Here is a 55,758-nt window from a genome sequence, read left to right as displayed (position 1 = left end):
CCGTCCGGGCGCGCGCGCCTGGGCCTTCAGGGGATTGTCGGAACTCGCGAACTTCGAGCCCCTTTTGGGCACCCCGCCGCCCCGAGCCTTCCGCCGGGCGGCCCGCGACAGGGTAACGCCATGACCACGACCAGCAGCACCACCGCCCGCGAACGCATCGTCATCTTCGACACGACCTTGCGCGACGGCGAGCAATGCCCCGGCGCCACCATGACCCACGACGAGAAGCTGGCGGTGGCCGAGCTCCTCGACACGATGGGCGTCGACGTCATCGAGGCCGGCTTCCCGATCGCGTCGATCGGCGATTTCGAGGCCGTGTCGGAGATCGCCCGGCGCACCAAGCGCGCCACCATCGCGGGCCTCGCCCGCGCGATTCCCGGCGACATCGCCCGGGCCGGCGAGGCGGTGCGGCACGCCCAGCGCGGCCGGATCCACACCTTCGTGTCCACCTCGCCGATCCACCTCGCGCACCAGATGCGCAAGAGCCAGGACGAGGTGCTCGAGATCATCCTCAAGACCGTGGCCCAGGCCCGCGACCTCGTCGAGGATGTGGAATGGTCGGCCATGGACGCGACCCGCACGCCGATCGACTACCTGTGCCGCTGCGTCGAGGCCGCCATCAAGGCCGGCGCCACCACGATCAACCTGCCCGACACGGTGGGCTACGCCACGCCCGCCGAGTACCGCGACATGTTCGCGTCCGTGCGCGAGCGGGTGCCGAACGCCGATCAGGCGATTTTTTCGGTCCACTGCCACAACGATCTCGGCCTCGCGATCGCCAACTCGCTCGCCGGCATCGAGGGCGGCGCCCGGCAGGTCGAGTGCACGATCAACGGCATCGGCGAGCGGGCCGGCAACGCCGCGCTCGAGGAGATCGTCATGGCCCTGCGCACCCGCGCAGACGTGCTGCCCTACGAGACCGGCATCGAATCGACCATGCTGACCCGCGCCTCGAAGCTGGTAAGCCACGCCACCAACTTCCCGGTGCAGTTCAACAAGGCGATCGTCGGCCGCAACGCCTTCGCGCACGAGAGCGGCATTCACCAGGACGGCATGCTCAAGAACGCCGAGACCTACGAGATCATGACCCCGGCCTCGGTGGGCCTGACCAAGACCTCCCTGGTGATGGGCAAGCATTCCGGCCGGGCGGCCTTCCGCTCCAAGCTCGACGACCTCGGCCTGCACCTGTCCGACAACCAGTTCCAGGACGCGTTCGAGCGGTTCAAAGCCTTGGCCGACCGCAAGAAGCACGTCTACGACGAGGATATCGAGGCCCTGGTCGACGAGAATCTGGCCACCGCGCACGATCGCATCCGGCTGGTCTCGCTCTCGGTCATCGCCGGCACACGGGGGCCGCAGCGCGCGACCCTGCGCATCGCCGACGAGACCGGGACCCGGATCGAGGAGGCGGACGGCAACGGGCCGGTGGATGCCGTGTTCAACGCCATCACCGCCCTGGTGCCGCACAAGGCCGAGCTGGAGCTGTATCAGGTCCAGGCCGTCTCCGGCGGCACGGACGCCCAGGCCGAGGTCTCGGTGCGCCTGCGCGACGGCGAGCGCAGCGTCACCGCCCGCGGCGCCGATCCGGACACGTTGGTCGCCTCCGCCAAGGCCTATCTCTCGGCGCTGAACAAGCTCGCGGCCCACGCGGTGCGGGTTCATGCACAGCACGCGGCGGCGGAATAGCAAAAAACCTGCATCCGGGGGTGGACAGCCCCCGGATGCGTTGGTATCAGCCCGCCACCCCGGACGGACTTGGTGGCCACCGGGGCGGGTCGCAGACGCGATCGGGCGCATAGCTCAGTTGGTAGAGCAGCTGACTCTTAATCAGCGGGTCCTAGGTTCGAACCCTAGTGCGCCCACCAAGATTCTCGAAGACTTCTTCTGAAAATTCCGGCTGCGAACCGCGCCGGTGCTCTGTGTGGGTTGTTTTCATGCCCCGTCTCCGGCGGCATGATGCCTGGCGTTGGGCGGCCATCGCCGCGCCCGCACTTATCCGCGACGAAATCAAAACTTGTGCGATAGCGCCAAGGATAATTGCTATCGCCTGATCAATCCAGATGTCGTAACTATCTCCGCCTGAATATGGTCTAGCCGTCGCATGTCGACGGCAGAACGCGGAGAAATGTCGTTTGGTTCGTTTCGCCTCGATTGTCGCCGCGGCCGGGGTTGGCGCCCTGGTGACGTGCGGGTCCGCGTGGGCGGGATCGGAGATCACCGTCGCGGCGATCGCGACGGGCCGGCTCTACATCGTCGGGACGACGGACGGTCCGCGCAAATCCGTGATGCTGGAGAACAAATTCCGCACCGAGTCGGATGACAAGGGCACGTTCCAGTACGAGCTGATCTACCATCCGGCCCGGTGCATCGTCTCCGCAACGATCGACGGCAAGACCGTCGAGGCGGTCGTCAGCAATTGCAGCCAGAATTGTGAGGTCGTCCCGCAGAGCGCAGCCGCCAGCCCGGCCGCGCTTGTGCCGGTGCCGGGACAAGCGGCGCCCGGGGCCGCCGCGGGCCGGACGCCGCCGCCACGGCAGCCACAGCGCAACCGGGCCGCCATCGCGACGCCGCCGGCCCGGACCGGTCCGGCAACCGAGCCGTCCGCACCCCCTGCCGGTCAACGGGTTGGTGCTCCGGACAGGGCCCGGATCGAGCGGCCACCGAGCCCGCCACAGCGGTCCGTTAGCCCAGCGCCGCCGCAGGCCCGAGCCGTCCAACCGGCCAAGCCGGCCCGGAAGCCCCGGCCAGCGCCGCGAGAGGCGCCAGACGATGGCGGGCCGCCGATCGCCGATTGATCGGGCGTTCTCCCACCGGCCGCGCGCCATCGCTTCTCCCGTTGGTCGGCGCCGCGCCCTCCATGCGGCGATCCAGCCGACGGCGCCGCCCATCGCGGGAGCTGGCCTCGAAAAACCCGCGGCGCCCAGGGAGGACCGGAGGTCCGGGCAGCTTCGGAAGCCTCGAAACCTGCATCACCCGACCCCGACGCCCCTCCGTGCAAGGATCGAACGGGCCAATGCGATCGGCAAAAGGCGCCGATCGCGCCCTGATCCAAACACCTTGAAAGGGCTGCCCGCATCACCGGCGCCCGAGCCCGCGGGACTGTGAGGGCGCGACGCAGAACGGAACGCCGGCGCGGCCGTCATCGCCTTAGCGAAACACAGTTTATGAAGCCGGCAATGGACATCGACGTTCTGCGCGACTCGGATCTCTGGGCGAAGCGATCGTTCACCGCGACATTTTAACCCATATGAAAATAGCGACTTCAGTTAACGTATATATCTCTAATTAGCTCTATATTCACATCATTAATTCTGCATATCTGCAATAAATTTTGACGATTGAAGCGATATCATACTGCAACCTGTAATTAGCAACTTGCCCTGTCGGCGCTACCATTTCCGAGGAAGGCGAGAGATAATCGACCGATCCTAAATTCGAAATAACGGATCGACCTTCACCTCGATGAAGATCATTTTTTCGGCCCACGAAGAAGAATCGGATACGAATTTCCAACTCTGGAAAGATTTTGCTCACGATCGACTGATGCCGGCCGAGCTGTATCGGATCGATGATGGTGTATTTCGTGGCCTATTCGAAGGTACCGATCTCGGATCGTTGCTGATCACCCGTTCGACGTTCAGCGCCGTCCGCGTCGAGTCGACACCGACCACGCTTCGTCGGAACGACAAGCGGGACACCTTAGCCGTCACGATCAAGCTGGCCGGCACCTCGAGTTGCGAGCAGTTCGGACGCCAGGCCACCGTGCAGCCCGGCGAGATCATGGTCTTGGATCGGGCCAGTCCCTCCGTCCGGCAGACATCCGGATCGTCCCGGTCCCTGCTGCTGGAAATTCCACGCGCGCGCATGGAGAACCTTCTCGGCGACGCGCGCCACTTCTCGGCCCTCACCATCGGGGCGGATCTCGGCAGCACCAAACTGGTGACGACGTTCTTGGATACGCTGCTGCGGGTCGAGAACGCCTTCACGCCCGATGGGGCCGCGCGGATGTCGGCGATCGCCGTGGACCTGATCGCGGCCAGCATCGCCGAGCGCTTGGCCAAGGACGTGCCCAAGCCCCTGCACGGCACCGTCGTGGTCCAACGCGCCAAGGCCTATGTCGAGGCGAATCTGGGCGACTCCTCCCTCGATCCGCCCAAACTGGCGACGGCGGTGGGGGTGTCGCTGCGCCGGCTCCAGGAACTCTTCCAGGAACAGGGCGAGCACATTGCGGACTGGATCTGGCAACGCCGCCTGGAGACCGCAGCCAAGCGCCTGACCGATCAGGGCTGCCGTCATCTTTCCATTGGCGTTCTGGCCTTCGGCTGCGGATTTGCCAGCCAAGCCCATTTTTCCCGCCGGTTCCGGGACCGATACGGGATGGCGCCGAGCGACTTCCGGCATCTGGCCGACGCGGCCCATTCAAATGCTTAAGCCTCGTCCGGGCCGGGGCCTGAACGCGAAGTTCGAGACGCGCCCGACGAAGAACCATCAGGTCACGTCCCAGGTGTGCCGGAGCACGCCCATCCTGAAAGCTTGGGCATACATCAGGGTCACACCGCGAAACCAGTCGCGGACCTGATGGAGACTTCCGATGACCCTCGTTGCCCGCCTCGCCCTCGCCGCCGCCGCGACCATCGCCACCGTCGCGATCCTGGCCGGCACCTATGTCCAGGCCATGAGCCTCGCCCTGCCGGCCCACTTCGCTTGATGTCGGCGGGTCTCGGCGAGGGAGCGCCGATTTACCGAGCGCTCCCTCGCCTCTGAACGACACAGCTCCGCATTCGGGGAGCCCGCGATGCACGCGCTCATGAACGCAGTCCTCACCGGCGCCACCGGGGTCGCCGACGCACTGGCCGATCTCCTCGATAATATTCTGATCGGCTTCGGACAGGCTGCCCCGCTCATCGCGCCGGGCGAAGACTATCGTCTCGAAGACCCTCGAGCCCCCACGCCGTAGCGGAACCACCCACCGCGGGCGCCACGACTTCGCCGGACATTCCGGTATTCCGACCTACGATGACGGCGCTCGATCGGCCCCGTCGATCGCCGCGCTGGCGGCCTGGTCCTGCCCCTCCCGATCGGGAATCTGGTAGCCGCGCTCCCAGCTGCCGTGTGCGTCCGAGTCCTCCGGATACGGGTTGGCCGTGATCGGGTCGCCGCGGTCCCGGGCGTGACGCCCCTCGTCGCTGATCGCGGTGGGTGAACGGGTCGACATCGTCACGGCACAGCCCTCCCGGTTAGGATTCTGGTTCGGCCAGAGGCTTTTCGAGGCGGCGCCACACCGATTACCGGATGATCGCCGCCGGCCCGGCTTCGGAGCGCGCACCGGATCCGGTGACGCGCCACACCGTGCCGCCGGCATCGTCGGCGATGAGCAGGCCGCCCTGCGCATCAACCGCCAGCCCCACCGGCCGGCCGCGGGCCTGCTTGTCGGCATTGACGAAGCCGGTGACCACGTCCTGGGCCTTGCCGGCCGGCTTGCCGTTCTCGAACGTGACGAAGACCACCTTGTAGCCGTTGAGCGGATCGCGGTTCCAGCTGCCGTGCTCGCCTACGAAGGCGCCGCTCCGGTAAGCCTGCGGTAGGCCGTTGCCGGTGGCGAACGCCATCCCGAGCGGGGCGACGTGCGAGCTCAGCGAGTAGTCCGGCATGATCGCCTGGGCGACCAGTTCGGGGCGCTGCGGCATCACCCGCGGATCGATGTGATTGCCCCAGTAGCTGTACGGCCAGCCGTAGAAGCCGCCCTCCTTCACCGAGGTCATGTAATCCGGCACCAGATCGGGACCGAGCTCGTCGCGCTCGTTAACGACGCACCAGAGCACCTTGGTCTGCGGCTCGAAGGTCAGGCCGTTCGGGTTGCGCAGGCCGGTGGCGTAGAGCCGGTGGGCGCCGGTCGCCCGGTCGATCTCCCAGATCGCCGCGCGGTCCGTCTCTTCATCAATGCCGTTCTCGGTGACGTTGCTGTTCGAGCCGACGCCGGCATAGAGCTTGGTCCCATCTGGGCTGGCGGTCAGGCTCTTGGTCCAATGATGGTTGATCCGGCCGGCCGGCAGCTCGGTGAGCTTGGTGCCGGGTTCGGTGATCTGCGTCGCCCCGGTCTTGTAGGGGTAGCGCATCACCGCGTCGGTGTTGGCGACGTAGAGATCGTCGCCGACCAGCGCCATGCCGAAGGGCGCGTTCAGCGTGTCGATCAGGACGGTGCGCAGTTCGGCCACGCCGTCGCCATCGGCATCGCGCAACAGGGTGATGCGCTGGCCGGGCTTCTCCGGTGGATGGGACAGGCCCTCGAGCCAGCCCATGATGATTTCCTTGGGCCGGTTGATCGGTGGGGTCGGGCCGCCGCTCTCCGCCACGAGCACGTCGCCGTTGGGCAGGACCAGGAGCGAGCGGGGGCTCTTGAGACCGGTGGCCAGGGCCTTCACCTGAAATCCGGTCGCGACCTGTGGGGTCTCGCCGTCCTTCCAGCCGACCGAGCGGGAGACGTGCATCGGCGGGAGCAGGTACTGGTGCAGTTCGGGCAGGGGCGGGTTCGGCCCGATCTGGGTCTGCGGGTCGATCGGATCCGGTCCGCACGCGGCCAGCGGCAGCAGGACGGCCCCGGCGAGGAGGTGGTGAAGCCGGCTCATGCGCGCTCTCCCGGCTGGACGCCGACTCGGTGACGATGGATCAGCGCCGCGCCGTTCCAGCCGGTGACGATCAGGATCAGGACGACCGCTGCCGAGAGGATTAAGCCGGTCGGCACGACGGAGGTGTAGGCGTCGCGGCTGTGCACGAAGGCGTTGACGATGGCGAGGCTCAGCGCCAGCGCGTTGCCGACTGCATGGATCCAGGCGGGCCGGAGCCGCCGGATACTCCGATCCCCGAAGAAGTCGATTGCGCCGGCGAGGCCCGCGAAGACCGAAGCCACCAGCCCGACGGTCAGAAGCCAGACCGAAAAGTTGGCCCATTGCATGTTGGCCGTCGACCAATACGCGACATCGGTCAAGAGAGTCCCGACGAAGCAGACGATCGGGATCGGCACAAGCATCGGATGAATGGGATGACCGGCGATGCTGGCGGTCGATCGCGGGTACATTTCGGACACAGCGATCCTCGTCATACGATCACATCGTTCAGCGATGATTCTACCGCGCGCCGACGCAAAGGTTCCGCGCTCGGCGTCCCTGCGACATGGCAAGCCGCCGGGATGTGGGCGCCTGTTCGATACGTAACGGCGGGCCCGGGTCGCGCGACCGAGCGGCGTGCGGCCCCGCACCGTCAAACGCTGAACGCTGTGCCGTTTTCTAAAACCGCCGAGCGGCACCACTATTGCCGAGTCGGAAGCGCATCGCCACATCTTGTCTCATTCGCGGACAAGCGGCGGAATGCAGTCCAGGATTGATCCAATGACCGCTGCAACAGTTGAAAAGCCGCTCGATGTCGGTGGGCCGATCAGCCGCCGGGCATCCGCGCTCGCCAACGTCAAATGGTTTCGTGCCCTGGCCTGGCGGGTGCTGCGCGACGGCGGCCCGCAAGCCGCGCTCCGCGCCGCCAACGCCCGCGCGGCGGCCCGCATCATCCTCCGCCAGGCGAAGCGCGACGCGCTCGTGAGCCAGATGGCACGGGAGGCGTTGCAGGGGGATCGGATATCGTCCTAACCGGTGCTCGGCTGTCCGCCGCTAATCCCGGCTCGAACGCACCGATCGAAGGGGCGAGTCTTCTGTCTCAGACTGCGTCACCCTGTTCGTCATCTGAACACGTCCATCTGAGGGGCTGCCGACAACGGTTTCGATCCGTCTTCGGCAGCCCAGCGCGAGAAGCTCAGCGCTTGAACTTGCCGTCGTACTTGAACTCCGGCGCGGACTTCAGCTGCTCCTTGGTGGCGCCGATGATCGCCTTCCACTTCTTCGCGTCGGCATCGTAGCCGAGGGCAATAGAGGACGGCGCGACGGCGACATAGTGCTCGCCCATGCCGAGGAAGCCGCCCACCGAGACGATGTAGCCGACGAGCTTTTCGTGAACGATCGCGAGGTCCTTGATCTCGCCGACGGTATTGTTCTGCGCGTCAGTGATGTTGAGACCGATCAGGTTGTAGCTCAGCACCGCGTCCTGCGGCACGCTCTCGAACTTGGGGGCCACGGTCGGAGGCGTGTCGTTGGCTGCGAGGGCAGGTCCGGCCAGGGCGGCGGCGGCGAGAGTAGCGAGGACGAGGCGGCGCATCAGGATCTCCGGGGGCCCGGAATGGGCGCGTGAGAATGGCGCGCCGAAGCCCATCGTTCCGCCCCCTCGCAGAAATGTTAATGCGCGGAACATGGAACCAGGCTGCTGCATCCGTGGGCGGCCTCGATTGTCCTGTGCGGCGGCCGGGACAGTTTGGTCCTCTGGAGCCCCAACCGTCCCTGGCCCACCGCGCCCGCGGGACGCATGCCCCAACCGGATATGGCTGGGAGATTGGCGTCGTGAAGCAGGGTGAGATTTTGGCGCAAGCGCCTGAATGCGCGACCGAGGGGGGCGTCTTGCGGCACCCGGGCGCCTGGATCGACGGGATGATCGGCGTCGCGATCTTCAGCGCCTCCCTGGCGGCGACGCGCTTGGCGCTCACCGGCATGGACGCGCTGTTCCTCAGCGCCGCGCGAGCGGCCCTTGCCGGGCTGGCGGGAGCAGCCGCGCTGCTGATCCTCCGGGAGACGTGGCCGCGCGGGCGCGATCTCGGCGCGCTCGCGATCGTGGCCGGCGGGGTCGTGGTCGGCTTCCCGCTCCTGACCGCGCTGGCGCTGCGCACCGTGGGCGCCGCGCATGGGACCGTCTTCGTCGGCTTGTTGCCGCTTTCGACCGCCTTGTTCGGCGCCCTGCGCTCGGGCGAGCGGCCGTCCGCGGCCTTCTGGGTCCTGTCGGTGCTGGGCGCCCTCGTGACGGTGGGCTTCGCCGCCCGCGGGCTCGATGGGCCGCCGGGACCGGGCGATGCCTTCATGCTCGCGGCGATCCTGGTCTGCGGGCTCGGCTATGCCGAGGGCGGGATCCTGGCGCGGCGGCTCGGCGGCTGGCAGGTGATCGCCTGGGCGACGGTGCTGTCGCTGCCGCTCTCCCTGCCGCTGGCGCTGATCCTGAGCCCGGCCGATCCCGGCGCAATCCCGCTCCCGGCCTGGGCCGGCCTCGGCTACGTGGCTCTGTTCAGCATGCTGATCGGGTTCGTATTCTGGTATCGGGCGCTCGCCCGGGGCGGCATCGCGGCGATCGGGCAGCTCCAGCTGCTGCAGCCATTCCTGGGGCTCGGCGTCGCCGCCCTGGTTCTCGGCGAGCGGATCGAGCCCGCGATGATCGCCGCGGCCCTTCTGGTCGCAGCCTGCGTGGCCCTGGCACGTAGGCTGGCCTGACCCAAACGCTCAGCCGGCCTTGGCCACCACCTCGATGTCCCGGTCGAGCCCGCTCTCGACCTTGAACTCGCGGGTATAGACCTGCCCGTCATGGCGGGCGATCAGCACGTAGTCGCCCTCGGCCAGGGTCACTTGCGGGAAGGCGCCGATCGCCTCGCGGATCGTGTCGCCGCCGGGCGTCAGCACCGAGAAGGCGGTGCCGGCATAGGCCTCGGCCCCGGGGGCGGCCACGAGCTTCAGGGTGACGGTGGCGGCGCGGTGGTTGAGGGTCGCCTCGGTGACCTTGCCGTTTTCGACCCGCAGGTCGGCGCGCTGGATCGCGTTCGATTCCCCGTAGGTCGAGACCACGTGATAGGTGCCCTCGGGCAGGCGCAGGATCTCCCCGGCCTTGATGCCGGAGCGCACCAGCCGGCCCTCGGAATTGGTCCCCACCGGCACGAACACCGAGAACGAGACCTGCGCGGCCGGGATTTTCTGGTCGCCCACGGCGCCTGCGAGCTTCAGGGCGCCGGCAGCGACCCGGAGGGTGTCGGTGGCCGGCTGGCCACCCATCACGATCCGCTTCGAAGCGCTGGCGAAACCGTAGGTCACGGTCGCCACATAAGCGCCGGGGGGGAGGGTGAAGTTCGGCTCCGCCTCCGTGGAGCGGCCCACGATCGACGGCCGGGTGCCGTCGCCACGATCCTCGTAGATCCGCCAGGCCAGCCCCTGGCGCAGGGGCACGCCCGCGCCGGACAGGAGCGCCGACAGGGACAGCTGCGCCTCCGGCTCCGCCGGCGGCATGCTGGGCGGCAGGGTCGGGCTGGTGATCGACGGGGAGGGCAGGGGATCGCCGAGGCGGTTCTGGAACACGCCCTGCTGCGCGAACGCGCTCGCCGGCAGGAGATGGGCCGGCAAGAGAATTGCCACCGCCATCGCGGCAAGCCTCGTGCGCATCGGTCGAATCCTCATCAAGCCGTATCCGGTTTCGGCTGTGCCTCCGGACCATGGCGGCGGCAAGGCCGCACGCTCTTCCACCGCCGGGCCGTGCATGCCACATCCGGATCCCGATTTCCCAGCGGGACAGGACGCATGAACGCCACCCTCGACCTCCTGACGACGCGCCGCTCGGTGCCGCCCCTGCTGCTCGACGGCCCGGGGCCGGACCGCGCCCAGCTCGAGACCATCCTGACCGTCGCCGCCCGGGTGCCCGACCACGGCAAGCTGGCGCCCTGGCGATTCATCGTCATCGCGGACGCGGCCCGGGAGCGGGTCGGCGAGACCATCGCGGCGACCTTTCTGGCCGACAATCCCGAGGCGACCCCCGAGCGGCTCGCCCAGGAGCGTAACCGCCTGATGCATGCGCCGGTGGCCGTCGCGGTGGTCTCGCGCGTCGGGCCGCATGTGAAAATCCCCGAATGGGAGCAACTGCTCTCGGTGGGCGCGGCCACCATGAACCTCGTGATCGCGGCCAATGCCTCGGGCTTCGCCACGTCCTGGCTGACCGAATGGTATGCCTACGATCGCCGGGTGCTGGATGCGTTGGGCCTCGCGCCATCCGAAAAACTCGCCGGGTTCGTGCATATCGGCCGGGCGCGCGAGGTGCCGTCCGATCGGCCGCGACCGAGTCTTTCCGAGATCGTGACCTATCTCTGAGTGCGATTGGTCTCAGAAGGCGCACCCGTGCATTACGATCTCGAAGCCCCGCGCGAGGCGCGCGCCCTGCCGCACAACCCCCTGAAGGCGATCGTCGCGCCGCGGCCGATCGGCTGGATCAGCGCCATGAGCCGGGAGGGCAAGCTCAACCTCGCGCCGTACTCGTTCTTCAATGCGGTGGCGGACAACATGGTGGCGTTCTCGTCCTCGGGCCGGAAGGACGCCATGACCTTCGCCGAGGAGGGCGCCGAATTCGTCTGCAGCCTGGCGACCTGGGACCTGCGCGACGGGATGAACGATTCCTCGGCGCCGCTACCGCGGGGCGAGAGCGAGTTCGCCTTCGCGAAGCTCGAGACCGCTCCCTCGCAGAAGGTGCGCCCGCCCCGGGTGGCGGCCTCGCCCGCCGCCCTCGAATGCCGGTGGCTGCAAACCGTCCCGCTGGTGCCGCTGGGCGGCGGTGAGGCCGAGAATTTCCTAGTGATCGGGCAGGTGGTGTCGATCTACGTCGACGAGTGCTTCGTCACGGACGGCATGGTCGACACGGCGGCGATGCATCCGATCCTGCGCGGCGGCTATTACGACTACTTCCGCGCCACCGCCGACACCCGGTTCCAGATGCGCCGTCCGAAGGGCGCGGCCGAGTTCACCGGGTCCTGAAACCGGATACCGCGGCGCAACTCCAATTGAGGAGTTGTTTACCATAAGCGGCGCAGGTTCACGGTGTCCTCAGACCCCGTGCGCGCCCGGATGTTCCTGTTCACCACGCCGTCCAGCCCACCGGAGAGCAGCCCGCCCGCGCAAGCACGGGCGGGCTCGGGCGCGGCCGTGTCCGGGCCGGTGGTCCAGGCGATCCGCGACGGCGCGATGGCGAGCGGCGTCGGCTTCGATTACCTCCTGGCCACAGCCCGGCGGGAATCCGCCCTCGACCCCGCCGCCAAGGCCGGGACCTCCTCGGCCACCGGCCTGTTCCAGTTCATCGAGCAGACCTGGCTCGGGGTGATGAAGAATGCCGGGCCGAAGCTCGGCCTCCAGGCGCATGCGGACGCGATCACCCGGCAGCCGGACGGCACCTACACCGTCCCAGATGCCGACCAGCGCCAGGCGATCCTCGATCTGCGGCGCGATCCCAAGATCTCCGCGACGCTGGCCGGCGCCCTGACCCAGCAGAATTCCGATGCGCTCGCCGCGGCGCTCGGGCGCGAGCCCACCTCGGGCGACCTCTACGCGGCCCATGTCCTGGGGGCCAAGGGAGCGGCCGCGCTGATCTCCACCGCCCGCGCCTTCCCGGCCCGGGCCGCCGCCCTCGACCTGCCGGAGGCGGCCGCCGCCAACCGGGCTCTGTTCTACGACCGGGCTGGCCGGCCCCGCAGCGCCGCCGAACTCTATGCCAGCCTATCCGCCGCCGCACAGGGCGCCGCCGCCACCGATCTGACAGCCCTGCGCCAGGACGGCGCCCCGGCGACGCAGGCGGCCACGGCCTATGCCAGCGCGGCCACCGCGTTCGGCGGCACCTCCGACCTGCGCAGCCTGTTCCAAACCGACCAGCGCGGCACGGCGTCGGACGCAGCGGCGCGCCTCTGGCAGGCCCGCAACGCAGCGCCGCCGACCCAGCACGCCGCGCCGACCTATTTCCCGCGTTCGGGCGCCGAAGCCCCGGCCAGCCTCGCCGCGATCGAACCGGCGACCACCGGCGCCCTGACCGCGCCGGCGCCGACGCCTGCCGGTGCCGCCCTCGTCAATCCGCCGCTGCCGCCCCGTCGCCCGACCGAATTCGCCGGAGCGGGATCCAACACCGGCATCAGGACCAGCCTGTTCGCCCCCCGGAGCGGCCCATGATCATCCGCGAGTTCCTGGCCTGGACCCAGAACGCCTCGGCCGGCCGCCGGGCCGAAGCCACGACGGCGCTAGCGCGGGCGTACCTCTACGGCGACCTCTCCGCCGACGAGGCCTGGGAGGCCAAGACCGCGCTGCTGTCGCTGCTGGACGACCCGTCGCCGGTGGTCCGCCGGGCGCTCGCCGAGACCTGCGCGGCCTCCGCGCGGACGCCCCGGCCCCTGGTGGTCGCTCTGTCCTGCGACGTGCCCGAAGTAGCGCGCTTGGTCCTGGCGCGCTCGCCGGTTCTGACCGATGCGGATCTGGTCGATGCCGCGGCTCTCGGCGACGAGGCCACCCGGGCGGTGATCGCCGCCCGCCATCATCTCTCGCACGCAGTCTCGGGGGCGCTGGCCGAGATCGGCGAGCTGGATACCCTGGTCGTGCTCGCCGGAAATCCGACAGCAAAAATCACCGCCGGCCGGATGCTGCGCATGATCGAGCGCCGGGGCGACGAGGCCGCTCTCCGCGAGGCGTTGTTGCGCCGCTCCGACCTGCCGCCGAAGGTGCGCTACGCCATCGGCCTCGCGGTGGCCGAGGCGCTGTCGCTGTTCGTCACCGACCGCGGCTGGCTCGGCAACGAGCGTTGCGACCGGATGCGGCGCGAGGCGGGCGAGCGCGTGGCCCTGGAGGCCTGCGAGCAGTCCGGCGCCGCCGGGGTGGCGCGCCTCGTGACGCATCTGCGCACGGCCCGCCAGCTCACCGCCGGCCTGATCCTGCGGGCCGTGCTTTCAGGCCGGACCGACTTCGTGCAGGCGGCGCTGGCCGATCTGTCGGGCCAGGATCATGCCGGGATCGCCCGGGCCATGCGGGATCCGCGGTCCTTCGCCGAGTTGCACCGGAAGGCCGGGCTTCCGGACGCGCTGCTGCCGGCGATGCAGGCGGCGCTCGCCGCCCGTCAAGCCGCCGCCGGACCGAGCGGTCTGCGCGGCACCGGCCTGTCGCGCCGGATGATCGAATCCGCCATCGACGCCTGCACCGATCTGCCGGCGCCGGAGATGCACGCGGTGGTCGCCCTGCTGAACCGCTACGAGGCCGAGGCCGCCCGGGACGAGGCCCGCGAAGTCGCCCGCGCCGTCGCGGCCGAAGCCATGACCCGGGAAGCCGCCCGCCGCGAAGCCGCGGCCGCGGATGCCGCTTGGCGGACCGCCCTGGAAATTCAGCGGCGCACCGCGTTCGAGCCGGTGAGCGTTGTCGAACCCGTCGCGGTCGTGCCGGTCGAGAGCGGCGATCCGGTGGTGGTCGAAGTTGCGATCGTCGCGGAAACGGAGTCCGAGCCGGCGACGCCCGAGCTGCCCAACCCGATCGGCGCGATCCTCGACGCGCTGCCCGAACAGATCCTCGCCTGGTACCGCACGGAGCCGAAGGAAGAGGATCCGGAGGTTCAGGCCGCCATGCAGGAAGTCCTCGACGGGCTCGGTGCCGACCTGCTGGACCAGTTCCGCGCCAGCCGCGACACCGCGGATACGGGATCGGACGAGGCGATCCGGATCGCGGCCTGACCTCGGCCAGAAACCGAGCGCTGGTCTACACAACCCGCTCCGTCATTCCGGGGCCGCGAAGCGGAGCCCGGAATCCAGAAACACAGGTGTCGCATAGCCTTATGCCGTCGGCGGCTCTGGATTCCGGGCTCGCCTGCGGCGCCCCGGAATGACGGTATAGAAGCTTCCGCATCCCTCTGACGTCCAGGCCGTTGGGCGGATTGGAAGCCCCTCGGCGCAGACGGGGCGGCGGGTGCGTCCGAAAAACGGCCTATTCCGCCGCCCGCTGCTCCATCGCATCCACCAAACCAAACCGCTCGATGCTGTCCTCCAGCCGCAAGGCCGCGTTGATCAGCGCCATATGGGAAAAGCCCTGGGGCATGTTCCCGCGCTGCTCGCCGGTGGCGGCGTCGATCTCCTCGGCGAATAGCCCGAGATCGTTGCCTCGGGCGATCAGTCGCTCGAACGCGTCCTTGGCCTCCCGGGTGCGCCCGTCGAGTGCGAGACAGCCGACCCGCCAGAACGCGCAGGCCGTGAACGTGCCCTCGTCGCCCTTCAGGCCGTCATCCATCCGGTAGCGGTAGATCAGGTCGCCGTCGCCGAGTTCCCGCTCGATCGCCGCGAGGGTGGAGCGGGTGCGCGAGTCGGACGGGTCCAGGGCCCCGAATAGGGCGACGCGCAGCACGGCCGCGTCGAGGTGATGCGAGTCGTAGGCGCCGGTATAGGCCTGCTTCTCCGGGTTCCAGCCCCTATCCAGATATTCCGCCCGGACCTCGGCGGCGATCCGCTCCCACGCGGCGATCTTCTCCGCGGGGACGCCTTTGATGTTGCGGCCGATCCGGGCGGCGTCGGTCAGCGCCACCCAGATCATCGCTTTGGTGTGGACCTGGTGGCGCGGCCCGGTCCGCAATTCCCAGATGCCATTATCGGCGTCGTGCCGGTGGCGAATCGCCCGGGCGGTGAGGTTGTCGAGCACTTCGGGCAAGCGGTCGTTGACCTTCTCGGGCGGGTCGTAATCCACAGCCTCCAGGAACACGCAGAGCGCCCGCAGCAACTCGCCGTAGATATCGTGCTGATCCTGCGCCTCGGCGAGATTGCCGATCACCACCGGGCCGACGCCGTCCCAGCCGGCGAGGTGGTCCAGCACTTCCTCCGAGGGCATGCCGTCGCTGATGCCGTACATCAGCTTGGTGTCGCGCCCGTAGGACCCGTCCCGCTCGCGCAGGAAGCGCAGGAACTCCGCCGCCTCGCGGACATAGCCCAGCATCACGAAGGCGGTGACCGTGAAGGCGGCGTCGCGCATCCAGGTGAAGCGGTAATCGTAGTTGCGGTCGCCGGGGACCGCCTCGGGCAGCCCTGCCGTGGCGGCCGCCACGATGCCGCCCGTGGGGGAGTAGGTGAGAAGCTTCAGGCACAGGGCCGAGCGCATCACCACGTCCCGGTAGGCGCCCCGATAGGAGCTGCGGGCGCTCCAGCGGCGCCAATATTCGGTGGTGGTCTCCAGGCGGCGCTGGGCGCCGGCGAAATCGTCGATGCAGGCGTCCTCGTTGTCCTCGCCATGGGTCAGGACCAGGTAGGCGGTCTCGCCCGCGGCGAGGCTGAACCGGACTTCCGCTTCGTCGCCCGCCAGGTCCGGCTGCGGGAAGGCGTTGACGCGCACGCGCCAATCCCCGGCCTCGAACAGGACGGACCTCCCTTCCACGATCGGCGTGCAGGGGCGGCGGGCATAATCGAAGGTCGGGCGCACCACGAACCGGCCGGTGATCTCCCCGCTCTCGCAGGTGAGCAACCGGATCAGCCGGCTCTCGCCCTCGCCATCCGGGCCCTCGTCGGGTTCAGGGCTCGGCGGGTTGACCGGCATGACGTCGAGCAGCCGGGCGCGCCCTGTGGCGGTGGTGAAGGTGGTCTCCAGGATGTTGGTGTCGGGCAGGTAGCGACGCGCGGTGGCTTCCAGCCCGTCGAAGGCGAGGCTGCACGCGCCGCCCTTGTCGTCATCCAGGAGCTTCAGGAACAGCGCCGGCGAGTCGTGGCGCGGCCAGCACAGCCAGTCGATCGAGCCGTCCCGGGCGATCAGGGCGCAGGAATGGGTATCACCGATGAGGGCGTAATCGCTGATGGGCTTTGACACGGGGCTTCCGAATGGCGGCTGCGCCGATGCTGCGGCGCAAGAGAGATCCCGGTGAGGTAGCCGGACCGGACGGGGCGGGGAGTCCGGCTCGACGATTCGCCGCACGGGCGCGTGATCAGGCCACGGGGCGCGGCAGCATCCGGTCGCTGATGATCCGCCGCTGGATCTCGCTCGTCCCCTCGAAGATCGTGGTCAGGCGCGCGTCGCGCCAATAGCGCTCGACCCGGCGCTCGGTGGTGTAGCCGTTGCCGCCATGGAGCTGCATCGCCTGGTTGGTGACCCGCACGGCCATCTCGGTGGCCAAGAGCTTCACCATGGCGGATTCGCTCTCGGCTGCCTCGCCCTGATCGAGGAGATGGGCGACCTGATGCCAGAACGCCCGCGCCTGGGCGACCTCGGCGGCCATGTCGGCGAGCGCGAAGCGCAGGGCCTGGAAGTCGCCGATCGGGTGGCCGAACTGGACCCGCTCCTGCAGGTAGGCCTGGGTATCCTCCACGGCCGCCCGCGCCACGCCGACCGCGCGCGCCGCCGTGTGGACCCGGGCGATGTTGAGCCCGCGCTGGACCGAGGCGAAGCCACCGGAATCCGCATCCGCCCCCTGGTCGCCGTAGAGGCCGGTGAGCCGGTCGCTCTCGGGCACGCGCACACCGTCGAGGACGAGCTCGAAGGTCTGGAAGCCGTGATAGCCGATCTTGTCGATAACCCGGCCGGTCATGCCGGGCGGGAAGCTGTCCCGGTCCTTCACCACCAGGAACGGCTCCAGGCCGGCCGAACGCGATTCGCCGGGCTCCGGATCGCGTGTGCGGGCCAGGACCTCGACGAAGTCGGCACCCTTGGCGAAGCCCGCCCAGCGCTTGGTGCCCGTGAGGACCCAGTCGTCGCCGTCCCGCACCGCCCGGGTCTGCACCCCGGCGAGGTCGGAGCCGGCATTGGGCTCGGACAGGGAGATCGAGCCGATCCAGGCACCCTTGGCCGAGCGCCGCAGCAGGTCGGCCCGGCGCTCCGGGTCGAGGGTCTGGGTGCCAAGCCCCTGGCCGCGGGCCAGGATGCTGCCCACCGACAGCCAGGCCCGAGCCAGTTCCTCCGAGACGAGGCAGTATTCGAAGACGCCAAGTCCCAGGCCGCCCTGCGCCTCCGGGATCGTGATGCCGAACCAGCCCTTCTCGGCCATGGCGTCGATCAGCGACCTAGGCATCTCGGCCTTTTGCGGATCGAGTTCGTCGGCCAGCGGCAGCACCGTGTCGCGGGCGAAATCACGGGCCTCGGCCTGGAGCGCGGCTCGCGCAGGCGTGTGCCACGGCGAGGCCAGTTCGGGCGGCTTCGGCACGATCGGATCCGGCTTGGCCGCCTTGGTCATGGTCTCCCCCGCGTTTCCATCGCCGCCGCATGTACGGCTGAGCTGGAAACACGCGCTTACAAAATGGTTCCCGCGCGCATCTTCGAATAACGGCGGCTTCGGCGCATAATAACCTGATGACGCTCGCTGATCCGCTCGCCGATTCCCTCGCGATGAACGCACCCGCCACACCCCACATCCTCGTGGTCGAGGACGACCGGGAGATCTCGGCCCTCGTCGCCCGCTACCTGCGCGGCAACGATTGCCGTGTGACGCTGGCGGGCGACGGCATCGAGATGGACCGGGCGCTGGCGGAATCGCGCATCGACCTGATCGTCCTCGACCTGATGCTCCCGGGCGAGGACGGGCTCAGCCTGTGCCGGCGCCTGCGCGGCGCCTCGCAGATCCCGATCCTGATGCTGACCGCGAAGTCCGAGGAGGTGGACCGCATCCTCGGGCTCGAACTGGGCGCGGACGATTACCTCGCCAAGCCGTTCAACCCGCGGGAACTCCTGGCCCGGATCCGGGCGATCCTGCGCCGGGTCGCCGCCGAAGCGCCGGATTTGGACGAGCGCCGGCGCCTGCACTTCTCCGGCTGGACGCTGGACGTGTCGCTGCGGCAGGTGCTGTCGCCGGAGGGCGCCCGCATCGCCGTCACCGGGGCGGAGTTCGACCTGCTGCACGCGCTCTGCCTGCGGCCGGGCCGCGTGCTGTCGCGGGACCAGCTCCTCGACCTCACCCAGGGCCGCGCGGCCGGGCCGTTCGAGCGCAGCATCGACGTGCTGATCTCGCGTATCCGCCAGAAGATCGAGCGCGATACGCGCAACCCCGAATTCATCCGCACGATCCGCTCGGGCGGCTACCTGTTCACCCCCGAAGTGACCCGGTCATGAGCGCGCTTCCGAGGGCCATCGGACGCCTGCGCACCCGGCTGCGCCCGCAGAGCATCGCGGGCCAGATCGCCCTGCTGGTCGTGGCCGGGATTGCGGTGGCGCATGTGGTCGCCACCGCGGCGTTCCTGATCCTCCACGAACCGCAGAACCCGGACACGCTGCCGGGCGTCGCCGCAGGCCGGCTGTCCACGCTGGTCCGACTCCTCGACGAGGCGGACCCGGCCGCGCGGCCGGCCTTGCTGGCGAGCGGGCGCAGCCTGCCGCTGATCCGGGTCGAGGCCTGGGATGGGGCGGTGCCGCAGAACACGGCGCCCGTCCCCAATCTGCCGGTGATCAACCGCCTGCGTGTCGGTGCCGGCCGGCCTCTGACGGTCGTCGATCTGTCCACCCCCGCTTCGGGGCAGGAGCAGGCGGACGGGTTACTGCATATCGGGGTGGTCACGCCCAATGGGGCGGCCCTCCAGGCCACGCTGCCGAACGGCCCCCTGCGCCCGCCCCGGCAGGGCGCGCTGATCTTCACCGTGGTGTTCCTGGCGCTGACCCTGGCGCTGCTCTGCGTCTGGGCGACCCGGGCACTCACGGCACCGCTGGCGCGGCTGGCGGGCGCCGCCGAGGCCTTCGGCACCCGGGACGACCACGTCGCCCTGCCGGAGGCGGGACCCCGGGAAGTGATCGCCGTCTCCCGGGCGCTCGACCGGATGCGGGCGCGCGTGCGCCGCCTGATCGACGACCGCACCCAGATGCTGGCCGCGATCAGCCACGACCTGCGCACCCCGATCACCCGGCTGCGCCTGCGCGCCGAGTTCATCGAGGACGAGCACGCCCGCACCGCCACCCTGCGCGACCTGGAGCAGATGAACGGGCTGGTCGAGGCGGCGCTCTCCTTCGTCCGGGACGGACAGACCCGCGATGCCGGCAGCCTCGGCCTCGTGGACCTCGCCTCGGTGGTGCAGACGGTCTGCGACGACTTCTCGGATTTCGGCGCGCCGGTGAGCGTCGGGCGCAGCCGCCATGTCCTGGTGCAGGGCCGGCCGGAGGAGTTGCAGCGGGCGATCACCAATCTGGTGGACAACGCCGTCAAGTATGGCGGACAGGCGGAGGTCCAGATGGAGACCTCCGAGCGGGGCATCCGGGTCTGCGTGCTCGATCAGGGACCGGGCATCCCCGATTCGGAGCGCGACGCGATGCTGCAGCCCTTCGTGCGCGGCGACCGCGCCCGCAACCTCAACGAGGCCAGCGGCTTCGGCCTTGGTCTGTCGATCGTGCTGGCGATCGTCGAGGCGCATAACGGGCGGCTGATCCTGGAGAACCGGCGCGAGGGCGGCCTCTGCGCCGCCATCGAATTGCCCCTGGCCGCGCAGGTCTATGCGGGGCGGACGGCGCAATCGGCGTCGCCGCTGCCGGCCCGGGCGGCCTGAGACCGTCCGGGCCGGAGATTTACGGGTCGGATCAGGCCGCCCGGACGTTCTGCAGGAACTGGAAGACTTCCGCGCGCAACCGCTCCGACTGGGCCGCGAGGTCGTCCGAGGCCTGCGCCACCGAAGAGGCGGCCTGGCCGGCATCGCCGGCGACCCGGGCGACCTCGGCGATGTCGCTGGTCATCCCGCTGGTCCCGGTCGAGGCCTGCCCCATGCTGCGGACGATGTCTTGCGTGGTGACGCCCTGCTCCTCGACGGCGGCCGAGATGCTGGTCGAGACGTGGTTCATCGCCTCGATCTGAGACACGATCCCCTGGATCGCCTCGGAGACGCCGCCGGTCACCGACTGGATCGACGCCACCTGACGGCTGATCTCTTCCGTGGCCCGGCTGGTCTGAGTCGCGAGTTCCTTGACCTCGGCGGCGACCACCGCGAAACCGCGGCCGGCCTCACCGGCGCGGGCGGCCTCGATCGTGGCGTTGAGGGCGAGCAGGTTGGTCTGGCCGGCGATGGTCGAGACCATCCCGACCACGTCGCCGATGCGGGTGGCGGCGGCGGCGAGATTCGCCATCGTGCCCTCGGCCCGCTTGGCCTCGTCGACGGCCGTGGCCGACATGCCGGCGGCCTGCTCCACCTGGCGCCCGATCTCCTGCACGGTGGCGCCGAGCTGCTCGGCGGCGGCCGCGACGGCGTCGACATTGTCGGCGGTCTGGCGCGCGGCGCTGGCGACGCTGGTCGAGCGCTCGGAAGTGCCGGCGACGGCGATCCGCATGGTGCCGGACGCGCCCTGGAGCGCCGCGACGCCCTGGCTCAGCCCCTCAGCGATACCGCCGACCGAGCGCTCGAAGTCGTCGGCGAGGTCCCGCAGCATGACCCGGCGGGCCTGCTCCTCACGCATCCGGGCCGCCTCCGTTGTCTGGAGCTGCTGCGCCGCCTCCTGGAGCGACACGTCGCGGATGGTGACTACCGCGCGGGCGATGTCGCCGATCTCGTCCCGGCGCCGGCTGCCCGGCACATCCGTGAGGGCCTGGCGGTCGGCGAGCGCCTTAAGGGCGCGGGTGAGCGCACCGAGCGGCGACACGATCGAGCGCGCCAGCAGCATGCCTAGCAGGGCAGTTCCCCCGAGGACGCAGAGCCCGATCAAGAACAGGGTGCGCGAGAGCGCCTGCACGGCGTGGATCGCCTCGGCCTGCGACTGCTCCGCCACCACGGTCCAGGGCGCGCCCAGAACGCTGACCGAAGAGGCTGCCGCCATGTGGGGGCCGTCCGCGGCCGGGAAATCGAAGGTGCCGCCGGCCTTGAGGCTGTCCGCCGCGATCCCGAGGGGGGCGAGGCCGTCGCCGGCCTTCACCGCCGGGCTCAGCGGCGGATTGCTGCGCAGCCGTCCATCCGCACCGGCGGCCAGGACTTGGCCGGTCTCGCCGAGGCCGGTCCGCTTGGCCAGCGCCTGATCGAACAGAGCCGGCGTCACCCGCATGGCGATGAAGCCGATCCGCTCCGCCGCCTGGGCCGTGCCCATGGCGACGTTCGCCCGCTTGGTCATCGCCCGGCCGATGAAGGCCGCCGGCACGCCGTCCACCGGATAAGCTGCAAAGTCCTCGAACAGGACCGAGTTCGGGTCGGCGGCTTTGAGCCGCTCGACAAGGCGCGCCAGCGCCGTGCCCTTCAAGCCATCCTCCGCCACCGACTTGGCGAAGTCGCCGCTCTTGGTGGTGGTGTAGACGATGCGGCCGTCTTCATCGAGGAACAGCAGGTCGGCGTAGCCGGCCTGGGCGACGAGCTTGCGCGCCACCTCCTGAACCTTGACGTGCCGGCGCGCGTACATGCCGGTGCCGTCGAGCGCGACCCGCGCCTCGACGGTCGGCGGCGCCCGGAACGCCTCGACCAGTGCGGCGGTGTCGGGCTTGGCCGGGTCGAGGGTCTCGATCAGGTCGGGGAAGTTCGAGACGATCTGCGGATGCGCCGCCGCAGCGAGGAAATCGGCCTGCATCCGGTCCGCCACCAGCTCGATCCCGTCCCGGCGCGCGGCGGCAGCGAGCTGCAGGCGCTCGTTCGCCGCGTCGATCAGGCCGGACTTGGCAGAGTACCAGCTGAAGCCACCCATCGCGGTGGCGCTGAGCAGCGCCAACCCGATCGTCATCGCCGGTAGGCGCGCACTCAGCCGCGAAAGCATCACCATGACAGGCCTATAACGTCTTCAGATGGACAACCTCGCACAACCTTAGGGCAATGCCACTAAAATCCGGTAAACGAATATGAAGTTAATAATTTTATTGCGCAAAGATTGATCCAGTCGAATGTCAGATCCGCCAATATTTACTGGAGCAGCGCCCTTACAACGGAGCGGATTGCTCTAGATGACGTGCCAGTCTCGCATGAATACCGCCCGCGAAAATCAATACGGCGCGCATGAGCTCCATGCCGGCCCGCCACTCCGGCCCCGTCCAGCCGACGCCGTCCCACCGATGAATGCGCGGCCCAGCGCTTGCTGGCGATCGGACGGCGCGGATGCGAATCGTTGGCCTGCTCCGCCGAGTCCGCCTAAGCATCGGGCGAGCGCCAAAACCTTCACCTGGACCCAGAGGACCGGATGACGAGCGAGACCAACCGCGCGGACGCGCGCCGGATCGCGCTGATCGGGGCGCCGATCGAGGTCGGCACCAGCGAGCCCGGCGCGCTCATGGGGCCGGCGGCTTTGCGCACGGCCGGGCTCGTCCGGACCCTGTCGGATCTCGGCCACACCATCGTCGACCACGGCGATGTCGCGCCGGACGGGCCGGCCGACGGGCGCGGCCTGCAAGCCGTCGCGGCCTGGACCCGCGCCCTGTCCCGGGCGGTGGAGGCCGCCTTCGCGGCAGGGACGGTGCCGCTCGCCGCCGGCGGTGACCACAGCCTGTCCCTCGGCTCGGTGGACGGGGCGATGCGCCACTGCGCCCGGGAGGGCCGGCCGCTCTTCGTGCTCTGGCTCGACGCCCATGCCGATTTCAACACGCCGGAGACCTCGCCCTCGGGCAACGTCCACGGCATGCCGCTGGCGGCGCTCTGCGGCGAGCCGGGCTTCCCGAGCCTGTTCGCCGAGCCGGTGCCCGCGCCGCTGCCGCCGGAGAACGTCCACCTGTTCGGCCTGCGCTCCATCGATGCCGGCGAGCGCGCCCTGGTGACCGCCCGCCGGGTCGGCGTCACCGACATGCGCACCATCGACGAATTCGGCGTCGTCGCCCCCCTGCGGCGGGTGCTCGACCGAGTGGCGCGGGAGGGCGCGCATCTGCATGTCAGTCTCGATGTGGATTTCCTCGACCCGTCGATCGCTCCCGGGGTCGGCACCACCGTCCCGGGCGGCGCGACCTTCCGCGAGGCGCATCTGATCATGGAGATGCTGCACGATTCCGGCCTCGTCCGATCCCTCGACGTGGTCGAGCTGAACCCGTTCCTCGACGATCGGGGGCGCAGCGCCCGGGTTCTGGTCGAGTTGGTGGCAAGCCTGTTCGGCCGGCGGATCCTGGATCGGCCAACCCCCGCGATCGAAGCGGTATCGAGCGATCAGACCGGCCGCCGCTGATGGCGCGCGGCCGAGGCGAGACTCCCGATCCCTCCGAGGCACCGGCCCGGCAGCGCTCGGACGGGCGTGTCCACCTGCGCGCCGGGCCGGTCGGCGGCGTCGGCTCGACCCGGATCCTCGATCTCGCCGAATCCGGCCCGTCACGGCTGCGCTTTCCCCGCGGGGAGGGGGCGCTGGAGGCCGTGCTGGTCAACACCGCCGGCGGGGTCGCGTGCGGCGACGCCTTCACGATCGCCCTCGACCTCGCCCCGGGGGCGGACCTCGTGCTGACCACCACGGCAGCGGAAAAAATTTATCGCTCGGACGGGCCGGTGAGCCGGATCGAGAACCGCGTCACCCTGGGGGAGGGGGCCCGGCTGGCCTGGCTGCCGCAGGAGACGATCCTGTTCGATCGCGCCCGGGTGCGGCGGCGCTTCGAGGCCGACTTGGCCGAAGGCGCCACCCTGCTCGCGGTCGAGATCGTGGCCTTCGGCCGCGCCGCCCGGGGCGAGCGGATCAGCGCCGGGCTGTTCGCGGATGCCTGGCGCGTTCGCCGGGCCGGGCGGCTCGTCTACGCCGACAGTTTTTGTCTCGATGGCCCGATCTTCGATCTTCTCACGCGACCGGCGATCGGCGGCGGCGCCCGGGCCTGCGCGACCCTGCTCGACGTCTCCGACGGCGCCGAAGGCCGCCTGGAAGAAGCCCGCGCCCTCTTGGAGGAAGCCGCCGTGCCGGGAATTGAGGGGGCGGCGAGCGCCTGGAACGGGCATCTCGTCATCCGCGCCCTGTCGGATGCGGTCGGCCCCCTCCGCGGCCTCGTCGCCCGCGTCCTGGCCTCCTATCGCGATCGGCCGATGCCCCGGGTTTGGCAGAGCTGAGGCGCGCGGCGCCGGACCGAAACACCTGACGGCCCCGACCCAGATCATATTCCCGCGCAGAAGCCGCATCGCGACCGTTGCCTGCCGCCACCGACCTCTGCTAGAGACGCCCACCCGGAGCCGGCCGTCAGGCTCCGAGGGCGACGCCGCGGCGTCGCGACGAGGGGCCTCGTGGCGGAGTGGTTACGCAGAGGACTGCAAATCCTTGCACCCCGGTTCGATTCCGGGCGAGGCCTCCATATTCCCTCTAATATCCTTGAAATTACGGCGTTTCGTGCCTGTGATGAGGGTTCTTTGCCGCTTCAGGCTGGAACCCTGGGCCGCCCGGACTTGGCATGCATATGGTTGTCGAGCTGCCGCTTTCCGCAGCCCGTGGGTGACACATTCATCCGACAGCCCGGCCGCCTCGATGGCATCCGCCATGTTGTCGCCGAGCGCCGTGTAAAGATGAGCGTCGGCCCACGGGGCTCGGCAGCCAGCGTGTCGAACAGATCGTCATGCGGCGGGAGGTCCAGCTTCGTACCGGTCTTGGCCTGCGTGACTGAAATGAACCGCCCTCGAGTTTGACATCGGCTCCTTCCATGCGCGCCACATCCGAGACACGCTGACCGCATCGCCGATGCTGAAAAAGGCAAGTCTTGGAGTATTATTTCCGAAATTATTATTTACTGGAAATAATATCTCAATTTATATTGCGATATGGCCGGATAAATATAAATATTTTTTAAAACACACACAATTCCCTCTGATTACAGACATTCACTGCGGAAAAGATAAATTTATTCTATGGTGCCTCATTGAATCGGAGAACAACTTGAGGCAGACGAAGGAACGGGCATTGCCGAAGAAAGATTTCTAGACGATCCGAAGAACTCAATTTGCCATGAGCTTGCTTGAAGCCGAAAAGAAAGCCGAAGAGCGCAGAAAAGTTGTGGCGAACGAGCGCGCCAAGCTTACGGCTTCCTACGTCAACACGGTCGCAGGCTCCGTTTTCGGCATCGGCGGCCTGGCCCCTATTTTTGCTGTCCTCTACGCGGCCGGAACGCCGAGCGTTCCTGTGTGGGTCGTGATCGGCATTTCCCTTGTTTGCTCCGCCGCGAGCGTGTCCCTACATATTGCTGCGCGCAGGTACCTCCGGGAGCTGGTGTGATGCCGTACCTTGATATCATCGCCCTGCTGATTGCGCCGGTCGCGGCCCTCGCTCTCGGCTTCGGCGCGATCCGATATGCCCGGTGGGCCGATCGGCGGCCATGATCACTCCGCTCATCCCGGATCCGGCGTGCCCGGCGACACCCCTCGCTCTCGCGTATACACGTCCTGATTCGCCAGGCGCGCCGGCTGGACGCGCAGCTGCTTAGGTGCTTGGCGGCGCTCGCCATGACGGCGCAGCATACCTAGCCGAGCGATCGACCCGGCCTCCGGATCAGGCCGCCGCGACCTGAGCCAGAAACGTCTCGATCGCCCGCTGCAGGCTGTGTGTCCCGGCATTCACCTGCAGGGCGCTCTGTCGGACATGCGCCGCCTGCTGCTCGTTCGAGGCCGCGGTGGCGCGCACGCCCGCCACGCTGTCCGAGACCTTGCGGGATTCCAGCGCCGCGCTGGTGATCGCGCGGGCGATCACCTGGCTCGACTGCCCCTGCTGGTCGGCCGCGACCGCGACCTCGGAGGCGATGGAGCTCATCTGCGCGATCGTCTGCCCCACCGTGCCGATCGACCCGATCGCCCCGACCGTGTCGGCGGCCGCCGCCTGGATCGCCCCGATGTGATGGGCGATGCGGTCGGTCGCCTGCGCGGTCTGCGCCGCCAGATCCTTGACCTCGGTGGCGACCACGGCGAAGCCGCGTCCCGCAGCTCCGGCCCGTGCCGCCTCGATCGTGGCGTTAAGGGCCAGCATGTTGGTCTGTGCGGCCACAGCGCGGATCAGCGCGATCACGGTCCCAGCCTCGTCGGCCGCCTGCGACAGGGTCGTCACCGTCGCCACCAGCCCCTGCGTGTCGGAGAGCGCCGTCGAGGCGATCGTGCTCGTATGCCGGACCTGGTTCTCGATCTCCCGGGCCGCGACCGACAGCTCCTCGGCGGCGCTGGCGATGCTGACGACGACGCCGGCGGTCTGGTCGGACGCCTCCGCGGCGACGGCCACCTGTGCGGTCGTCTCGCCGGCAAGGCCGGAGAGCGCGTCGGCCGAGGCCTGCATGGCTTCCGCCAAGGCGGCGAGATCCGCCACGGTCCGATGCGTCTCGCTCTCGAAGGCCCGGGTCGCCGCGGCCATCCGCTCGGCCCGGACGAGGTCCCGCGCGGTGCGAGCCCGCGCGTCGCCGTCGAGGGTGCGCTTCTCGATCATCGCACCCTGGAACGCCGCGATGGTGTGGGCCATCTGGCCGATCGCGTCCTGCCGGTCGGTGAACGGGACCACGTTGTCGAGCCGATCGGCCGCCAGGGCCTGCATCGCGGATTTCAGCCTGGCCAAGGGCCGCTGGACCTGTGCGACGATGATCCAGATCGCGGCGAGCAGCCCGAGGGCGAGCGCCACCGCCGGCACCACGATCAACGCGATGATCGCCCGGCTCTGCTCCAAGGTCGCGACCGCGCGCTGATCGTTGAGGCGGCCCAGCACCTCGCGGCCGAGCGAGCCGATCTCCGCGATCATGCGCTCGCGGTTCTTCACCGTCGCCTCGTCGGTGGCCTGGATCAGGGCAGCCTTCGGCGAGATGGTCAGGCCGAGCTCCGCCGTCTCGGTCTGGTAGGCGACGAACTCCTTCACGAACAGATCGAACTTGCGCCGGCGCTCCGGCGCCAGGTGATGCTCCATCGCCTCCAGGAACGGCCCCCGGACCTGCTCCACCGCCGCCAGAGCCTCCTGCAAGGTGGAGAGGCGCGTGCGCGCCTCGTTGGTGTCTGCGGCGGTGTAGAGCGCCGTGGCCTGCACGACCGCGTGCTCGATCGCCTGGCCGAGCGCACCGGCCTGGAGGCCGGCGTTCCAGATTCGGTCTGTGGCGGCGGCGCGCTCCTGCTCCCACAGCGACTGACGCACGGCGAAGGCCGAAATGCCGACCGCGACGAAGCCCAGCAGGCCGACGACCGCCGCTAGCTTGAAACCGAAAGAATTGCGCATCTGAAATACGGGATCCTTCTCAATCGTACCGACGCGCGATGACGCCGTCGCAATGCAATGTATCGATGGGTGCGTATGCGATCCCGGGACGATCCGGGGGTGCGTAGGGAAGCGCGTCCGAGCCTCAGACGCTCGAGAGGGCGTCCGTCGAACGCGGATCATCCGAGACGATGCGGATCGGCTATCCGCAGGACGACGCCTGAGCCCGCTTGGCATGGCGCGGGCAGCGATGACGGGATAACTCCGTCGGACTTGCGATCGACAATGTAGACATGGGTAGGAAAGTCAGGTCGGCTAGGCTGATTTCAGCACGCCTATAGAGATAACGCTACAAACCTTTCCCCGTCAATACACGCAAAAGTTGTCAATATTTGGGGATTGCGTTGATAAATATCCGCTGAATTTTAATGCGCGTTGCTTTACAATATTGACCATCGCCATTTCTGCGAACGGTCAAACAACAGACGCCGAATTGGAATGCGGAACCGGCAACATCCGCGCCCTACGCCTTTGAGTTTCGCGTTCCGGGATATTGCTATCGGGATGAGGCGCGGCCGAAGGATTGAGCAGCGTGGCCCGCTCACCGGCGGAGGCGACCGGGATCGGCCTGCGCACCGGGTGGCCGGAGCGGTGCCTGACAGGGCGGCGTCGAAGAAGGAGGGCCGCTCGGCCATATCGGCTTAAGCGCGCGTCGCCGAAGCGGATGCCGGTTCGGCGACGGCGAGCGGGCCACATCAGAGGCCCAGTAACATCAAAAGCTTGGACCTGTTCCCGATCGTGACGCGGCCGGGAACGGGTCCAGCGCGCGCCGAAACGCGCTCGCCCCATCCTCGACCGCGTCGAGACGCAGCGATGCGCCTCAGGCGGCGTGCACCTGCCCCAGGAAGGTCTCGATCGCCTCTTGCAGAGTCCGGGTCCCGGTGCTCACCCGGGAGGCGCTACCCCGGACCTGCTCGGCCTGGACCTCGTTGGAGGCCGCCGCCGCGCGCACGCCCCCGACGCTCTCCGAGACCTTGTGGGAATCCGCCGCCGCACCCGCGATGGCCCGGGCGATTTCCTGGCTGGCGGCGCCCTGCTGATCCGCGGCCTGCGCCACCTCGGAGGCGATGACGCTCATCCGGGCGATGGTCTCGCCGATCGACGCGATGGCACTGACCGTGTTGGAGGCGGCCCCCTGGATCGACCCGACCTGCCCGGTGATGCGGTCGGTGGCGAGCGCCGTCTGGCCGGCGAGCGCCTTCACCTCCGCGGCCACCACGGCGAAGCCGCGTCCTGCGGCCCCGGCTCGGGCGGCCTCGATCGTAGCGTTGAGGGCGAGCAGGTTGGTCTGCTCGGCCACCGTGCGGATCAAGGTGACGACCGCATCGATCTCCGCGGCCGCCTGCGACAGGGTGGAGACCGTGAATTCCAGCTGCTTGGTATCGGTGAGGGCTGTCGCCGCGATCTCACTCGTGTGCCGCACCCGCTCCTCGATCTCTCGGGCGGAGGCGGCGAATTCCTCGGCGGCGCCGGCGATGCTGTCGACGATGTCGGCGGTCTGGCTCGAAGCGCCCGCCACCACGGAGGCCCGGGCCGCCATGTCTCCGGCGGTGCCGGTGAGCGTCGCGGCCGCCTCCTGCATCGATTCCGCCGATCCGGCGAGGTCCGCCACCGCGCGATGCGTCTCGCCCTCGAAGGCGCGGGTCGCCGCGGCCAGTTGCTCCGCCCGGACGCGGTCGCGGTCGCGACGTGCCTGCGCCTCGGCGTCGAGCCCGCGCTTCTCAAGCAGGGCGGTCTGGAAACCCGCGATGGCGGCGGCCATCTCGCCGATCTCGTCCCGGCGCTGGGTGAACGGGATGGTGCGGCCGAGATCGTTGGCGGCCAGGGCCGTCATGCTGGTCTTGAGACGGTCGAGGGGCCGCCGGACCTGGGTGAAGATGATCCAGATCGCCGCGAGCAGTCCTAGGGCGAGCGCGATGGCCGGTACGACGATCAGCGCCAGGCGGGCCTGGCGGCGATCCGCGGCGTCGGCGGCGCGCCGCTCGTTGAGACGCGCGAGTACCTCGCGGCCGAGCACGCCGATCTCCGTGACCATGTGCTCGCGGTTCTTCACCGTGGCCTCGTCGGTGGCCTGGATCAGCGCGGCCTTGGGCGAGATCGTCAGGCCGAGCTCGGCCGTGTCGGTCTGGTAGGCGATGAATTCCTTCACGAAAAGGTCGAACCGGCGGCGCCGCTCCGGCGGCAGCTGATCCTCCATCGCTTCCAGGAACGGCACCCGGACCTGTTCCACCGCCGCCAGGGCGTCGTGAAGCGCCGACAGGCGCGTGCGCGCCTCCGTGGTGTCCTCGGCGGTGTAGAGCGCCGTGGCCTGCACAACCGCGTGCTCGATCGCCTGACCCAGGGCGCCCGCCTGGAGGCCGGCGTTCCAGATCTTGTCCGTGGCAGCCGCGCGCTCCTGCTCCCACAACGATTGCCGCACGGCGAAGGCCGAAATGCCGACCGCCACGAAGCCGAGCAGGCCGACGACCGCGGCCAGCTTAAGGCCGAGAGAGATGCGCATGAGAAGGAGACCGGTTTCCGGGCGAATCGATGGAACGATCTAATATAGCAACGCTTGCGTCCGTGTTAAATATAGCCGGCAAACACGAGTGGCATAGATTTCAGACTACACGTTTATCGCTGTACTTTCTTGGAATAAATGTGGAATATGATTACAAAGATCGCGAAAAAATCTTCGATCGTCGCAACGTCTCAGCGGCAGCAAACCTGACCTTCGCGGCGCGATCCGACCGGCTCGGACGAGGCACGCCAGGATCGCGCCACGCGGGCGGCGACCGGGAGGGCGATCCGGGACCGACCGAGGCCGACGGGCTGGAACTGTGACGCCTCCAGGGGCACCAAGCCCCGACCGCGAACCAAATGTTGCACCAGAGCAACACCCCTGCGGGTTGAGCGCCGGCAAACCACCTCGCCAGGCAGGCCGCAGAGGGGGCGCCTTCACGAACCGCGTCGATCGCGCGATTCAGGGTCTTGCGTCCCGCGATCCCGGTGTGTAGAGACCCGCTCGTGATCCCCGATAGCTCAGTTGGTAGAGCAGGCGACTGTTAATCGCCTTGTCGCAGGTTCGAGTCCTGCTCGGGGAGCCATCAGCCTTCTAACATCCTCAGAACGTTGCGTTTCTAGCTTTCGCTCCCGCACCGGGTTGCGAGGTTCGGGGACAGCGCTCGCGTGTCAGTGGTCGCATCGTTCGGCAGCGCTGTTCGTCTCGACATCACAGGGCGGCAAGACCCGTTCCGGGACGGCCGCGCCCGGCTGCGGATCCTAACGAGACGCTGATGCGATCGGCCCCGTTTGCCCCTCGAACCCTCATGCGTCCCGGCCCAGCTTGAGGGCGCGGTCCTTGGAGGATCGCGCGAACCCCAGACATCCAATGTCGCCCATCATCCACGTCACCACCCCCGTCATCGCCCCGGCGGGGGAGGCCGCCCGGTTCGTCGTCGGGCAGGATCCCGAGGGCCATTGGGTGGCCATCGAGATCCATGGGCGGGCCGGCGGGTTGTTTCGGAGTCGGGAGGCGGCGTTCGATTATGCGGTGGGCGAGACCGGGCACCGCCCGGATGCCGTGCAGCTCTCCGCCGAGCGGATCGCGTTGCAGTTGTGAAGCGCGTCAGCGCCCGCTTTCCCCAATGGGCGGCCTGAGGGTCGGCTCGTCGTCGGGGGCGCGCAGGCGATAGCCGACGCCGGTCTCCGTGAGGAGGAGGCGCGGCCGCTCGGGATCGGCCTCCAGCTTCTGGCGGAGCTGGCGCATGTAGACCCGCAGGTATTGTGGGTCGGAGGAGACCGAGACCGCCTGCATCAGCTGTGCGTGGGTCAGCACCTTGCCGGCATGCATCACCAGCACGCGGAGAAAATCGTATTCCCGCGGGGTGAGCTTCACCTCGACATCGTCGACCTTCACGATCCGCCGCACGAGGTCGATCGAGAGTCTTTCGACCCGGAAGATCGGGCGCTCGCCCTGGACGGCCAATTGGTGGCGCAGGGCGGCGCGCAGACGGGCCAGCAGCTCGGCCATGCCGAAGGGCTTGGTGACGTAGTCGTCGGCGCCGAGATCCAGCGCTTCGACCTTGCCGCCCTCGTCGGTGCGGCTCGACAGCACCACCACGGGAAGCTCCGGATGGCGCGCCCGGATCGTGCGCAGCAGGTCGTGGCCGCGCATGTCCGGCAGGCCGAGATCGAGGATGACGAGGTCGACCCGGTCGCGGCCCAGCACCTCCAGGGCAGCGGTGGCGTTGGGCGCCTCCAGGATGGCGTAGCCCTGGGTGGAGAGGCCCGTGCGCAACAATTTCCGGATCGGCGGCTCGTCGTCGATGACCAGGATGGTCGGGCTCATGCGGCGATGTCCTTGGGCGCGATTCGGGCCGGGACCGGCAGCGTCACGGTGAAGACGGCGCCGCCGCGGTCGCGCCGGTTGGCGGCAGTGACGGTGCCGCGCATGGCCTCGACGAAGCCGCGGGCGATGGCGAGCCCCAGCCCGGTGCCGGCCCGGACCCGGTCGCTCTTGCGCACCCGGTAGAACTTGTCGAACACGCGCTCGACGTCAGCCTCGGGCAAGCCGTCGCCCTCGTCGAGAATGTCGAGGCGCACGAAGGCCCCCTCCCGTCGGCCCCGGACCGTGACGGTGGAACCCGCCGGAGCGTATTTGGCGGCGTTGTCGAGCAGGTTGAACAGCACCTGCTCGAACAGGACCGGGTCGAGCCGCAGCACCGGCAGGTCGGAGGCCAGATCGACCGCGACGCGATGATCGGCCAGCACCGCCTCGACCCGGCGCAGGGCCGTGTCGACGGTCTCGGCGACGTCCTGCGGGGCGAGGTTCGGGGCGACGGCGCCGGCCTCCAGGCGGGTCATGTCGAGCAGGTTGGCGATGAACCGGTTCAGCCGCTCGGATTCCGCGATGATCGTCGCCAGCAGGTCAGCCTTGGCCTCGGGGGCGAGGTCGGCATCGAGGTCGCGCAGGGTGCTCGCCGCCCCGAGCACGGAGGCCAGGGGAGTCCGCAGGTCGTGGCTGATCGAGGTCAGGAGCGCCTGGCGCAGGCGGTCGGTCTCGGCGGCGCGCTCGGCCCGGTCGAGATCCTCCACCAGCCGCACCCGCTCGATGGCGAGCGCGCCCATATCGGCGAGCGCGTCGAGCAGGCGGCGTCCCTCCGGGGTCAGGATCGGCCCGGCGCCGTCCGCGTCGAGGCCGATTACCCCGATCGTGCCGCGCCCGGTTCGCAGCGGCAGGAACAGCCGCTTGGCGCCGGGCAGGGTGTCGGCACCGCGCCCGGCCGGGCGGTCGTTGTCGAAGGCCCATTGGGCCGCCGCGAGGTCGGCGGCGTCCAGCCGATCCTCCGGCGGGTAGCCGGCCCGCACGGTGACGGCCTTGCCGTCGGGCAAGAGCAGGACCACCCGGACCCTCAGCATGGCGGCCACCTGCGCACAGGTCGCCCAGAGCACGTCGTCCAGGGTGCCGCAGCCCGCGAGCTTGCGCGAGAATCCGAACAGCCGCTCGGTAGACTTGGCCCGCCCCTGGCTTACCATCGCGATCCGGCGGGCGCGGGCGGCGAGGTTCGAGACCAGCACGGCGACCAGGGTGAACAGCAGGAAGGCGGCGATGTTGGTCGGGTCGGCGATGGTGAAGGTGTAGACCGGCGGCAGGAAGAAGAAGTTGTAGGCGAGCGAGGCCGAGACGACGGCTGCCAGGGACGGTCCGAGCCCCCAGCGTACCGCCACGGCGACCACGCCGGTCAGCAGCATCAGGTCGGCATTCTCGAGGCCAGTATAGGGCTGGAGCAGCAGCGCCGCGCCGAGAGCCGCCGCGGTCGCGAGCAGGGCCATCAGGTAGGGGCCGGGGGCGACAGTCGCGGCCGGGGCGGCGGTGGCCACCGACCGGCGCGATGGCGCCTCCGCCGGCACGGCCTCGCCCGGCACCACGTGCACGCTGATATTGCCGCTGCGGCGCACGAGGTCGTGCACAACGGAGCCGTTCACCAGCTCGAACAGCCAGGAACGCGCCGCCTTGCCGACCACGATGTGGTTGACGTTGGCCGAGCGCGCATAGGCCAGGATGTCGTCGGCAACGCGCCGGCCGCCCGGCAGGGTGACGGCGTCGCCCCCGAGCCGGTCGGCCAGCCGCAGGGTCTCGGCGATCCGGTCGCGCTCCGCCTCGCTGCGGGCCCCCGCCCGCGGTGCCTCGATGAACAGGGCCGTCCAGGGGGCGTGCAGCCGGTCGGCGACGCGCTTGGCGTAGCGCACGAGGCCGGCCGAGCGCGGATCCTCGCTGATGCAGACCAGCACCCGCTCGCCGGCGCTCCAGGGCCCCGCGATGGCGTTGGCCTGCATGTGGCTGAGCAGTTCGTCGTCCACCCGGTCGGCGGTGCGGCGCAGGGCGAGCTCGCGCAGGGCTGTGAGGTTGCCCCGGGAGAAGTAGTGCCTCAGGGCGCGCTCGGCGTTCGTCGGGACGTAGACCTTGCCGTCCTTCAGGCGCTGGATCAGGTCGTCCGGGTTGAGGTCGACCACCTCGATATCGTCCGCCCGGTCCAGGATGCCGTCCGGCACGGTCTCGCGCACGCGGATGCGGGTGATCTGCGCCACCACGTCGTTGAGGCTCTCGACATGCTGGATGTTGAGCGTGGTGTAGACGTCGATGCCGGCGTCGAGCAGCTCCTCGACATCCTGGTAGCGCTTCGGGTGGCGCGAGCCCGGCGCGTTGGTGTGGGCGAGCTCGTCGACCAGCGCCAGGGCGGGACTGCGGGCCAGCAGGGCGTCGAGGTCCATCTCGTCGAGATGGGTGCCGTGATAGGGCACGGCGCGGCGCGGGATGATCGCGAAGCCGTCGAGCAGGGCCTCGGTCTCGGCCCGGCCGTGGGTCTCGACGACGCCGACCACCACGTCCAGGCCGGCCTCCCGCTTGGCGCGGCCGATGGTCAGCATTTCGTAGGTCTTGCCGACCCCGGGGGCGGCCCCCAGAAATACCTTCAGCCGGCCGCGGGTGCGCGCCTCCCGCCGCGCCGCTTCGAGCAGCGCCTCGGGGGTGGGACGGGTCGGATCGCGGCCGGTCTCGGGCATGGGTTTTCGGGGGCGTCACGCGACGGGTTCGGCGGGGCGATCCTAGTCTTCGACTTAAATTCGCCGAAGAAGGCGATCGACACAAAGTGCGAAAGCGAATGGAGGCGTCACCGTCTCCCGGTCTCCCACGACGGCCGGGCCGCCGGGACTGACGTCCCCGGCGTTCAGGCCACCTTGACGGCCAGGACCTTGTCGACCCGGCGTCCGTCCATGTCGACCACCTCGAATCGCCAGCCCCCGGCCTCGAAGGCGTCGCCCGCGGCGGGGATCCGGCCGAGCTTGAAGATCACGTAGCCGGCGAGCGTGTTGAAGTCGTCGGAATCCGGCGTCTCGGACAGGTTTAGCCGCTCGAACGCCTCCCGGGCCGGCATCATGCCGTCGATCAGCAGGGAGCCGTCGGGCCGCTCGATCACGTCGGGCTCCTCGCCCACCTCCGGGATGTCGCCCGCGATGGCCTCCAGCAGGTCGGTCTGGGTGACGATGCCCTCCAGGCTGCCGTACTCGTCCACGACCACGGCCATCCGCATCGGCTGGCTCTGGAAGGTCTCCAGCACCGCCAGGATGGTCATGCTCTCGTGCACGACGATGGGCGGCTGCGTGGCGGCGGCGATGTCGATCTCTTGGCCGTCGAGCACCTGATCCAGCAGGTCCTGCTTGCGGACCACGCCGACGAGCTCGTCCACGTGGCCGCGGCTGACCACGACCTGGGCGTGATCGCAGGCGCGAACGGCCTTGAGGATCTCGTCGCGCGGATCGTCGGCATCGACCCATTCGACCTCGTGGCGCGGGGTCATGATGTCCAGGACCTTGCGCTCGCCGATGGCGAAGATGCGCTCTACCGCTTCCTGCTGGACCTCGCGGATCAGGCCGGCCTCCTGGCTCGCCTGGATCAGCAGGTTGAGCTCCGCAGTCGAGTGCAGCGAGCCCTCGCCGTGCCCGGCCCGGAGATCGAACAGGCGAAGCACGCCGTTGCCGAGGCCGTTCAAAAGCAGAATCGCCGGCCGGAACAACAGCAGGAATAGGCCGAGCGGCCGGACCACCGCCAGGGCGGTGCGCTCGCTCCGCTGCAGGGCCAGGCTCTTGGGGGCGAGCTCGCCGAGCACGATGTGCAGGGCGGTGATGATCGAGAAGGCCAGCGCGATCGCCACCGAGTGGGACGCGACGGCGCCCAGGCCCAGCGGCAGCCAGTCGACGGCCGGTTCGATCAGATGCGCGAGGGCCGGCTCGCCGATCCAGCCCAACGCCAGGGACGACAGGGTGATGCCGAACTGGGTCGCGGCCAGATAGGCGTCGAGCCGGTCGGTCGCCCGCTGGAGGGCGGTGGCATTGGCCCTTCGCTCCGAGACCAGCTCGGCGACGCGGCTGCGGCGCACCGAGACGAGCGCGAACTCGGCAGCCACGAAGAACCCGTTGGCGAACACCAGGGCCAGGACCGCGATCAGCCCCAGTGCCGTCGACCACGCAGCGTCGGAAATAGACGTGAACCTTCTCGAATGACCGACCCGTCTTAACAGCCAAGGCGGATGCGTGCCAAACCGGCGCCACCGACACAATCCTGCCGGGCGCCGCCGATCCCCCGCCAAGGGCTCCAAGGTTCGATCTGAGCATCACGTCGTCACGAGCTGCCAAGCAGTTTCCCTCCTTTCCGGGCCTTCACGCCGTCAGCCGGATCGCCTCGCTAGCGATCACGCAGCCCGTCCAGCGCGAGGTTGAGCGCCAGAACGTTCACCCGCGTCTCGCCGAGCAGCCCGAACAGGCGGCCCTCGCTCTGCGCGACGACGAGCTGGCGCAGGCGGTCCTCCGGCAGGTTGCGGGCCTTGGCGACCCGGGGCACCTGGAACAGGGCGGCGTCGGGCGAGATGTCCGGGTCGAGGCCCGAGCCGCTGGTGGTCACGAGATCCACCGGGACCGGCTGGCCGGGATTCTCCGCCGCCAGCGCGTCGCGGTCGCCCTTCACCCGCTCGGCCAGTGCGGCGCTGGTCGGGCCGAGATTGGAGCCGGAGGAATTGGACGCGTTGTAGGGGGCCGGCACGGTCTTGGACGGGTTGGTTGGGTCCGCGGCGCTCGTGGCGGAGGGCCGGCCGTGGAAGTAGGTGGCCCCGGTGAAGTTCTGGCCGATCAGGCTTGAGCCGACGACGTGGCCGTCGCGCTCGATCAGGCTGCCGGCGGCGCGGGCCGGAAAGATCAGGCCGGCGAGGCCGGTGACGGCGAGCGGGTAGGCGAGGCCGGTGATCGCCGTCAGGACGGTGAGCAGGACCAGGGCGGGGCGAAGCTGGCTGAGCATAGCGGGTCTCCAAGGGACCGATTCAGGAGGGAACCGGTTCAGGCGAGGTGCAGGGCGGTGACGGCGAGGTCGATGGCCTTGATGCCGGCGAACGGCACCAGGACGCCGCCGAGCCCGTAGATCAGCAGGTTCCGGCGCAGCAGCGCGGCGGCGCCCACCGCGCGGTAGGTCACGCCCCGTAGGGCCAGCGGAATCAGCGCCACGATGATCAGGGCGTTGAAGATGATCGCCGACAGGATTGCGCTCTGTGGCGAGGCGAGACCCATCACGTTGAGCGTCTGGAGCTGCGGGTAGAGCCCCAGGAACATCGCCGGGATGATGGCGAAGTACTTCGCCACGTCGTTGGCGATGGAGAACGTGGTCAGCGCGCCGCGGGTCATCAGCAGCTGCTTGCCGATGCCTACGATCTCGATGAGCTTGGTCGGGTCGGAATCGAGATCGACCATGTTGCCGGCCTCGCGGGCCGCCACCGTGCCAGTGTTCATGGCGACGCCGACATCGGCCTGGGCTAGCGCCGGGGCATCGTTGGTGCCGTCGCCGCACATGGCGACGAGCTTGCCCTGGGCCTGCTCAGCGCGGATCAGCGCCAGCTTGTCCTCCGGGGTGGCCTGGGCGAGAAAGTCGTCGACGCCGGCCTCCGCGGCAATGGCGGCGGCGGTCATGGGGTTGTCGCCGGTGATCATCACCGTGCGGATGCCCATCCGGCGCAGCTCCGCGAAGCGCTCGCGGATGCCACCCTTCACGATGTCCTTGAGGTAGACGACGCCGAGCAGTCGGCCGTCGCGGGCCACCGCCAGCGGCGTGCCGCCGGCCTTGGCGATCGTCTCGGCGATGGCGCGGATCTCGGCGACGGAGTCGGGCTCCGCCTCCGGCTGGTAGGCCAGGGCGGCGTTCGAGCCCCGGCTCGCCATCGGCTGCGCCGAGACCGAGGCGATCACCGCCTCGACCGCGCCCTTGCGGATCGAGACGCCGTCGAGATCGACGCCGCTCATGCGCGACTGGGCTGTGAACGGCACGAAGCTGGCGTTGAGGCCGGCCATGTCCCGGGCCCGGATGCCGTAGGCCTCCTTGGCCAGCACCACGATCGAGCGGCCCTCCGGGGTCTCGTCGGCCAGCGAGGCGAGCTGGGCCGCGTCGGCGAGGTCCGCCGCACTCACGCCGGCGACCGGCCGGAACTCGGTGGCCTGGCGGTTGCCCAGCGTGATCGTGCCGGTCTTGTCGAGGAGCAGCGTGTCGACGTCGCCCGCTGCCTCGACAGCCCGACCCGACAGGGCGAGCACGTTGAAGCGCACCAGCCGGTCCATGCCGGCGATGCCGATGGCCGAGAGCAGCGCGCCGATCGTGGTCGGGATCAGGGTGACGAACAGCGCGACCAGCACGATCAGCGGGATCGCGCCGCCGGCATAGGACGCGAAGCTCGGGATCGAGGCCACCGCAAACACGAAGACCAGGGTCAGGCCGGCGAGCAGGATGTTGAGCGCGATCTCGTTCGGGGTCTTCTGCCGGGACGCACCCTCGACCAGGGCGATCATCCGGTCGACGAAGGTCGAGCCGGCCGCCGCGGTGATCCGCACGCGGATCTGGTCGGAGAGCACCTGCGTGCCGCCGGTCACCGCCGAGCGGTCGCCGCCGGATTCGCGGATCACGGGTGCGGATTCGCCGGTGATCGCGGCCTCGTTGACCGAGGCGACGCCCCGGATGACCTCGCCGTCGGAGGGGATCAGGTCGCCGGCCTCGACCAGCACCACGTCGCCGATCTTGAGGCTGGTGCCCGGGACGGTCTCGTAGCGGTCACCCGGGCCGGTGAGGCGCTTGGCCATCGTCTCGGTGCGGGTGCGGCGCAGGCTGTCGGCCTGGGCCTTGCCGCGGCCTTCGGCCAGGGCCTCGGCGAAGTTGGCGAAGACCAGGGTGAACCACAGCCATAGGATGATCTGGCCGGAGAACAGCAAGTCGCCGGCGCCGGTGGCGACGTCGCGGACGAACAGAACGGTGGTGAGCGCGGCCACGACCTCGACCACGAACATGACCGGGTTGCGGATCATGGCGCGCGGATCGAGTTTTTTCACGGAGCCGACGAGCGCCGGCCCGACCAGAGCGGGGCTGAACAGGGAAGCGGTCTTGCGGGACATGGATCGGGTGTCCGGAGAGGGGCGGGGAGGCGCGGGCGCGCCTCGGGATGTCAGGGGGCCGGGGTGCCGGCGGTGAGCGCCCAGGCCGCCATCAGCGCCAGGGCCGCGAGCAGCAGGACGCCGAGCAGCGCCAGCACGAGGTCGGAGGTCCGCGGCGGCGGCGCGCTGGCCCGGTGCCGGGGCAGGGGCGCCCGGTGCAGCATCAGGTGATGGCGCGGCATGCGCCGGGTCGGGAGCGTGCGCGGCATCTCAGCCTCCTGTCGCGAAGGTCTGGCCGGCGGCGCCGGCGAGCTGCTCGACCACCGGTCCCAGCGCCAGGGACGGGAAGAAGGTCAGCCCGCCGACGATCAGGATCACGCCGACCAGGAGGCCGATGAACAGCCCGCCATGGGTCGGGAAGGTGCCGGCCGAGGCCGGGAGCGTCTTCTTGGCGGCGAGCGAGCCCGCGATGGCCAGCACCGGGATCTTCACGAAGAACCGGCCGACCAGCATGCCGATGGCCAGCGTGCTGTTGTAGAACACGGTGTTGGCCGTCAGTCCGCCGAAGGCCGAGCCGTTGTTGGCCGCCGCTGAGGTGTAGGCGTAGAGGATCTCGGTGAAGCCGTGCGGCCCGGCATTGGCCGGCCCGGCCAGCCCCGCCGGCAGCACGGTGGCGAGGGCGGTGAAGCCCAGCATCATCAGCGGCAGGCACAGGATGCCGAGCATCGCCATCTTCACCTCCCGCGCCTCGATCTTCTTGCCGAGGTATTCGGGGGTGCGTCCGACCATGAGGCCGGCCACGAAGATCGCCACGATCACGAAGACCAGCATGCCGTAGAGGCCGGCGCCGACGCCGCCGATGACGACCTCACCGAGCTGCATGTTGATGAGCGGGATCATGCCGCCCAGCGCCGTGAAGCTGTCGTGCATGGCGTTGACCGCGCCGCAGGAGGCCGCCGTCGTGATCACGGCGAACAGGGCCGAGGCACTGATCCCGAAGCGGACCTCCTTGCCCTCGAAATTGCCGCCGGTGAATCCGAGGCCGTTGAGCACGGAGCCGCCCTGCGCTTCGGCCCAGTAGGTGACGACGACGCCCGCCAGGAACAGGATCCCCATGGCGCCGAGGATCGCCCAGCCCTGGCGCTCGTCCCCGACCATGCGGCCGAACACGTTGGTGAGCGCGGCGCCGATCGCGAAGATCGAGACCATCTGGACGAAGTTCGACAGCGCGGTCGGGTTCTCGAACGGATGCGCGGCGTTGGCGTTGAAGAAGCCGCCGCCGTTGGTGCCGAGCATCTTGATCGCCACCTGGCTCGCCACCGGGCCGATCGCGATGGTCTGCTTGGCCCCCTCAAGCGTGGTCGCGTCGATCGAGGCGCCGAGCGTCTGCGGCACGCCCTGCCAGACCAGGAACAGCGCATAGGGGATGCAGAGCGGCACCAGCACGTAGAGGGTGGCCCGGGTGACATCGACCCAGAACGACCCGATCGTGCCGGAGGAGGCCCGGGCGAAGCCGCGGATCAGCGCCACGGCCACGGCGATGCCGGTGGCGGCCGACAGGAAGTTCTGGTGCGTCAGCCCCAGCATCTGGGCGAGGTACGAGAGCGTGGTCTCGCCCCCGTAGGATTGCCAGTTGGTGTTGGTGACGAAGCTCGTCGCCGTGTTGAAGGCGAGGTCCGGCGCCACGGCGGCCTGCTCGGCCGGGTTCAGCGGCAGGAGCGCCTGGAGCCGCAAGATCGCGTAGAGCAGGGCGAAGCCGAGCCCGTGGAACAGGATCACCCCGCCGGCATAGGCGAGCCAATGCTGCTCCTGGCGGGGGTCGATGCCGGCGGCGCGGTAGAAGCCGCGCTCCACCGGTGCCAGGATCGGCGAGAGCCAGGTGCGCTCGCCGTTGAACACGCGCGTCATGTAGAGCCCGAGGGGCTTCACCAGCGCCAAGACGACCGCGCAGTACAGCGCGATCTGCATCCAGCCGTTGAGGGTCATGGGAGGATTCCGTCCGGGCCGCTCAGAACCGCTCGGGGCGGACGAGGGCGTAGGTGAGGTAGCCGAGGAGCCCGAGGGTGGTGAGGGCGCCGAGGGTGAGGTCGAGGCTCATGGCGGCCTGCCTCAGAAGCGGTCGCAGAGCAGGGCGTAGCCCTCGCTCAGGGCGAAGAAGGCCAGCCCCGCGGCGATGAAGATGAGGTCGAGCATGATGGATCCGCGTCGGTTCTGCCGGCGGCGCGGCCCTGCCGCGACCGATCCCGGCCGACCCGGACTATGGGCGGGAACCGCGTTAGGGTTCGAGACGGAGAGCGCGGCGAACTTATAAGGATCGCATGAGGATCGGCGGGATGCGGGCAGAGGCCAACCCCAAGCGCGTCTCCCTCCCCCCTCTGCGGGGGAGGGTGGGCCGGCCGTCAGGCCGGGTCGGGAGAGGGGAGTCCGGGTTCAGCAAAGGACGCGACCGGCATGACGGGCAGAGTTCTGTTCTGCGCCGTCGCTCCCCTCTCCCGACCCCCTTCGGGGGCCACCCTCCCCCGCCGAGGGGGGAGGGAGGGCGCGTATTGGCCTCGGAGCGACTTCTCCTACCGCCGAGAACCATCCGGGCCGCGCTCTATGAAGGCGCCAGCCCACAAAGGGAGGGCGTGCACGCTTGGCTATCCGCCCGGGCCAAGACACCGCCCCAACACCGGCAAAATCTGCCGCGCGGCCGATCCTGCCAGCCCGATCCCCGGTCCGGCCCTTGAAATCACTAGCGAAATTCTGGAACGCGCCGTGCCTGGTCCCGTGAAAGAATTTCGCGAGGGCGTATCATGTCGGTCGGTTCGGTCACCAGCAGCAGCCTCCAGCGGGACCTGATCAGCGCCCTGCGGCAGACGCGAGCGGCGTCCGCGCAGCAGCCCGACGCGAACGCCTTCGCGGTCGCCGGTCAGGGGGCGAGTGCGTCGTCGGGCGCGACCACGACCTCCGGCAGCACGGCCTCCGGCCCGGCCTTGTCGAGCGACCTGATGGCGTCGCTGCTGCAGGTGCAGTCCGATTACAGCCAGATCACCGCGCAGGGGGGCCTCGCGGCGTCCACGAGCTCGTCGAGCGCCGCCGATGGTTCCGCCTCTGCGCTGGGCTCGGACGACAGCCAGAGTTCGGGGAATGCCGCGCCGGTCCACCACCATCACGGCCATCACGCGCGCCCGGTCGGGACCGATGCCGCGAATGCCACGAGCGCGACCCCATCCGCCAGCGACAGCACCGCTGCTGCGTCGGTCTCCGGCACCACGACCGGCGACACGACCGCGTCCAGCGGGATCGAGGACGGCCTGCAAGCGTTGCTTCAGCAGGTCACGAAGGCGATCGCCGCCTACGCGACCACCGGACCGGTGGGGCTCGCCGCAACCGCGCTCACGGCCACCTCGAAGACCTGATCGGGCTGATCGGAGATCGCCATGCCTCTCACCGTCCCGGTCATCCTCGGCAGCGTCCGCTCGGACCGGATCGGTATCCGGGCGGCGCGGTTCCTGATCGCCCGGCTCGAAGCGCGCGGCCACGTGGCCCCGCTGGTCGATCCCGCCGAGCTCGGCCTTCCGCTCCTCGACCGCATGTACAAGGAACACCCGGGCGGCACCGCCCCGGAGCCGCTAGAGCGCCTCGCCAAGCTCTACCGCGGCGCGGATGCTTTCCTGGTGGTCTCGGCCGAGTACAATCACGGCGTCCCGCCGGCCCTGTCGAACACCCTCGATCACTTTCTGGAAGAGTATTACTGGCGGCCCTCGGCGATCTGTTGCTACTCGGCCGGCCAGTTCGGCGGGGTGCGCGCAGCGATGCCGCTCCGGGCGATGCTCGCCGAACTCGGCATGCCCAGCATCCCCTCGCTTCTGCCGATCCCGCGCCTTCAGAAGGTGTTGGACCAGGATGGCACGCCCACCGACGCCTGGATCGAGACGGCGACCGCCAAGTTCTTGGACGAGCTCGCCTGGTACGCCGAGGCCCTGCGCACGCAGCGCCGGGCCGGGACGCCGTACTGACGCGGTCTTTCGACAGATCCGCCCCACTCGCGACCGTCCTTGCGCGCAGCGAAGCCATCCACGGGTCCGCCACGGTCGGGGATCGCGCGATGCCAGCGCCTTGCGATCCAGTCGACACCGCGATCGCGCGGGTGTGACGAAGCCGCGAATATCCACCTTCCATTTGAATCCGCGGCTCGAAAGGCGCATCGATGCCCGTGGGATCGAAGTCAAAAGCCCTGCCAAGAGGGCAAATAAAGCCTTAACACTTGGAGTACTTCAGACAAACGATAGATCATCCGAAAGCTCAGCAACCATCCCGATCCCGGCGCAACACCCCGTGGATGGAGAAACAGTATTGCGCTGTTGCAAAAAGGTGGCTGCGGGGTTCGGGGAAGTATGAGATCTTGCCTGCGTTCCCAGTCGCGGACCCAATCCGATGAAACTCGACGAGAGGGCGCTCCTTCAGGAGCGCGTGCGCACGCTTGTCCTGCGTCATGCCCTCGAGGCAGCGCTCGAACGCCTGGCGGCGGCCACCCGCGAGACGGGCAAGGAGGCCGCGGCCGAATTCCAGAACCTGGAGCAATCCCTGCTCTCGGCCGCCCGCAGCATCGCCGATCGCGCCTCAAGCCAGAAGCTGGCGGTGCTGGTCGCCGTGGAGGACGCGAGCGCGACGCTCCGGAGCGCCTTCGACAACGCTCATAGCCGCCTCGATGCGCTCCAGACCGAACAGCTCTCGACGACCGCGCCCCTGAACGCGGTGGCGGCGTAGGGCCAGCTCCGACGCGGCCGGCTGCCGCTCCAGGCGGCGCCTAAGATCGAGGTCTCTTGGACTGGGCCGTCCGCATAAAGCGCAGGTCCCTCTTTCATGCGGGAGAGGGACAGGGTGAGGTGTGCGACCTCTCCGGAAGACCCTGGTCCCTCACCCCAGCCCTATCCCGCACGGGAGAGGGGGCACGTCGCGGCCTGCACAGAGCGCGCGCCTCAAAGGTGCGGTGCCCATCGACACGACTGAGGAACGCGGAAGAGGCCATCGGCCTCTCCAGCGTTGCCTAGCGCTTGCAGCGCTGAACTCTACCCGCAAACCCTCACTGCTTGGCGCGGTTGATGATCGCCCAGAGCGCCTGGGCGACGGGCTCGGTCACGGTGCGCCGGTACTTGCGGTGCACGAGTTGGCCGTTGTGGAATACGTCCTGCTCGACATAGAGCCGATCGCCATCCCACCGGACGATGTTGTCGGATTCGATGGTCTCCTCGACGCCGAGATCCCCCCGCAGGATCGAGTTGCCAGTCTGGGTCAGCATACGCGCGTCCTCGTTCACGCTGTTGGTTCGGCGCAGGGAAGCAAAGTCGCGGCGTGCGCGGCAAAACTCCCGCAGAGGGCCACCATAGGAGCGTGCACCTGCGGGCGCCAGCGACGCTGCGGACGCAATCGGAGGTCCGTAACCCGGGCGGATCGAAACGTCAGGCGCGTGCGCGCCGAGACCCGCCGGCACCGGTGAGCCGGCTTAACGTTACCCATGTGCGCTTCAACACGCCGCATCCCGCGCCGTGGTGCGATGTTCTCTTCACGCGTCAGGGCTGCACCCAGGTCATCGCCTGGGTCGGCTACGCCGCGACGGAGGCGCACATGATCGCTCGCCCGTTCCGATACGTCGCCCCAGCGCTCGCGGCCCTCAGCCTGATCGCGCTGCGCCTCGCCAGCCCGTTCCTGGCGCCGGCGGCCCCACCGCCGCCCGGCGCCCCCGAGGACCGGCGGGTCGTCTTCCGGCATTTTCTCTAGCGCATCATCCCGAAAGGCGGGTTTCGGCTTTCGGGAAACGACGATGCCCCTCAGCCGCGCCGGCTGAGCACCGCACCCGGAACCGGGCAGGCGGGCAGGGACGAGGGGCCCAGCACGATATCGCCCTGTTTCGGGTTGTTGACCGTGAACGGCGCGGTCTCCTGCGTGCCGAAGAAGCCGCGGCCGAGCTGGGACGCGAAGAATTCGTCGCTCCCAAACCGGACGAAGCAGCGGTCGAGCACGGCCTCGTAATCGAAGCTCGCCTGGGTGACCGGGCTGCCCCCGGCCTCCGGAAGCCCGCAATAGGCCGAGATGGCGATCTGGCCCGGCCGCGACAACCGGACCGGCAGGGACTGGCCCGGCAGCAGGGTCGCGGGCGGGCCGCCGTCCTGGCGCGCGACCAGGACGTAGGTCGAGCGGTTGTAGATCCGGCGCAGGCAATCCGCGGACGCATCGGAGACGACCGTTATCGTCCCGGCCAGACCGAGCACGAGGCCGGCCAATCCGCATCCAATACGCTTCGTCACCGCACATCCTCCGCCGACCGGCCGATCCATCAGCAAAGCGGCCGGGCATGACTTGAACAGCGCCCGGCGCCGCCGCGCAAGGCGAACGCGGCAACAGAGCCCGCGTTCGATGCGGTCGCAGCGAAATCGGTGCCGGTCAGCGGCGCTCGTAGAGCAGGCGCGCCCGGATCGTGCCCGGGATGGCGCGGATCTCGGTGAGCAGCGCCTCGGCATCCGCGTCGGTGGCGTCAGTCTCCAGCACCACGTAACCGACTTCGCCGTCGGTCTGGTAGAACTGCGCGGCGATGTTGACCTGGCCGCGGGAGAACACGTCGTTCAACCGCCCGAGCATGCCCGGCAGGTTGCGCTGGACGTGGATGAAGCGGGTGCCGGTCGGCCGGGCCGGTAGCTGGACCTGCGGGAAATTCACCGCGCCCACCGTCGAGCCGATATCGGAATAGTCCACGAGCTTGCGGGCGACCTCGGCCCCGATGCGCTCCTGGGCCTCTTCCGTCGAGCCGCCGATATGCGGGGTCAGGATCACGTTCTCGATGCCCTGGAGCGGGCTCACGAAGGCTTCCGCATTGGAGCCGGGCTCGACCGGGAACACGTCGATGGCCGCGCCCTTGAGGTGGCCGTCGCGCAGGGCCGCCGCGAGGGCGTCGAGATCGACCACCGTGCCGCGGGCATTATTGATCAGGAACGCGCCCGGCTTCATCGCCCGGATCTCGGCCGCGCCGATCATGTTGGCGGTGGCCTCCGTCTCGGGGACGTGGAGCGAGATCACGTCGCACTGGCCGAGCAGGTCGTGCAGGGTCTTGGTCGGCTCGGTGTTGCCGTGGCGCAGCTTGTCGGTGTGGTCGTAGAACAGCACCCGCATGCCCATCGCCTCGGCGAGCGTCGAGAGCTGCGTGCCGATATTGCCGTAGCCGACGATGCCGAGCGTCTTGCCGCGGACCTCCAGGGAACCCGCCGCCGACTTGTCCCATCGGCCGGCATGGGCGCCCACCGAGCGCGGCACGATCCGGCGCAGCAGCATCACGATCTCGCCGATGGTCAGTTCCGCCACCGAGCGGGTGTTGGAGAACGGTGCGTTGAACACCGGGATGCCGCGATGGCGCGCCGCTTCCAGATCGACCTGGTTGGTGCCCACCGAGAAGCAGCCCACCGCCAGCAGCCGGTCCGCCGCCTCGAAGGCCGCCGCGTCGAGTTGCGTGCGCGAGCGGATGCCCACCATGTGCACACCCTGGAGCGCCTCGTGCAGCGCGTCGCGGTCGAGGGCCTTCGGCAGGCGGGTCAGATTGGTGTAGCCGGCCGCCTGCATCAGCGCGACGGCGCTGTCGTTGATGCCTTCGAGCAGCAGGACCCGGATCTTGTCCTTGGGCAGGGAAAGCTTGTCGAGGGTCATGGGTCGCGTTCGTCCGGCGGCGGGACGGTCGCGCGCAGCAATGCCGGGCCGTTCCACGGGTCTGTTCGGCGGCAGCGATACGAGCCTGCCCTGTGCGATGCAACATGGCGCCGGGCACGGCAGGGCTGCACGGAGAACGCGCAAGATCCGCGGCGCGATCAAGCTAGAGGCTAAGGGTGCCGCAAATTCGAGCACCGGGACGGCCGACGACTGATAGACAGGGCGGAACCACTGGCCGACCTGAATCTTTTAGGCTCCATTACTATATGCGCCCACCCGACAGCACCGCTCCGTGCTGGCTTCGTCCACGGTTTCTCCCCATGCACGTCCGCACCGGCTTCACCATCGCCTTCGACACGCTCGGCCCGACGCCGATGAACCTGCTCCTCAACGTGCGCCCCGAGCACCGGAGCGACCTCGTCACCCCGGAGGTGATCACCTTCGATCCGCCGGTCGCGGCGCGCCAGCACGTCGACGCCTTCGGCAATGTTTCCACCCGCATCGTCGCCCCGGGCGGCCGGATCACCATGGCGGCCGACTTCACCATCGCGGATAGCGGCCTACCGGACGCGCAGGCCCCCGAGGCGCGCCAGATCCCGGTTCAGGACCTGCCGGACGACGTGCTGATGTACCTGCTCGGCTCGCGCTACTGCGACACCGACAAGCTCTCGGGCATCGCCTGGTCGCTGTTCGGCGGGACGCCGGAGGGCTGGGCGCGGGTGCAGGCGATCGTCGACTTCGCCCACAACCGCCTGCGGTTCGACTACCAGCAGGCCGACGCCACCCGCACGGCCTTCGACGGTTACACCCAGCAGGTCGGCGTCTGCCGGGATTTTGCGCATCTCGCGATCACCCTGTGCCGCTGCATGAACATCCCGGCCCGCTACGCTACCGGCTATCTCGGCGATATCGGCGTGCCGAAGGACCCGGCCCCGATGGATTTCTCGGCCTGGTTCGAGGTCTACCTGGAAGGCCCCGAGGGCGGGCGCTGGTACACGTTCGATGCACGGCACAACCAGCCGCGGATCGCCCGGATCGTTATGGCCCGGGGCCGCGACGCCACCGATTGCGCCCTGACCACCAGTTTCGGCACCGCCTACTTGGTGCAGTTCGACGTGCACACCGACGAGGTCGGCGACGCGCAGGCTGTCCTCGCCCAGGCCGCCTGATCGGGCAGCAGGGTGGAGGCTTCCTAGCTGCCTTGAGCGCCGTCACTTCCCCCTGTGATCCCCTCGCCCCGCTTGCGGGGAGAGGGCCGCGACGACCTCGTCGTCGGCGCGGCGAGGCGGCAGCCGAGGGTGAGGGGGCGGCTCCGGAGGAGACTCGTCCGTGCAAGCCCCCTCACTGCCGCTCCGGCTTCGCCTGCGCTTCCCGCATGCGGGGCGAGGGGAATCCGCGCCTCATCCGGCATCTGAGCAAGTCCATTGGCGGCAACACAGGGAGCCGAGGCAAAGCGCAGCCCCCGGTCGAAAACCGTATCGGCAACCCGCCAAACCAGCCCGTCCCTGACAATACCCCCCTCCAACCCCCGCCCTGCGCCGAGAAACCCTCCTCGGTTGAAGTCGTTAAGCCGATGTTGTAAGGAGCGCGCGTCCTGCCGGATTCCGCTCGCGCGCGCTCATTTTGGCGCCGCCGCGTCGTCGGCTGGATCGCCCTCGTCATCCGTATCGACGCGTCGGCAAGCCGGATCCCGCGGGACCGGTCGCCACTCCCTCAGGGTTTCGGGAGCGGCCGCGGCGAACCGGGGGTGCGTGCAACGCGAGCCGCCGACGCAACGGGCCTCCGCCGGAGGCCGTTCAGGAGAGAGAATGTCCGCAGGTACCGCTCTGGGGCGTGGCCCGAGCCGCGATGATTTCGCCGCCCTCCTCGAGGAGAGCTTCCTCGAACACGAGATCACCGAAGGGTCCGTCGTCAAGGGTCGCGTCGTCGCGATCGAGAAGGACGTGGCCGTCATCGACATCGGCGCCAAGACGGAAGGCCGTGTCGCACTCAAGGAATTCACCGGCCCCGGCCGGGAAGGCGAGCTGAAGGTCGGCGACGAGGTCGAGGTCTATGTCGACCGGATCGAGAACGCCCTCGGCGAAGCCGTCATCTCGCGCGACAAGGCCCGCCGCGAGGAGAGCTGGGTCAAGCTCGAGAAGTCGTTCGAGAACAACGACCGCGTCACCGGCACGATCTTCAACCAGGTCAAGGGCGGCTACACCGTCGACCTCGACGGCGCCGTGGCGTTCCTGCCGCGCTCGCAGGTCGATATCCGCCCGGTCCGCGACGTCACCCCGCTGCTCGGCACCCCGCAGCCGTTCCAGATCCTCAAGATGGATCGCCGCCGCGGCAACATCGTCGTGTCGCGCCGCACCGTGCTCGAAGAGAGCCGCGCCGAGCAGCGCTCGGAGCTGGTGGCCAACCTCGAAGAGGGTCAGGTCATCGACGGCGTCGTCAAGAACATCACCGAGTACGGCGCCTTCGTCGATCTCGGCGGCATCGACGGCCTGCTGCACGTCACCGACATGGCGTGGCGCCGCGTGAACCATCCGTCCGAGGTCGTTACCATCGGCCAGACGGTCAAGGTCAAGATCATCAAGATCAACCACGAGACGCACCGCATCTCGCTCGGCATCAAGCAGCTGCTCGCCGATCCGTGGGAGGGCATCGCCGCTCGCTACCCGGAGGGCGCCAAGCTCAAGGGCCGCGTGACCAACATCACCGATTACGGTGCCTTCGTGGAGCTGGAGCCGGGGATCGAGGGCCTGATCCACGTCTCCGAGATGAGCTGGACCAAGAAGAACGTCCATCCGGGCAAGATCGTCTCCACCTCCCAGGAGGTCGAGGTTCAGATCCTGGAAGTCGATCCGGTCAAGCGCCGCATCAGCTTGGGCCTCAAGCAGACCCTGCAGAACCCCTGGGAGGCCTTCTCCGAGAAGCACCCGGTCGGTTCCGAGGTCGAGGGCGAGGTCAAGAACAAGACCGAGTTCGGCCTGTTCATCGGCCTCGAGGGCGATGTCGACGGCATGGTCCACCTGTCGGATCTCGACTGGAACCGTCCGGGCGAGCAGGTCATCGAGGAGTTCAAGAAGGGCGACATGGTCCGCGCCCAGGTTCTCGACGTCGACGTCGAGAAGGAGCGGATCTCGCTGGGCGTGAAGCAGCTCGGCGGTGACCCCTTCGCCGAGGCCGGCGAGATCAAGAAGGGTCAGATCGTCACCTGCGAAGTCGTCGAGGTGAAGGATTCGGGCGTCGAGGTGAAGATCGTCGACACCGACATGACCACCTTCGTCCGTCGCGCCGAACTCGCCCGCGACCGCGGCGACCAGCGCCCCGAGCGTTTCGCCGCCGGCGAGAAGTTCGATGCGCGGGTCGTGCAGTTCGACCGCAAGGCCCACCGCGTCCAGGTCTCGATCAAGGCCCTGGAAGTGGCCGAGGAGAAGGAGGCGATGGCCCAGTTCGGCTCCGCCGATTCCGGCGCCTCGCTGGGTGACATCCTCGGCGCGGCCTTCAACAAGAAGCGCTCCGACGACGATTGAGACCAGCCGGTTTCGCCGCCCGGCTCGGCCGGGCGGCGGTTTCGGATCCGTTTAAAAAACCCGCGCGGGACACCCGTCCCGCGCGGGTTTTTCGTTGTGCGTTGGGGTTTCTGGAGCGCTGGGATCCGTCGAGTCCTCGAACCTTCTCTGCCGCCGATACTGGCACGCCGCTTGGAGGCTTCGACCGCATTGAGGCCGCGGCTTCAGTCGGGAACATCATCTTGAAAGATGGATCTCGCCGCTCGCGGTGCCGAGGACAAAGTTGATTGCAGATTGATAAAATGCAATCCTCGCCATCATGCAGAGGTTTTGACAGATGCCATCCATGACCGTTCGGAATGTGCCCGATGAGGTGCATCGCGCGATCCGCGTAAGGGCCGCTCAACACGGTCGCAGCGTCGAGGCCGAAATGCGCCATATCCTGGAATCTGCGGTGAGGCCGGAAGGCCGGATCAAACTGGGTTCGCTGCTGGCCGAGATCGGCCGCAAGATCAGGCTGACTGACGAGGAAATCGCCATCTTCAAGAGCGTGCGCGACACAACCCCGGCCCGTGCAGCGTGCTTTGAATGATCCTCCTCGATACGAACGTGGTTTCGGAGCCGCTCCGGCATGCGCCCGAGGCCCGCGTCATCGAATGGATCGACAGGCAACCTCTGGAAACACTCTATCTGTCTGCCATGACCGTCGCCGAACTGCGCGCCGGCGTAACCTTGCTACCGGCCGGAAAGCGCAGAGCGACACTGCATGAGGACCTGGAGCGGGGCGTGCTGCCCATGTTTGTCGGGCGTGTCCTGCCGTTCGACTTGGCTTGCACGACCGCCTATGCCGAACTGCTGGCGAGGGTACGCAAGGCAGGGAGCGGAATCGAGACCGCCGATGCCTGCATCGCAGCGGTCGCCCTCGCTAACGGACTGACCGTCGCCACCCGCGATACCGCCCCGTTCGCGGCGGCCGGCCTCACTGTCATTGACCCCTGGGATCCATCTTCGTGAGGCGCGCTGCCCGGGTCCTGGCCGGAACGCGACGCGTCCTACGGATTACCGACCTCGACCGTGAGCACGCGAGCCGCCTGACGGCAGCCCGGCTTGAGGGTCTGCCCGGGGGCCCCGCATTTTCTTCGCGCGGCCCATATCCAGGCCCGCGGAAAATGCTCTAGAACACCGGCCTCGGGCGGCTCCGGCCGCGCGAGGCAAAGGAAACCAAGGACTTGCCCGGCGCGGGGCCTCGCCCCCGCACCCCATCACGGGGCCGATCCGGGGAGGCGAAGGGAAGCGACCGCATGGCAGCCGACGCCGAACTGCTGATCGACCGCCGGCGCCTGCGCCGCAGGCTGTCCCTGTGGCGGGTGCTCGGGATCGGCGGCCTGATCGTGGCGGTGGGCGCGCTGGGCTACCGGGTCCGGGCCGGCGCCGACGGCGCCTTCGCGGTCGGCCCACAGATCGCCCGCATCTCCGTCTCGGGCTTCATCGCCGGCAGCGAATCGACTGCCAAGCTGATGAAGCGGGTCGGCGAGTCCGACGCCGTGAAGGGCGTGGTCGTCTCGATCAACTCACCGGGCGGCACCACCACCGGTTCCGAAGAGATCTTCCGCAACCTGCGGGCGCTGGCCGCCAAGAAGCCGATCGTGGCCTTCGTGGACGGCACCGCGGCCTCGGGCGCCTACATCACCGCCATCGCGGCCGACCACATCGTCGCCCGCGAGACCAGCCTGGTCGGGTCGATCGGCGTGCTGTTCCAGTACCCGGACCTGTCGGGCCTGCTCGACAAGGTCGGGGTCAAGGTCGAGTCGGTGAAATCCTCGCCGCTCAAGGCCGAGCCCTCGGGCTTCACCCCCACCACCCCGGAGGCGCGCGCCGCCCTCGCTGCCGTGGTCGGCGACACCTATGCCTGGTTCAAGGGCCTGGTGGCCGAGCGCCGGGGCATGGATGCCGGCCAGCTCACCGCCGTCTCGGACGGGCGGGTCTTCAGCGGCCGCCAGAGCGTGCCCTTGAAGCTGGTGGACGAGCTCGGCGGCGAGCGCCAGGCCGTGGCTTGGCTGGAGGCGAACCGGGGCGTGCCGAAGGACCTGCCGATCAAGGACTGGAAGCCCAGCAAGGAGAGCGATTTCTCGCTCTGGTCGGCTGCCGGCATCGGTGCGGACCTCCTGGGCCTCGACGGGCTCGCCGGGCGGCTGCGGGCCGTCGGCACCCAGGCCGAGACCGCGAGCGGCGGCCTGCTCGTCCTGTGGCGCCCGGAACCCTGAGCGCCCCCGCACCCGAAGCCCGCCCCGATCCCCCGAGAAGACCAGACGCCATGATCAAGTCGGAGCTCGTCCTCAAGATCGCCGAGCAGAACCCGCATCTCTACCAGCGCGACGTCGAGATCCTGGTCAACGCGATCCTCGACACCATCTCGGACGCGCTGGCCCGGGGCGACCGGGTGGAACTGCGCGGCTTCGGCGCCTTCTCGGTGAAGCGCCGGGAAGCGCGAAAGGGACGCAACCCGCGCACCGGCGCAGCCGTTGCCGTGTCCGAGAAGGCGATTCCCGTGTTCAAGACCGGGAAGGAGATGCGCCAGCGCCTCAACGCCGCGGGCATCGGCGAGAGCGCGTCGGCCGCCGAGTAGGAAAAGGTCTGTGAGCGCGATGATCCGTTTTCTGAAGAGCCTCGTGCTGCTGCCGATCGCGGCCCTGGTAATCCTGCTGGCAGTGGCCAACCGGGCACCGGTGCCGCTCTCCTTCGATCCGTTCAATGCGGACGCCCCGGTGTTCAGCGTGAACCTGCCGCTCTACGCGATCCTGTTCGGCGCGGTGGCGCTCGGCATCGTGGTGGGCGGCGTCTTCACCTGGCTCGGCCAGGGCAAGACCCGGGCGAATGTCCGCTACCACCGCCGCGAGGCCAACCGTCTGCGTGCCTACGCCCCCGAGAGCGAGACGCAGGGCACGGCCTACACGGTGCCCAATACCGGCCGCACCGCCCTGCCGGCACCGCGCTGAACGGAGGCCCTCAGCGGGCCGCCCGTACCGCGGCCACGAAGGCCGCGATCTTGTCCGGATCTTTCAGGCCGGGCGCCGATTCGACCCCCGAGGACACATCCACAGCGCCGAGCTCGGTGCTGGTGAGCGCCTCCGTGACATTGTAGGCGTCCAGCCCACCGGACAGCATGGTGCCGTCGGGCAATTCGGCATCGGCCAGGATCGCCCAGTCGAATCGGTGGCCGTTGCCCCCGGGCAGCGCCGCCCCCGGCGGCGGCTTGGCATCGAGCAGGATCCGGTCGGCCACCCCGGCATAGGCCGGAATCGCGTCGAGGTCGGCCCGGGTCGCGACGCCGATCGCCTTCATCACCGGCCGGCCGGAAAGCGCCCGGATCGCCGCCACCCGCTCCGGGCTCTCGCGCCCGTGGAGCTGGATCAGGTCCGGATCCATGGCCTCGACCGCCGCCTGGACCAAAGCATCATCCGGATCGACCAGCAGCACGACGCGTTCGGCCCGGCCGCGGGCCTGGGCGGACAGCTTCGAAGCCTGTTCGAAGGAAACGTGGCGGGGACTTCGAAGAAAGTGGACGAGCCCGATCCAATCCGCGCCCGCCGTCAACGCGGCTTCGAGGGTCTTTGGCGTGCTGAGCCCGCAGATCTTGACGCGGGCCGGAGGGATCGGGGCTGTCATGGCTGTCCTGTAGCCGATCTAGTACAGGACCGGCAGGTAGAGATTGGGGATCGGGAAGCCGCTGAACACGATCCGCCCGTTGACAAACTTCAGCGGCGGCAAGGGTTTGAGCGGCGCCGCACCCGCCGGCGCATCCCGGTCGGGCTGCCGCCCCAGCCCCAGCAGGCCGCCGACCAGCTGGCCGACCAGCGCCCCCTTCTCAGACCCGAAGCGCTGCCCGACGACGCTGCCAATCAGGGCATCCACCCCCGCCGCCCGCAGATCGAGCTGCCCGACGGGGCGGTGTGTATCGTCCAGAGCGAGCGTGCCCTTCGCTTGCACGCGCTGGTCGCCCTTGGCGAGCGACAGAGCCGTCAGATCAAGCGTACCGCCGGCCTGGCGCCAGCGCTCCAGCTCCCGCGGCACGGGACCGGTCCGCAGGACAGTGGCCTGGGTGAGCGTAGCATCCAACGACAGATCGGCCGGGGCGGGATTGCCGGTGAGCGCGTCGAGCTGCGGCACGGCGGCCTGGGCCAGACGCAGGCTCACATCGACCGCGCCCTCGGATTCGTAGCGGCCGGGGGTCGGCCGCGCGTGCAGCTCCAGATGCTGGCCCGCGACCGCGATCGGCCCCGGATCAGCGCCGGTGACGGTAACGTTCGGGCCGTCCACCACCAGCGAAGCGCGGGTGAAGCCGTCCGACGCGCCGTGGATGCTGCCCTGGAGCTTGCTCCAGGACGCATCACCGGTGAGCGCGCCCTGCTCGACATGGAACGGCCCGGCGCTCTCGAACAGCACCAGGCGCGGCTGGTAGACTTGCGCCACCGCGGTGGACGGGCCGAGGCGGAAACGGCCGTCGGACCGGTCGAGGGTCACGGCGCTGCAGCGGAGCTCGATGCGGAACGGGTAGCCGGTGAGCGACCGGTCGGCGCAGGTCCAGGTGCGGCCGGCTGCCGCCTCGCGGGCGATCCAGCCATCGATCTCGGTGGCGGCGCGCCCCCGGATCCAGAACCAGGCGACAGACCAGGCGACCACCAGCAGCGCGAGCAGGATGTAGGGGAGGAACAGCCCCAGCCGGAACCGCCGCGCCGTCTGCGCCAGTGAGGCCTGCGCATCACCGCCCGGCTGCGTTCGATCCTGAACCATGCGCTCCGCTCCCCGTCATCCGCCCCGGTTCGGGGGCAAGAGGCCCCGCCTTGAGGCCATGCACGGGGCGAAACTGGGGCAGCGCTTGAATCGGTCGACCATGGGGCGGACAGATCCGCCCCTCGGGATTCGATTTCTCGATCAGACTCGATTTCTCGATCAGACCTGGGCGGGCTCGACCGTGTCGAGCTGCAAGTCGTTGACGATCGCTACCCGCTCGGCCGCGTCGTCGGCCAGGCGATGGACGTGCAGTTCGGTGGCGCCGCTGTTGCGCACCCGATCGAGCCAGGTCCGCCGGAGGTGGTCGCGCGGGCTCTCGTTCGAGGTGGCCACGGAGACCATCTCGGCGATGCCGGTGTCATCACGGCGCACGGCGATCACCACGGCTTCCGCCATTTCGTCGAGGTCGAAGGCGCCGGCCGGATGGACCCCGACCACGTAGCGCCGGCCCGAGCGCCCGCGCCAAGCCGAGAGGGGGAGGGCCGGCGTGCCGCGCAGGCCTGCGGTCGTCTTGAGGCGTTCTTCACGCACATCCTGTCTCCGCGTGCGATCGTCCTTCAGGTCGCGAAGCGCGGCTGACCAGGACAGGGCTCTTCTGTTCGCCATTTGTTCCAACCTACCGCGCGATATCCACAAGCGTCAAGCGCAACGTTCCTACGGAGGAATGTGGT

52 protein-coding genes and 3 tRNA genes are annotated in these 55,758 nt (G+C 69.2%); 31 read left to right on the top strand and 24 right to left on the bottom strand.

Features of this window, described 5'->3' with window-relative positions; translation table 11 throughout:
* The first annotated feature begins 120 nt into the window (after positions 1-120).
* From BM228_RS16070 to BM228_RS34695, 5 genes are all read left to right on the top strand, one after another.
* Positions 121-1,686, top strand: coding sequence for a 2-isopropylmalate synthase (locus BM228_RS16070; RefSeq protein ID WP_092042238.1), 1,566 nt, complete (start codon positions 121-123; stop codon positions 1,684-1,686).
* Between the two features lie 103 nt (positions 1,687-1,789).
* Positions 1,790-1,865 (top strand) — tRNA-Lys (locus BM228_RS16065).
* Between the two features lie 267 nt (positions 1,866-2,132).
* Positions 2,133-2,795: a hypothetical protein gene (locus BM228_RS16060; RefSeq protein ID WP_092042236.1), complete on the top strand. Its 663-nt coding sequence runs from the start codon at positions 2,133-2,135 to the stop codon at positions 2,793-2,795.
* Positions 2,796-3,462: 667 nt separating this feature from the next.
* Positions 3,463-4,431: a helix-turn-helix domain-containing protein gene (locus BM228_RS16055; protein WP_092042234.1), complete on the top strand. Its 969-nt coding sequence runs from the start codon at positions 3,463-3,465 to the stop codon at positions 4,429-4,431.
* A 364-nt stretch (positions 4,432-4,795) separates the two neighbouring features.
* Positions 4,796-4,957 carry a hypothetical protein gene (locus tag BM228_RS34695; RefSeq protein ID WP_167367745.1) on the top strand — a complete coding sequence of 54 codons (162 nt, stop codon included), beginning with the start codon at positions 4,796-4,798 and terminating at the stop codon, positions 4,955-4,957.
* A 54-nt stretch (positions 4,958-5,011) separates the two neighbouring features.
* Here BM228_RS34695 and BM228_RS16045 read toward each other — a convergent pair whose 3' ends face one another.
* The 3 genes from BM228_RS16045 to BM228_RS16035 all read right to left on the bottom strand — a co-directional run bounded on the left by BM228_RS16045 (position 5,012) and on the right by BM228_RS16035 (position 7,099).
* Positions 5,012-5,215, bottom strand: coding sequence for a ribosome modulation factor (locus BM228_RS16045; protein ID WP_342030173.1), 204 nt, complete (start codon positions 5,213-5,215; stop codon positions 5,012-5,014).
* Between the two features lie 70 nt (positions 5,216-5,285).
* On the bottom strand, positions 5,286-6,626 hold the full coding sequence (locus BM228_RS16040) for a PQQ-dependent sugar dehydrogenase (protein WP_092042230.1): 1,341 nt from the start codon (positions 6,624-6,626) through the stop codon (positions 5,286-5,288).
* Positions 6,623-7,099 (bottom strand): DUF2231 domain-containing protein, encoded by a 477-nt coding sequence (locus BM228_RS16035; protein WP_167367744.1) that lies wholly within the window; start codon positions 7,097-7,099, stop codon positions 6,623-6,625. The genes BM228_RS16040 and BM228_RS16035 overlap by 4 nt, the downstream gene beginning before the upstream one ends.
* 286 nt (positions 7,100-7,385) lie before the next feature.
* On the opposite strand from BM228_RS16035, the gene BM228_RS16030 reads away from it, so the two are divergent.
* Positions 7,386-7,637: a hypothetical protein gene (locus BM228_RS16030; protein WP_092042227.1), complete on the top strand. Its 252-nt coding sequence runs from the start codon at positions 7,386-7,388 to the stop codon at positions 7,635-7,637.
* 163 nt (positions 7,638-7,800) lie between these two features.
* Here BM228_RS16030 and BM228_RS16025 read toward each other — a convergent pair whose 3' ends face one another.
* Positions 7,801-8,199, bottom strand: a complete 399-nt coding sequence (locus tag BM228_RS16025; RefSeq protein WP_092042290.1) for a PRC-barrel domain-containing protein — start codon at positions 8,197-8,199, stop codon at positions 7,801-7,803.
* A gap of 326 nt (positions 8,200-8,525) precedes the next feature.
* On the opposite strand from BM228_RS16025, the gene BM228_RS16020 reads away from it, so the two are divergent.
* The gene (locus tag BM228_RS16020; protein ID WP_092042225.1) at positions 8,526-9,353 is read left to right on the top strand and encodes a DMT family transporter; all 828 of its coding nucleotides are present in this window, start codon (positions 8,526-8,528) and stop codon (positions 9,351-9,353) included.
* 9 nt (positions 9,354-9,362) lie between these two features.
* Here BM228_RS16020 and BM228_RS16015 read toward each other — a convergent pair whose 3' ends face one another.
* Positions 9,363-10,289 carry a hypothetical protein gene (locus BM228_RS16015; RefSeq protein WP_092042224.1) on the bottom strand — a complete coding sequence of 309 codons (927 nt, stop codon included), beginning with the start codon at positions 10,287-10,289 and terminating at the stop codon, positions 9,363-9,365.
* A 135-nt stretch (positions 10,290-10,424) separates the two neighbouring features.
* On the opposite strand from BM228_RS16015, the gene BM228_RS16010 reads away from it, so the two are divergent.
* The 4 genes from BM228_RS16010 (at position 10,425) to BM228_RS15995 (ending at position 14,362) form a co-directional block, all read left to right on the top strand.
* Positions 10,425-10,988: a nitroreductase family protein gene (locus BM228_RS16010; protein ID WP_092042223.1), complete on the top strand. Its 564-nt coding sequence runs from the start codon at positions 10,425-10,427 to the stop codon at positions 10,986-10,988.
* A gap of 27 nt (positions 10,989-11,015) precedes the next feature.
* Complete coding sequence (locus BM228_RS16005) at positions 11,016-11,645, top strand: flavin reductase family protein (RefSeq protein ID WP_092042221.1); 630 nt, start codon at positions 11,016-11,018, stop codon at positions 11,643-11,645.
* A gap of 90 nt (positions 11,646-11,735) precedes the next feature.
* The gene (locus BM228_RS16000) at positions 11,736-12,824 is read left to right on the top strand and encodes a lytic transglycosylase (protein ID WP_092042288.1); all 1,089 of its coding nucleotides are present in this window, start codon (positions 11,736-11,738) and stop codon (positions 12,822-12,824) included.
* Entirely contained in the window at positions 12,821-14,362 is a 1,542-nt protein-coding gene (locus BM228_RS15995) for a DUF2336 domain-containing protein (RefSeq protein ID WP_092042220.1), read from the top strand. The genes BM228_RS16000 and BM228_RS15995 overlap by 4 nt, the downstream gene beginning before the upstream one ends.
* A gap of 250 nt (positions 14,363-14,612) precedes the next feature.
* On the opposite strand, the gene BM228_RS15990 is transcribed toward BM228_RS15995, so the two are convergent.
* Entirely contained in the window at positions 14,613-16,469 is a 1,857-nt protein-coding gene (locus tag BM228_RS15990; protein ID WP_092042218.1) for a glycoside hydrolase family 15 protein, read from the bottom strand.
* 115 nt (positions 16,470-16,584) lie between these two features.
* The gene (locus tag BM228_RS15985) at positions 16,585-17,826 is read right to left on the bottom strand and encodes an acyl-CoA dehydrogenase family protein (RefSeq protein WP_092042217.1); all 1,242 of its coding nucleotides are present in this window, start codon (positions 17,824-17,826) and stop codon (positions 16,585-16,587) included.
* Between the two features lie 116 nt (positions 17,827-17,942).
* On the opposite strand from BM228_RS15985, the gene BM228_RS15980 reads away from it, so the two are divergent.
* Both BM228_RS15980 and BM228_RS15975 read left to right on the top strand, forming a co-directional pair.
* Entirely contained in the window at positions 17,943-18,698 is a 756-nt protein-coding gene (locus tag BM228_RS15980; RefSeq protein WP_208612046.1) for a response regulator, read from the top strand.
* The gene (locus BM228_RS15975) at positions 18,695-20,116 is read left to right on the top strand and encodes an ATP-binding protein (protein ID WP_092042215.1); all 1,422 of its coding nucleotides are present in this window, start codon (positions 18,695-18,697) and stop codon (positions 20,114-20,116) included. The genes BM228_RS15980 and BM228_RS15975 overlap by 4 nt, the downstream gene beginning before the upstream one ends.
* A gap of 31 nt (positions 20,117-20,147) precedes the next feature.
* Here BM228_RS15975 and BM228_RS15970 read toward each other — a convergent pair whose 3' ends face one another.
* Positions 20,148-22,295 carry a methyl-accepting chemotaxis protein gene (locus BM228_RS15970; RefSeq protein ID WP_092042214.1) on the bottom strand — a complete coding sequence of 716 codons (2,148 nt, stop codon included), beginning with the start codon at positions 22,293-22,295 and terminating at the stop codon, positions 20,148-20,150.
* A 411-nt stretch (positions 22,296-22,706) separates the two neighbouring features.
* Between BM228_RS15970 and rocF the strand changes: the two genes are divergently transcribed.
* From rocF to BM228_RS15950, 4 genes are all read left to right on the top strand, one after another.
* Positions 22,707-23,675 (top strand): arginase, encoded by a 969-nt coding sequence (gene rocF, locus BM228_RS15965; RefSeq protein ID WP_092042212.1) that lies wholly within the window; start codon positions 22,707-22,709, stop codon positions 23,673-23,675.
* The gene (locus BM228_RS15960) at positions 23,675-24,532 is read left to right on the top strand and encodes an urease accessory protein UreD (protein ID WP_092042211.1); all 858 of its coding nucleotides are present in this window, start codon (positions 23,675-23,677) and stop codon (positions 24,530-24,532) included. Before rocF ends, BM228_RS15960 begins: the two co-directional genes overlap by 1 nt.
* 165 nt (positions 24,533-24,697) lie before the next feature.
* Positions 24,698-24,771 (top strand) — tRNA-Cys (locus tag BM228_RS15955).
* Positions 24,772-25,415: 644 nt separating this feature from the next.
* Positions 25,416-25,682: a hypothetical protein gene (locus tag BM228_RS15950; protein ID WP_092042209.1), complete on the top strand. Its 267-nt coding sequence runs from the start codon at positions 25,416-25,418 to the stop codon at positions 25,680-25,682.
* Between the two features lie 273 nt (positions 25,683-25,955).
* On the opposite strand, the gene BM228_RS15945 is transcribed toward BM228_RS15950, so the two are convergent.
* Together BM228_RS15945 and BM228_RS15940 are read right to left on the bottom strand one after the other, a co-directional pair.
* Complete coding sequence (locus BM228_RS15945) at positions 25,956-27,644, bottom strand: methyl-accepting chemotaxis protein (protein ID WP_092042208.1); 1,689 nt, start codon at positions 27,642-27,644, stop codon at positions 25,956-25,958.
* Positions 27,645-28,503: 859 nt separating this feature from the next.
* Entirely contained in the window at positions 28,504-30,183 is a 1,680-nt protein-coding gene (locus tag BM228_RS15940; RefSeq protein ID WP_092042206.1) for a methyl-accepting chemotaxis protein, read from the bottom strand.
* Positions 30,184-30,323: 140 nt separating this feature from the next.
* Here BM228_RS15940 and BM228_RS15935 point away from each other — a divergent pair, with 140 nt between their 5' ends.
* From BM228_RS15935 to BM228_RS15925, 3 genes are all read left to right on the top strand, one after another.
* Complete coding sequence (locus BM228_RS15935) at positions 30,324-30,506, top strand: hypothetical protein (protein WP_092042205.1); 183 nt, start codon at positions 30,324-30,326, stop codon at positions 30,504-30,506.
* A gap of 187 nt (positions 30,507-30,693) precedes the next feature.
* Positions 30,694-30,769, top strand: a tRNA-Asn gene (locus BM228_RS15930).
* 284 nt (positions 30,770-31,053) lie between these two features.
* Positions 31,054-31,284 (top strand): hypothetical protein, encoded by a 231-nt coding sequence (locus BM228_RS15925; RefSeq protein ID WP_092042203.1) that lies wholly within the window; start codon positions 31,054-31,056, stop codon positions 31,282-31,284.
* A gap of 6 nt (positions 31,285-31,290) precedes the next feature.
* On the opposite strand, the gene BM228_RS15920 is transcribed toward BM228_RS15925, so the two are convergent.
* The 8 genes from BM228_RS15920 to BM228_RS15885 all read right to left on the bottom strand — a co-directional run bounded on the left by BM228_RS15920 (position 31,291) and on the right by BM228_RS15885 (position 41,217).
* A complete protein-coding gene (locus BM228_RS15920; RefSeq protein WP_092042201.1) occupies positions 31,291-32,013 on the bottom strand; it encodes a response regulator in 723 nt (240 codons plus the stop codon).
* Positions 32,010-34,727, bottom strand: coding sequence for a sensor histidine kinase (locus BM228_RS15915; RefSeq protein ID WP_092042199.1), 2,718 nt, complete (start codon positions 34,725-34,727; stop codon positions 32,010-32,012). The genes BM228_RS15920 and BM228_RS15915 overlap by 4 nt, the downstream gene beginning before the upstream one ends.
* Positions 34,728-34,891: 164 nt before the next feature.
* Positions 34,892-36,151: a hemolysin family protein gene (locus tag BM228_RS15910; RefSeq protein WP_280142334.1), complete on the bottom strand. Its 1,260-nt coding sequence runs from the start codon at positions 36,149-36,151 to the stop codon at positions 34,892-34,894.
* A gap of 254 nt (positions 36,152-36,405) precedes the next feature.
* Positions 36,406-37,011 carry a K(+)-transporting ATPase subunit C gene (locus BM228_RS15905; protein ID WP_092042197.1) on the bottom strand — a complete coding sequence of 202 codons (606 nt, stop codon included), beginning with the start codon at positions 37,009-37,011 and terminating at the stop codon, positions 36,406-36,408.
* Between the two features lie 38 nt (positions 37,012-37,049).
* Positions 37,050-39,140, bottom strand: coding sequence for a potassium-transporting ATPase subunit KdpB (gene kdpB, locus BM228_RS15900; RefSeq protein WP_092042195.1), 2,091 nt, complete (start codon positions 39,138-39,140; stop codon positions 37,050-37,052).
* Between the two features lie 50 nt (positions 39,141-39,190).
* Positions 39,191-39,388 carry a hypothetical protein gene (locus BM228_RS15895; RefSeq protein ID WP_092042194.1) on the bottom strand — a complete coding sequence of 66 codons (198 nt, stop codon included), beginning with the start codon at positions 39,386-39,388 and terminating at the stop codon, positions 39,191-39,193.
* 1 nt (position 39,389) lies between these two features.
* On the bottom strand, positions 39,390-41,105 hold the full coding sequence (gene kdpA, locus BM228_RS15890) for a potassium-transporting ATPase subunit KdpA (protein WP_092042192.1): 1,716 nt from the start codon (positions 41,103-41,105) through the stop codon (positions 39,390-39,392).
* A 22-nt stretch (positions 41,106-41,127) separates the two neighbouring features.
* Positions 41,128-41,217: a K(+)-transporting ATPase subunit F gene (locus BM228_RS15885; protein ID WP_007559906.1), complete on the bottom strand. Its 90-nt coding sequence runs from the start codon at positions 41,215-41,217 to the stop codon at positions 41,128-41,130.
* A gap of 697 nt (positions 41,218-41,914) precedes the next feature.
* On the opposite strand from BM228_RS15885, the gene BM228_RS15875 reads away from it, so the two are divergent.
* The 3 genes from BM228_RS15875 (at position 41,915) to BM228_RS15865 (ending at position 43,871) form a co-directional block, all read left to right on the top strand.
* Positions 41,915-42,520: a hypothetical protein gene (locus tag BM228_RS15875; RefSeq protein WP_092042189.1), complete on the top strand. Its 606-nt coding sequence runs from the start codon at positions 41,915-41,917 to the stop codon at positions 42,518-42,520.
* Positions 42,521-42,541: 21 nt separating this feature from the next.
* The gene (locus BM228_RS15870) at positions 42,542-43,120 is read left to right on the top strand and encodes an NADPH-dependent FMN reductase (protein ID WP_092042187.1); all 579 of its coding nucleotides are present in this window, start codon (positions 42,542-42,544) and stop codon (positions 43,118-43,120) included.
* A 418-nt stretch (positions 43,121-43,538) separates the two neighbouring features.
* Positions 43,539-43,871: a hypothetical protein gene (locus BM228_RS15865; RefSeq protein WP_092042186.1), complete on the top strand. Its 333-nt coding sequence runs from the start codon at positions 43,539-43,541 to the stop codon at positions 43,869-43,871.
* A 316-nt stretch (positions 43,872-44,187) separates the two neighbouring features.
* On the opposite strand, the gene BM228_RS15855 is transcribed toward BM228_RS15865, so the two are convergent.
* On the bottom strand, positions 44,188-44,403 hold the full coding sequence (locus tag BM228_RS15855) for a hypothetical protein (protein WP_092042182.1): 216 nt from the start codon (positions 44,401-44,403) through the stop codon (positions 44,188-44,190).
* Positions 44,404-44,597: 194 nt separating this feature from the next.
* Here BM228_RS15855 and BM228_RS15850 point away from each other — a divergent pair, with 194 nt between their 5' ends.
* Positions 44,598-44,882, top strand: a complete 285-nt coding sequence (locus tag BM228_RS15850) for a hypothetical protein (RefSeq protein ID WP_139234097.1) — start codon at positions 44,598-44,600, stop codon at positions 44,880-44,882.
* A 50-nt stretch (positions 44,883-44,932) separates the two neighbouring features.
* On the opposite strand, the gene BM228_RS15845 is transcribed toward BM228_RS15850, so the two are convergent.
* Both BM228_RS15845 and serA read right to left on the bottom strand, forming a co-directional pair.
* Entirely contained in the window at positions 44,933-45,409 is a 477-nt protein-coding gene (locus BM228_RS15845) for a hypothetical protein (RefSeq protein ID WP_092042178.1), read from the bottom strand.
* A 136-nt stretch (positions 45,410-45,545) separates the two neighbouring features.
* Positions 45,546-46,796 (bottom strand): phosphoglycerate dehydrogenase, encoded by a 1,251-nt coding sequence (gene serA, locus BM228_RS15840; protein ID WP_092042176.1) that lies wholly within the window; start codon positions 46,794-46,796, stop codon positions 45,546-45,548.
* A 320-nt stretch (positions 46,797-47,116) separates the two neighbouring features.
* Here serA and BM228_RS15835 point away from each other — a divergent pair, with 320 nt between their 5' ends.
* From BM228_RS15835 to BM228_RS15805, 7 genes are all read left to right on the top strand, one after another.
* A complete protein-coding gene (locus BM228_RS15835) occupies positions 47,117-47,965 on the top strand; it encodes a transglutaminase-like domain-containing protein (RefSeq protein WP_092042174.1) in 849 nt (282 codons plus the stop codon).
* A gap of 639 nt (positions 47,966-48,604) precedes the next feature.
* Positions 48,605-50,317 carry a 30S ribosomal protein S1 gene (gene rpsA, locus BM228_RS15830; RefSeq protein ID WP_092042172.1) on the top strand — a complete coding sequence of 571 codons (1,713 nt, stop codon included), beginning with the start codon at positions 48,605-48,607 and terminating at the stop codon, positions 50,315-50,317.
* Between the two features lie 316 nt (positions 50,318-50,633).
* Entirely contained in the window at positions 50,634-50,888 is a 255-nt protein-coding gene (locus BM228_RS15825) for a FitA-like ribbon-helix-helix domain-containing protein (protein WP_092042171.1), read from the top strand.
* On the top strand, positions 50,885-51,310 hold the full coding sequence (locus tag BM228_RS15820; protein ID WP_092042169.1) for a type II toxin-antitoxin system VapC family toxin: 426 nt from the start codon (positions 50,885-50,887) through the stop codon (positions 51,308-51,310). The genes BM228_RS15825 and BM228_RS15820 overlap by 4 nt, the downstream gene beginning before the upstream one ends.
* 287 nt (positions 51,311-51,597) lie before the next feature.
* Positions 51,598-52,560: a signal peptide peptidase SppA gene (gene sppA, locus BM228_RS15815; protein WP_092042167.1), complete on the top strand. Its 963-nt coding sequence runs from the start codon at positions 51,598-51,600 to the stop codon at positions 52,558-52,560.
* A gap of 50 nt (positions 52,561-52,610) precedes the next feature.
* The gene (locus tag BM228_RS15810) at positions 52,611-52,922 is read left to right on the top strand and encodes an integration host factor subunit beta (RefSeq protein WP_007559930.1); all 312 of its coding nucleotides are present in this window, start codon (positions 52,611-52,613) and stop codon (positions 52,920-52,922) included.
* Positions 52,923-52,941: 19 nt separating this feature from the next.
* The gene (locus BM228_RS15805) at positions 52,942-53,292 is read left to right on the top strand and encodes a LapA family protein (protein ID WP_092042284.1); all 351 of its coding nucleotides are present in this window, start codon (positions 52,942-52,944) and stop codon (positions 53,290-53,292) included.
* Positions 53,293-53,302: 10 nt separating this feature from the next.
* Here BM228_RS15805 and BM228_RS15800 read toward each other — a convergent pair whose 3' ends face one another.
* The 3 genes from BM228_RS15800 to BM228_RS15790 all read right to left on the bottom strand — a co-directional run bounded on the left by BM228_RS15800 (position 53,303) and on the right by BM228_RS15790 (position 55,693).
* A complete protein-coding gene (locus BM228_RS15800) occupies positions 53,303-53,962 on the bottom strand; it encodes a phosphoribosylanthranilate isomerase (RefSeq protein ID WP_092042165.1) in 660 nt (219 codons plus the stop codon).
* Between the two features lie 18 nt (positions 53,963-53,980).
* Positions 53,981-55,087, bottom strand: coding sequence for a DUF2125 domain-containing protein (locus BM228_RS15795; RefSeq protein WP_092042164.1), 1,107 nt, complete (start codon positions 55,085-55,087; stop codon positions 53,981-53,983).
* Between the two features lie 159 nt (positions 55,088-55,246).
* Positions 55,247-55,693: a hypothetical protein gene (locus tag BM228_RS15790; protein WP_092042163.1), complete on the bottom strand. Its 447-nt coding sequence runs from the start codon at positions 55,691-55,693 to the stop codon at positions 55,247-55,249.
* Between the last annotated feature and the right edge of the window lie 65 nt (positions 55,694-55,758).

This window comes from Methylobacterium pseudosasicola (genome assembly GCF_900114535.1).
In the GTDB taxonomy this organism is placed as follows: Bacteria; Pseudomonadota; Alphaproteobacteria; order Rhizobiales; family Beijerinckiaceae; genus Methylobacterium; species Methylobacterium pseudosasicola.
The sequence above is the reverse complement of the archived record's forward strand: the minus strand, read 5'-3'. Positions and strand labels throughout refer to the sequence as shown.

Coding starts and splice junctions, on each gene's coding strand:
- BM228_RS16010 (WP_092042223.1), top strand. CDS start 10,425: ATGAACGCCACCCTCGACCTCCTGACGACGCGCCGCTCGGTGCCGCCC.
- BM228_RS15940 (WP_092042206.1), bottom strand. CDS start 30,183: ATGCGCATCTCTCTCGGCCTTAAGCTGGCCGCGGTCGTCGGCCTGCTC.
- BM228_RS15870 (WP_092042187.1), top strand. CDS start 42,542: ATGCCTCTCACCGTCCCGGTCATCCTCGGCAGCGTCCGCTCGGACCGG.
- BM228_RS15950 (WP_092042209.1), top strand. CDS start 25,416: ATGAGCTTGCTTGAAGCCGAAAAGAAAGCCGAAGAGCGCAGAAAAGTT.
- serA (WP_092042176.1), bottom strand. CDS start 46,796: ATGACCCTCGACAAGCTTTCCCTGCCCAAGGACAAGATCCGGGTCCTG.
- kdpA (WP_092042192.1), bottom strand. CDS start 41,105: ATGACCCTCAACGGCTGGATGCAGATCGCGCTGTACTGCGCGGTCGTC.
- BM228_RS15905 (WP_092042197.1), bottom strand. CDS start 37,011: ATGCTCAGCCAGCTTCGCCCCGCCCTGGTCCTGCTCACCGTCCTGACG.
- BM228_RS15795 (WP_092042164.1), bottom strand. CDS start 55,087: ATGGTTCAGGATCGAACGCAGCCGGGCGGTGATGCGCAGGCCTCACTG.
- BM228_RS15980 (WP_208612046.1), top strand. CDS start 17,943: ATGACGCTCGCTGATCCGCTCGCCGATTCCCTCGCGATGAACGCACCC.
- BM228_RS16040 (WP_092042230.1), bottom strand. CDS start 6,626: ATGAGCCGGCTTCACCACCTCCTCGCCGGGGCCGTCCTGCTGCCGCTG.
- BM228_RS16055 (WP_092042234.1), top strand. CDS start 3,463: ATGAAGATCATTTTTTCGGCCCACGAAGAAGAATCGGATACGAATTTC.
- BM228_RS15895 (WP_092042194.1), bottom strand. CDS start 39,388: ATGCCGCGCACGCTCCCGACCCGGCGCATGCCGCGCCATCACCTGATG.
- BM228_RS15835 (WP_092042174.1), top strand. CDS start 47,117: ATGCACGTCCGCACCGGCTTCACCATCGCCTTCGACACGCTCGGCCCG.
- BM228_RS15985 (WP_092042217.1), bottom strand. CDS start 17,826: ATGACCAAGGCGGCCAAGCCGGATCCGATCGTGCCGAAGCCGCCCGAA.
- BM228_RS15970 (WP_092042214.1), bottom strand. CDS start 22,295: ATGGTGATGCTTTCGCGGCTGAGTGCGCGCCTACCGGCGATGACGATC.
- BM228_RS16035 (WP_167367744.1), bottom strand. CDS start 7,099: ATGACGAGGATCGCTGTGTCCGAAATGTACCCGCGATCGACCGCCAGC.
- BM228_RS16015 (WP_092042224.1), bottom strand. CDS start 10,289: ATGCGCACGAGGCTTGCCGCGATGGCGGTGGCAATTCTCTTGCCGGCC.
- BM228_RS16025 (WP_092042290.1), bottom strand. CDS start 8,199: ATGCGCCGCCTCGTCCTCGCTACTCTCGCCGCCGCCGCCCTGGCCGGA.
- rpsA (WP_092042172.1), top strand. CDS start 48,605: ATGTCCGCAGGTACCGCTCTGGGGCGTGGCCCGAGCCGCGATGATTTC.
- BM228_RS16000 (WP_092042288.1), top strand. CDS start 11,736: ATGTTCCTGTTCACCACGCCGTCCAGCCCACCGGAGAGCAGCCCGCCC.
- BM228_RS16045 (WP_342030173.1), bottom strand. CDS start 5,215: ATGTCGACCCGTTCACCCACCGCGATCAGCGACGAGGGGCGTCACGCC.
- BM228_RS15865 (WP_092042186.1), top strand. CDS start 43,539: ATGAAACTCGACGAGAGGGCGCTCCTTCAGGAGCGCGTGCGCACGCTT.
- BM228_RS15855 (WP_092042182.1), bottom strand. CDS start 44,403: ATGCTGACCCAGACTGGCAACTCGATCCTGCGGGGGGATCTCGGCGTC.
- BM228_RS15920 (WP_092042201.1), bottom strand. CDS start 32,013: ATGAGCCCGACCATCCTGGTCATCGACGACGAGCCGCCGATCCGGAAA.
- BM228_RS15825 (WP_092042171.1), top strand. CDS start 50,634: ATGCCATCCATGACCGTTCGGAATGTGCCCGATGAGGTGCATCGCGCG.
- BM228_RS16070 (WP_092042238.1), top strand. CDS start 121: ATGACCACGACCAGCAGCACCACCGCCCGCGAACGCATCGTCATCTTC.
- BM228_RS15885 (WP_007559906.1), bottom strand. CDS start 41,217: ATGAGCCTCGACCTCACCCTCGGCGCCCTCACCACCCTCGGGCTCCTC.
- BM228_RS15820 (WP_092042169.1), top strand. CDS start 50,885: ATGATCCTCCTCGATACGAACGTGGTTTCGGAGCCGCTCCGGCATGCG.
- BM228_RS15810 (WP_007559930.1), top strand. CDS start 52,611: ATGATCAAGTCGGAGCTCGTCCTCAAGATCGCCGAGCAGAACCCGCAT.
- BM228_RS16020 (WP_092042225.1), top strand. CDS start 8,526: ATGATCGGCGTCGCGATCTTCAGCGCCTCCCTGGCGGCGACGCGCTTG.
- BM228_RS15925 (WP_092042203.1), top strand. CDS start 31,054: ATGTCGCCCATCATCCACGTCACCACCCCCGTCATCGCCCCGGCGGGG.
- BM228_RS15915 (WP_092042199.1), bottom strand. CDS start 34,727: ATGCCCGAGACCGGCCGCGATCCGACCCGTCCCACCCCCGAGGCGCTG.
- BM228_RS15945 (WP_092042208.1), bottom strand. CDS start 27,644: ATGCGCAATTCTTTCGGTTTCAAGCTAGCGGCGGTCGTCGGCCTGCTG.
- sppA (WP_092042167.1), top strand. CDS start 51,598: ATGGCAGCCGACGCCGAACTGCTGATCGACCGCCGGCGCCTGCGCCGC.
- BM228_RS16030 (WP_092042227.1), top strand. CDS start 7,386: ATGACCGCTGCAACAGTTGAAAAGCCGCTCGATGTCGGTGGGCCGATC.
- BM228_RS15995 (WP_092042220.1), top strand. CDS start 12,821: ATGATCATCCGCGAGTTCCTGGCCTGGACCCAGAACGCCTCGGCCGGC.
- BM228_RS15790 (WP_092042163.1), bottom strand. CDS start 55,693: ATGGCGAACAGAAGAGCCCTGTCCTGGTCAGCCGCGCTTCGCGACCTG.
- BM228_RS15800 (WP_092042165.1), bottom strand. CDS start 53,962: ATGACAGCCCCGATCCCTCCGGCCCGCGTCAAGATCTGCGGGCTCAGC.
- BM228_RS34695 (WP_167367745.1), top strand. CDS start 4,796: ATGCACGCGCTCATGAACGCAGTCCTCACCGGCGCCACCGGGGTCGCC.
- rocF (WP_092042212.1), top strand. CDS start 22,707: ATGACGAGCGAGACCAACCGCGCGGACGCGCGCCGGATCGCGCTGATC.
- kdpB (WP_092042195.1), bottom strand. CDS start 39,140: ATGTCCCGCAAGACCGCTTCCCTGTTCAGCCCCGCTCTGGTCGGGCCG.
- BM228_RS15805 (WP_092042284.1), top strand. CDS start 52,942: ATGATCCGTTTTCTGAAGAGCCTCGTGCTGCTGCCGATCGCGGCCCTG.
- BM228_RS15875 (WP_092042189.1), top strand. CDS start 41,915: ATGTCGGTCGGTTCGGTCACCAGCAGCAGCCTCCAGCGGGACCTGATC.
- BM228_RS15975 (WP_092042215.1), top strand. CDS start 18,695: ATGAGCGCGCTTCCGAGGGCCATCGGACGCCTGCGCACCCGGCTGCGC.
- BM228_RS15960 (WP_092042211.1), top strand. CDS start 23,675: ATGGCGCGCGGCCGAGGCGAGACTCCCGATCCCTCCGAGGCACCGGCC.